The 44,843-nt window shown below is 68.3% G+C and carries 35 protein-coding genes (1 of these 35 cut by a window edge); 15 read left to right on the plus strand and 20 right to left on the minus strand.

Features of this window, described 5'->3' with window-relative positions:
- Positions 1-297 carry the end of an NADPH-dependent F420 reductase gene (locus DL990_RS39440; RefSeq protein ID WP_125801721.1) on the plus strand. Its footprint begins 327 nt before the window's first position, so 297 of the gene's 624 nt are visible here — the last part of the coding sequence; the start codon falls outside the window, past its left edge; the stop codon is at positions 295-297.
- Between the two features lie 38 nt (positions 298-335).
- Positions 336-1,199 (plus strand): NAD(P)-dependent oxidoreductase, encoded by an 864-nt coding sequence (locus tag DL990_RS39445; protein ID WP_125789283.1) that lies wholly within the window; start codon positions 336-338, stop codon positions 1,197-1,199.
- 219 nt (positions 1,200-1,418) lie between these two features.
- Here DL990_RS39445 and DL990_RS39450 read toward each other — a convergent pair whose 3' ends face one another.
- From DL990_RS39450 to DL990_RS39485, 8 genes are all read right to left on the minus strand, one after another.
- Positions 1,419-2,864 (minus strand): glycoside hydrolase family 3 protein, encoded by a 1,446-nt coding sequence (locus tag DL990_RS39450; RefSeq protein WP_125801722.1) that lies wholly within the window; start codon positions 2,862-2,864, stop codon positions 1,419-1,421.
- Positions 2,865-2,867: 3 nt separating this feature from the next.
- The gene (locus DL990_RS39455) at positions 2,868-3,698 is read right to left on the minus strand and encodes a carbohydrate ABC transporter permease (RefSeq protein WP_125789285.1); all 831 of its coding nucleotides are present in this window, start codon (positions 3,696-3,698) and stop codon (positions 2,868-2,870) included.
- A complete protein-coding gene (locus tag DL990_RS39460; RefSeq protein WP_125789286.1) occupies positions 3,695-4,681 on the minus strand; it encodes a carbohydrate ABC transporter permease in 987 nt (328 codons plus the stop codon). The genes DL990_RS39455 and DL990_RS39460 overlap by 4 nt, the downstream gene beginning before the upstream one ends.
- Positions 4,678-5,970 (minus strand): extracellular solute-binding protein, encoded by a 1,293-nt coding sequence (locus DL990_RS39465; protein WP_125789287.1) that lies wholly within the window; start codon positions 5,968-5,970, stop codon positions 4,678-4,680. The genes DL990_RS39460 and DL990_RS39465 overlap by 4 nt, the downstream gene beginning before the upstream one ends.
- Positions 5,971-6,441: 471 nt before the next feature.
- A complete protein-coding gene (locus DL990_RS39470) occupies positions 6,442-6,864 on the minus strand; it encodes a DoxX family protein (RefSeq protein WP_125788246.1) in 423 nt (140 codons plus the stop codon).
- A 174-nt stretch (positions 6,865-7,038) separates the two neighbouring features.
- Complete coding sequence (locus tag DL990_RS39475) at positions 7,039-8,235, minus strand: ricin-type beta-trefoil lectin domain protein (protein WP_125801723.1); 1,197 nt, start codon at positions 8,233-8,235, stop codon at positions 7,039-7,041.
- Positions 8,236-8,351: 116 nt separating this feature from the next.
- A complete protein-coding gene (locus tag DL990_RS39480) occupies positions 8,352-10,415 on the minus strand; it encodes a hypothetical protein (RefSeq protein ID WP_125801724.1) in 2,064 nt (687 codons plus the stop codon).
- A 78-nt stretch (positions 10,416-10,493) separates the two neighbouring features.
- Positions 10,494-11,291: a thioesterase family protein gene (locus DL990_RS39485; protein WP_125801725.1), complete on the minus strand. Its 798-nt coding sequence runs from the start codon at positions 11,289-11,291 to the stop codon at positions 10,494-10,496.
- Positions 11,292-11,349: 58 nt separating this feature from the next.
- Between DL990_RS39485 and DL990_RS39490 the strand changes: the two genes are divergently transcribed.
- Positions 11,350-12,045 (plus strand): TetR/AcrR family transcriptional regulator, encoded by a 696-nt coding sequence (locus tag DL990_RS39490; protein WP_125801726.1) that lies wholly within the window; start codon positions 11,350-11,352, stop codon positions 12,043-12,045.
- Between the two features lie 9 nt (positions 12,046-12,054).
- Positions 12,055-13,260: a PP2C family protein-serine/threonine phosphatase gene (locus tag DL990_RS39495; protein ID WP_125788241.1), complete on the plus strand. Its 1,206-nt coding sequence runs from the start codon at positions 12,055-12,057 to the stop codon at positions 13,258-13,260.
- Position 13,261: 1 nt separating this feature from the next.
- On the opposite strand, the gene DL990_RS39500 is transcribed toward DL990_RS39495, so the two are convergent.
- Positions 13,262-13,831 (minus strand): YdeI family protein, encoded by a 570-nt coding sequence (locus tag DL990_RS39500; protein ID WP_125788240.1) that lies wholly within the window; start codon positions 13,829-13,831, stop codon positions 13,262-13,264.
- Positions 13,832-13,921: 90 nt separating this feature from the next.
- Here DL990_RS39500 and DL990_RS39505 point away from each other — a divergent pair, with 90 nt between their 5' ends.
- Positions 13,922-14,281 carry an arsenate reductase family protein gene (locus DL990_RS39505; RefSeq protein WP_125788239.1) on the plus strand — a complete coding sequence of 120 codons (360 nt, stop codon included), beginning with the start codon at positions 13,922-13,924 and terminating at the stop codon, positions 14,279-14,281.
- A 284-nt stretch (positions 14,282-14,565) separates the two neighbouring features.
- Here DL990_RS39505 and DL990_RS39510 read toward each other — a convergent pair whose 3' ends face one another.
- A complete protein-coding gene (locus DL990_RS39510) occupies positions 14,566-15,723 on the minus strand; it encodes an epoxide hydrolase family protein (protein ID WP_125801727.1) in 1,158 nt (385 codons plus the stop codon).
- Between the two features lie 61 nt (positions 15,724-15,784).
- Here DL990_RS39510 and DL990_RS39515 point away from each other — a divergent pair, with 61 nt between their 5' ends.
- Entirely contained in the window at positions 15,785-16,747 is a 963-nt protein-coding gene (locus DL990_RS39515) for a YafY family protein (protein ID WP_125788237.1), read from the plus strand.
- A gap of 14 nt (positions 16,748-16,761) precedes the next feature.
- Here the strand turns inward: DL990_RS39515 and DL990_RS39520 are convergent, their stop codons facing one another.
- Both DL990_RS39520 and DL990_RS39525 read right to left on the minus strand, forming a co-directional pair.
- Positions 16,762-18,423: a sulfatase gene (locus tag DL990_RS39520; protein WP_125801728.1), complete on the minus strand. Its 1,662-nt coding sequence runs from the start codon at positions 18,421-18,423 to the stop codon at positions 16,762-16,764.
- Positions 18,424-18,485: 62 nt separating this feature from the next.
- On the minus strand, positions 18,486-19,625 hold the full coding sequence (locus tag DL990_RS39525; RefSeq protein ID WP_125801729.1) for a helix-turn-helix domain-containing protein: 1,140 nt from the start codon (positions 19,623-19,625) through the stop codon (positions 18,486-18,488).
- 145 nt (positions 19,626-19,770) lie between these two features.
- Here DL990_RS39525 and DL990_RS39530 point away from each other — a divergent pair, with 145 nt between their 5' ends.
- Genes DL990_RS39530 through htpG form a run of 3 tightly spaced genes read left to right on the plus strand, consistent with a single transcriptional unit; the run spans position 19,771 to position 24,542 of the window.
- Positions 19,771-21,009, plus strand: coding sequence for a YncE family protein (locus tag DL990_RS39530; protein ID WP_125788234.1), 1,239 nt, complete (start codon positions 19,771-19,773; stop codon positions 21,007-21,009).
- 51 nt (positions 21,010-21,060) lie between these two features.
- Positions 21,061-22,647, plus strand: a complete 1,587-nt coding sequence (locus tag DL990_RS39535; protein WP_125801730.1) for an alkaline phosphatase D family protein — start codon at positions 21,061-21,063, stop codon at positions 22,645-22,647.
- A 29-nt stretch (positions 22,648-22,676) separates the two neighbouring features.
- Positions 22,677-24,542 carry a molecular chaperone HtpG gene (gene htpG, locus DL990_RS39540; protein WP_125788232.1) on the plus strand — a complete coding sequence of 622 codons (1,866 nt, stop codon included), beginning with the start codon at positions 22,677-22,679 and terminating at the stop codon, positions 24,540-24,542.
- Between the two features lie 57 nt (positions 24,543-24,599).
- On the opposite strand, the gene DL990_RS39545 is transcribed toward htpG, so the two are convergent.
- The 3 genes from DL990_RS39545 to DL990_RS39555 are packed head-to-tail and all read right to left on the minus strand — an operon-like array spanning position 24,600 to position 28,426.
- A complete protein-coding gene (locus tag DL990_RS39545) occupies positions 24,600-26,615 on the minus strand; it encodes an iron ABC transporter permease (protein WP_125788231.1) in 2,016 nt (671 codons plus the stop codon).
- Positions 26,615-27,592, minus strand: a complete 978-nt coding sequence (locus DL990_RS39550) for an iron-siderophore ABC transporter substrate-binding protein (RefSeq protein ID WP_125801731.1) — start codon at positions 27,590-27,592, stop codon at positions 26,615-26,617. The genes DL990_RS39545 and DL990_RS39550 overlap by 1 nt, the downstream gene beginning before the upstream one ends.
- Before the next feature lie 18 nt (positions 27,593-27,610).
- Positions 27,611-28,426: an ABC transporter ATP-binding protein gene (locus DL990_RS39555; RefSeq protein WP_125801732.1), complete on the minus strand. Its 816-nt coding sequence runs from the start codon at positions 28,424-28,426 to the stop codon at positions 27,611-27,613.
- Between the two features lie 311 nt (positions 28,427-28,737).
- Here DL990_RS39555 and DL990_RS39560 point away from each other — a divergent pair, with 311 nt between their 5' ends.
- Genes DL990_RS39560 through DL990_RS39570 form a run of 3 tightly spaced genes read left to right on the plus strand, consistent with a single transcriptional unit; the run spans position 28,738 to position 31,420 of the window.
- Positions 28,738-29,055: a hypothetical protein gene (locus tag DL990_RS39560; protein ID WP_125801733.1), complete on the plus strand. Its 318-nt coding sequence runs from the start codon at positions 28,738-28,740 to the stop codon at positions 29,053-29,055.
- Entirely contained in the window at positions 29,055-30,791 is a 1,737-nt protein-coding gene (locus tag DL990_RS39565) for an alpha/beta hydrolase (RefSeq protein WP_125801734.1), read from the plus strand. The genes DL990_RS39560 and DL990_RS39565 overlap by 1 nt, the downstream gene beginning before the upstream one ends.
- 14 nt (positions 30,792-30,805) lie before the next feature.
- The gene (locus DL990_RS39570; RefSeq protein WP_125801735.1) at positions 30,806-31,420 is read left to right on the plus strand and encodes an LppA family lipoprotein; all 615 of its coding nucleotides are present in this window, start codon (positions 30,806-30,808) and stop codon (positions 31,418-31,420) included.
- A gap of 30 nt (positions 31,421-31,450) precedes the next feature.
- Here the strand turns inward: DL990_RS39570 and DL990_RS39575 are convergent, their stop codons facing one another.
- The 5 genes from DL990_RS39575 to DL990_RS39595 are packed head-to-tail and all read right to left on the minus strand — an operon-like array spanning position 31,451 to position 36,580.
- Positions 31,451-32,320: a metal ABC transporter permease gene (locus DL990_RS39575; RefSeq protein ID WP_199746788.1), complete on the minus strand. Its 870-nt coding sequence runs from the start codon at positions 32,318-32,320 to the stop codon at positions 31,451-31,453.
- The gene (locus DL990_RS39580) at positions 32,317-33,060 is read right to left on the minus strand and encodes a metal ABC transporter ATP-binding protein (RefSeq protein ID WP_125801736.1); all 744 of its coding nucleotides are present in this window, start codon (positions 33,058-33,060) and stop codon (positions 32,317-32,319) included. Before DL990_RS39580 ends, DL990_RS39575 begins: the two co-directional genes overlap by 4 nt.
- Entirely contained in the window at positions 33,057-33,971 is a 915-nt protein-coding gene (locus DL990_RS39585) for a metal ABC transporter substrate-binding protein (protein WP_125801737.1), read from the minus strand. The genes DL990_RS39580 and DL990_RS39585 overlap by 4 nt, the downstream gene beginning before the upstream one ends.
- Before the next feature lie 48 nt (positions 33,972-34,019).
- The gene (locus DL990_RS39590) at positions 34,020-36,119 is read right to left on the minus strand and encodes a heterodisulfide reductase-related iron-sulfur binding cluster (protein ID WP_125788226.1); all 2,100 of its coding nucleotides are present in this window, start codon (positions 36,117-36,119) and stop codon (positions 34,020-34,022) included.
- A gap of 23 nt (positions 36,120-36,142) precedes the next feature.
- Positions 36,143-36,580, minus strand: a complete 438-nt coding sequence (locus DL990_RS39595) for a hypothetical protein (RefSeq protein ID WP_125801738.1) — start codon at positions 36,578-36,580, stop codon at positions 36,143-36,145.
- A 276-nt stretch (positions 36,581-36,856) separates the two neighbouring features.
- Between DL990_RS39595 and DL990_RS39600 the strand changes: the two genes are divergently transcribed.
- The 3 genes from DL990_RS39600 to DL990_RS39610 are packed head-to-tail and all read left to right on the plus strand — an operon-like array spanning position 36,857 to position 44,348.
- Complete coding sequence (locus tag DL990_RS39600; RefSeq protein ID WP_125801739.1) at positions 36,857-37,441, plus strand: hypothetical protein; 585 nt, start codon at positions 36,857-36,859, stop codon at positions 37,439-37,441.
- A gap of 17 nt (positions 37,442-37,458) precedes the next feature.
- On the plus strand, positions 37,459-39,468 hold the full coding sequence (locus DL990_RS39605; protein WP_125788223.1) for a flotillin family protein: 2,010 nt from the start codon (positions 37,459-37,461) through the stop codon (positions 39,466-39,468).
- Entirely contained in the window at positions 39,465-44,348 is a 4,884-nt protein-coding gene (locus DL990_RS39610; protein ID WP_125801740.1) for a DNA repair ATPase, read from the plus strand. The genes DL990_RS39605 and DL990_RS39610 overlap by 4 nt, the downstream gene beginning before the upstream one ends.
- Positions 44,349-44,843: the final 495 nt, after the last annotated feature.

The raw sequence follows: 44,843 nt of genomic DNA on the forward strand, positions 1-44,843 counted from the left end.
GCGCAGGAAGCCGCCAAGGTGGCCCCGGCGGGCGCGAACGTGGTGAAGGCGTTCAACACCGTCTTCCGAAATGTCCTGGAGAAGGGCAGGCCCGACGTTTTCATCGCCGGCGACGACGCGCGGGCCAAGGCGGGCGTGGCGGCGTTCATCGAGAGCCTCGGGCTGCGGCCGCTGGACGTCGGCGGTTTGAAGATGGCGCACTGGCTGGAAGGAATGGGTGTGGTCACGATGGGCCTCGCCCGCAACGGGGTCGGCCACTGGGACTTCGCCCTCGGCGTCGACGAATTCACCGGCTGAGCCCCTGGCGCCGCCCGCCATCGGGCAAAGTAAGTCGCATGGGCATCTCCAGAGTCGGTTTCGCCGGGCTGGGCAGCATGGGCGGACCGATGGCAGTGAACCTGGCGCGGGCCGGAATCCCGTTGCTCGTGTGGAATCGCACGCCTGGCCGGACCGCGGTGCCGGGGGCCGAGGTCGCCGGGGACGCGGCGGAGCTCTTCGAGCGGTGCGAAGTCGTGATCCTGATGCTGAAGGACGCGGCCGCCGTCGACGCGGTGCTCGAGCGCGGGCGGTCGGCGCTGGCGGGCCGGACGATCGTCCACATGGGAACGACGGCGCCGGAGCATTCCCGTGTGCTCGAGTCCGAGCTCCTCGCGGCCGGGGCGAAGTACGTGGAGGCACCGGTTTCCGGCTCACGGGTTCCGGCGGAGGCGGGTGAACTGGTCGCCATGCTCGCGGGTGATCCTGCCGCGATCGAGGAGATCCGGGAGCTGTTCGGGCCGTTGTGCCGGGAAACCGTGGAGTGCGGGCCGGTCCCCAATGGGCTCCTGATGAAGCTGGCGGTCAACGTGCACCTGACCGCGGTCGTGACCAGTCTGGCCGAGACCGTTCACTTCGCGCGGACGCACGGGCTCGACCTCGGCCTGCTCGCCGGTGTCCTCGGCGCCGGGCAGCTGGCCAGCCCGATCCTGCGGGTCAAGGCGCCCAAACTGGTCGAGGAGGACTTCTCGCCGCAGGCCTCGATCACGAACGTCCTGGCCAATGTCGAGCTGATCGCGGCGGCGGCAGGGGAAGCGGGCCTCACGTTGCCGCTGATCGAGGCGTCCCGCGTCCTCTACGCCGAGGCCGCACGGCTCGGTTTCGGCGAAGAGGACATGGTGGCTGTCGTCAAGGCACTCGAAGCACCGCGTTCAGAGGACTAGTGATCCGTCAGGCAACCGTGGCGTGGTCGGTGCCGGGGGTCGTGAGTGTTTCGGGTCGTTAGAACGACACATAACACTCACGACTGGACACCCGATCTTCGGCGACTACGACACTCCGGTTCCGGCACCCGCAACCGAATAACGCAATTCGGCACCTGCTTGCGGTCCTTGCGCGTGCAAGTACCGCAACCAGGTGCCGAATTGCGTCAGGGGGCTGGGTCAGGCCAGGTACTCCGCGGCGGCGCGAAGGCTGACGTAGGACCCGCTGAACGTGTCGATCCGCGGCCCGTCGCCGGTGTCCGGTCCCGGCACGCCGGTCTCGACCCGGATGTAGTCCACGCCTGCCTCCCGGAGCCAGCCGAGGAACTCGCGGACCTCGGGGTGCCGGTGCGCCTCGCGCGTCACCACGACGAGGTCGCGGGCGCCGTGGACGGCGTCGATCGCGGTCGCGATCTCGTTCCCGGTGACCTTGAGCGCGCGCGTGCCTGGCACGAGCTCGGTCAGATGCGAGCCGAGCCCCCACGGCATCGGGCCCGCCGCGATGATCGGCTCGGTCTCGATGTCGATCACCAGCGGCGGCCCGGCGAGCTTCGGCGAACCCTGGATCCGCAGCGCCTTGCGCGCCGCCTCCAGGCCGAGCCGGTGGTCGACCGGCGAGATCGGCGTCGACACCGGGGGAGCGCCGAGTGCGGCGACGCGCTCCGAAGCCTCGGCCAGCCGCTCCAGCGGCAGCTCACCGGCCTCGACCGCGGCGGCGATGACCGCCGCGATCTGGTTCAGCTCGTCCTCTTCGAATGACACACCACCCAGGCAGAGCGCGTCGGCGCCGGCGATCAGCGCCCGCACCGCCGCCCGGCCGACGCCCTCGGTCTTGCCGAGTTCACCCGCGACGGCACCCATGTCGAGCGCGTCGGTGATCACCGCGCCGGTGAAGCCGAGTTCGCCGCGCAGGACGTCTGTGAGCGCCTTCGGGTTGAGCGTCGCGGGCAGTTCACCCCACGCGGGCACGACGAGGTGCCCGGTCATCACCGAGCGCACGCCGGCCGCGATCGCGGCCTTGAACGGGACGAGTTCGATCTCGTGCAGCTCCGCCTCGGTCCGGGGCAGCACCGGCAGCGCGTGATGGGAATCGTCGGTGGCCGCCCCGTGCCCGGGGAAATGTTTGGCCGACGCGGCGACGCCGTACTTCTGCAGGCCGGTGATGTACGCCGCGACGTGCGGCGACGTCTTCACCGGATCCGAACCGAACGCCCGGACTCCGATGGAAGGATCCTCCGCCGCCAGGGTCAGATCCGCGCACGGGGCGAAGTTGATCGTGACCCCGCAGGCGGCCAGCCGCTCGGCGAGCGCCGCGGCGACCGACGCCGTCAGCTCGACGTCGTCCGCGGCGCCGAGTGCGAGCGGTCCCGGGACGAACGAGCCGGTGGCGACGTCGAGCCGGGTGACGTCACCGCCTTCCTCGTCGATGCCGATGAGCACGTCGGGCCGTTCCGCCCGCAGCTGCGCGCTGAGCGCGGCCACCTGCTCGTCGTCGACCACGTTGCGGCCGAACAGGATCGCGCCGCCGAGGCCGTCGGCCACCTTGCGCCGCAGCCAATCCGGTGCGGTCGTGCCATCGAAGCCCGACACGAGAACGGATCCGGCCAACTTTTTCGGTGAAGACAACACTTATCCCTTCACTGCGCCTGCGGTCAGGTTGGACACGAGCTTGCGCTGGACGAGGATGAAGAACACCAGCGCGGGCACGGCGTAGATCACCGACGCCGCCATGATGCCGCCCCAGTCCACGGAAAACGCCGTCCGGAACGACGAAAGCCACACCGGTAGCGTCTGCTTGCTCTGGTCGCGCATGAACACGAACGCGAACAGGAACTCGTTCCACGCGGTGATAAAGCTGAACACCGACGTGGTCACCAGTCCCGGTGCGAGCAGCGGTAGCGTCACCCGGCGGAACGCGCCCGCCCGGCTGCAACCGTCGATCATCGCGGCCTCTTCCAGGTCGTACGGGATGCCGTTGACGAAGCCGTAGAGCATCCAGCACGTGAAGGGCAGCGTCGCCGCGAAGTACACCAGCAGCAGCGAAGGCAGCTGGTTGAGCAACCCGGCGTCCCGCATCAGCAGGTACATCGGGATCAGCAGCGCCTCGAACGGTGCGAGCTGGGCGACCAGCACCAGCATCAGGAAACCCTTACGCCCGCGGAAGCGCATCCGGGACAAGGTGACCGCGGCCAGTACGCCCGCGACGAGCGAGCACAGCACCGCGCCGATCGTGACGATCAGGCTGTTGGCGAGATAGGTGGTGAACCCGGGTTTCGTCAGCGCCGTGACGAAGTTTTCGAACGTCACCGAGGACGGGATCAGGTCGTAATCCGGTGACAGGACCTGGCCCGGCGTCTTCAGCGAGGACGTGACCATCCAGTAGGTCGGGAAGACGAACAGGAGGGCCACGATCACCCCGAACGTGCCGAGGCCGATCCGCTGGATCAGGGACTTCTTCATGACAGGTCGGCCTCCTTCGTGCGCACCAGCAGCTGGACGTACCGGGCGGTGAGCAGGATCAGCACGAGCATCATCAGCAGGGCCGCGGTCGCCGCCAGGCCGAAGTGGTTGCCCGCGAGGCCCTTGAGGTACATGTAGACCGGCAGTGTCGTGCTGGCACCGTCCGGCCCGCCCTGGCGGATCGCCCACACCTGGGCGAACAGCTTGAAGTCCCACAGGACCGACAGGAACGTGACCATGGTCAGGATCGGCCGGATCGCGGGCCAGCTGACCGCCCAGAACGCCTGCCAGGCGTTCGCGCCGTCGATGCCCGCGGCCTCGTACTGCTCCTTCGGGACGCCGAGAAGCCCGGCGTACAGGGTGAACGCCACGAACGGCACGGCCTGCCAGACGACCAGCAGACCGATGACGGTCAGCGTGCTCGGCCCGGTGGAGAACCAGGAATGCCCGATGAACCCGTCGAAGCCGAGTTTCGCGAGCGTCTTGTTCAGGATCCCGTACTGCTGATCGAAGATCCACTGGAAGACCGTGGTCGTCGCGAGTACCGGGGTCGCCCACGCGAGGATCAGCGCGACCTGCAGGACCACCCGGACGACCGGGTTGAGATGCCGCATCAGCAGCGCCATGAACAGCGCGAGCAGCAGGGTGGTGATCACGACCGCGGCGGTGAACACCAGCGTGCGGACGGTGATCTCCCAGAATTCGGGGTCGGAAAGGATCTCGGAGAAGTTCTCGAACCCGACCCAGACCATCTCTCCGGAGACCAGCTCACGGAGGTCGAGCTTGCGGAAACTGATCCCGATCAGCTGCAGTGTCGGCCAGCCCAGCAGGACCAGGATCGCGACCAGCGCGGGGAGGATCAGCAGATACGGCGCCGTCCGTTCGCCGAGACGGAGGCGCCGATTGGACTTCGGCGGCTTGATGCGCGGCGAAGCCGGCGGGGAGGACCCCGCCGGCGTCGTCACATCTTTGGTAGTGGTCATCCGCCGATGAGCTTGTCGAGCGCTGCGTTGGCGTCGGCGGTCGCCTGGTCGAGCGATTTCGTTCCGGTCAGGTATGCGGTCAGCATGTCCTTGATCGGGTTCTGGCCCGATTCGACGTCACCCCACTTGGGGCTGGTCGGCACGGCGCGGCCGTTCTTGGACGCCTCGGCCATGACCTTGGTGAGCGGGTTCGCGTCGAGCGCGGACACGTCGGTCGAGGTACCGGGGACGTAACCGGCCTTGGCCAGCTCGGTCTGGTACTTCGGGGTGGAGAACAGCTTGATGTAGTCCTTGGCCGCGGCCGCGTTCTTGCTGTTGGCCGGGATGACCAGGTTCGAACCGCCGAGGAAGACCGGGGCCGACTTGTCGGCGGCCTTGCCCGGGATCGGGAACGCGCCCGACTTCTCCTTGATCGACGGGTCGGTCTTGGCCGCGGTGTCGACCTCGCCCGGCACACCGATCATCATCGCGACCTTGCCCGCGCCGTAGATACCGGCCTGCTGCGGGGTGGCCTCGTCGGCGTCCTTCGGCGCCTTGGTACCCGAAGCGTCGGTGAGCTGCTTGTAGAACTCGAGCCCGGCCTTGGCCTGCGGGGTGTCCAGGGTGGACTTGAAGGACTTCCCGTTGGCCTGCGCGATGTCGCCGCCCTCGTCCCAGATGTAGGACAGCAGCTCGTACCAGTTCTGGCCGGGGTGGTAGACGGCCTGGAACTCGGGGTCGCTGCCGAACTTGGCCTTGAGCTTGGTGACCGCGTCGAGCCACTCCGCGCGCGTCTTCGGCGTCGCGGTGATACCGGCCTGCTCGAACATGTCCTTGCGGTAGATGACCTCACGGTTGGCCGCGTAGAACGGGACGCCGTAGGTCTTGCCGTCGTACTCGCCCGAAGCCTTGAGGCCCTGGAGCCACTGGCCGCCGTTGAAGTCGGCGACACTCGAGCTCAGGTCGGCGAGCACGTTCTGGTTGGCGAACGCGGGCGTCTGGGTGTTGCCCAGCTCGATCACGTCCGGCGGGTTGTCACTGGCCAGCGAGGTGGTCAGTTTCTGCTGGATGCCGTTCCACTGCTGGATCTCGTACTTGATCTTGACGCCGGGGTGCGCGTCTTCGAATTCCTTGTGGAGCGAGTTCGTCAGAGATTCGGGGGCGGTCCCGGTCATGAGCCAGACCGTGAGCGTGCCGTTCGAGGCCGGAGCGCTCGAATTCGTGCTGTCGCCACTGCCGGAACCGGCGCAGCCCGCCGTCGCGAGGGTGATGGCCGCGGCGCCCGCAGTCATCTTGAGCCAGCGCTTCACTCGTGCCGTCCTTTCGATGCCCGACCACGATGCCGGGCTCCCACAAAATGGTGTAGACCAATGCGGGCAGCGTGGTACGTACCACTCCGACTGTCAAGCAGGTGGCCGGTTCGTTGTAAACGAGCCGCAATCTTTCACCTTGAGTGAGCGCATGATCACGCTGATGGCCGGATTTCGGTGGCGTCGTCAAGTGCTCGCGAGGCGCGCTGACATGCGGTTTTTCGTTGACCGTCCCGGTGATCGGTGCATTCGGCGGGAGGTCATTGCGACGTTCGGAGGAAGACGGCCGTGCGTTCGCCGAGGAGGGCTAGGGCGTGTTTCATAAGTCGGTTCGATGGGCTTCGTGATCCAGGTGGTTCCTGGCGGTGCGGGCGGATCGGCCTCGTACCGGGTCGTACTCGGCCGCATCCGCCCGTGCCGTCAGGGGCCGCCTGGGCGCGAAGACCGCGAACTTGGCTTATGAAACACGCCCTAGCGGTCGTCCTCGTCCTCGGCGGGCGGCTCGATGCCGAGGAGCGCGCGGGTCTGATCTTGCAGGAACCACGCCAGCGTCGCGGAGACGATCAGCAGGATCAGCGGGAGGACCGGGCCGCCGTTGGCGAGGATGAACAGCTCCGTGACGCTCGCGCCCAGCATGACGCCCGCCAGCAGCAACGCCGCCGGCCCGCCGAAGCGGGGGATGAGCAGGCCGATCGCGCCGCCGACCTCGAGCACACCGGTGACGTACCGGAGCCACTGCCCGAGTCCGATCTCGGCGAAGGTCTGCTCGGTGTGGCCGCCCGCGAACAGCAGGTAGCCGCTGTAGAGGAACTCGGCCGCGAGCGCGACGCGCACGACCCACAGCACTATCGAGCCGAGGGGCAGGCCGCGGGTACCGCTGGTTCCTCCGGACATGCCGGGGATCTTTCTCCGGGGCACGGCGACCCGCAAGCCCCGCATTCAGATGACCAATTGCGATGGTCGAGTGTTCCGAGTCCGTGAAGGACTCCTTGAGGGACCCAGAGTCCCTCAAGGAGTCCTTCACGGACCAACCCGGCGCCGAACCGCATTCAGATGACTAATTGCGAATCAGGCGGGTACCTGCCAGGACTGGCCGGCCGCGCCGTCGCAGGTCCGGATCACCAGCCGCGTGCCCTCGCCGGTGCCACCGCCCTCGACGTCGAGGCATTTACCGGACTGCGGGTTGACCAGCGTCGAACCTTGTCGCTGCCAGGTCTGCGCCCCGGTCTTGTTGCAGTCCCACAGCTGCACCCTGGTCCCGTCCGCCGTCCCGCTGTTGGCGACGTCGAGGCATTTCCCGAGGGCGCGCAAAGTTCCGTTCTGCGCGGCCCACGTCTGCGCGGGGGTGCCGTTACAGGTCCACAGCCGCACCGCCGTGCCGTTCGCGATCTGCGAATGGTCGACGTCGACGCATTTGCCGGTCACGCCGGTGATCCGCCCGGCCGGATACGGCGAGCCGCCGCGGATCAGGTATTCGCTGTTGGCCACGTTCCAGTGTGTGGCGAGATAGCTGCCGGGCGCGGGGTTGGTGTGGAAGTAGTCGTCGCCGAGGCAGTCGATCTGGTTCTCCGGCGCGCCGGGGCAGACCTTCACCAGGCCGCCCGGCGGGAGGCCGCCGTCGTCGTAACACATGATGTCTTCGTCGTCCCAGCAATGGCCGTACGGGGTGCCGTGCGGAGCGCTTCCTTGGACGGCGCCGAGGTTGTGCAGGAGTTCGTGCCCGGTGGCCTGCCAGCTCCAGCATCCCGTGCCGACGGTGGCGTAATGCGGGCCGCCGTTGTACGGGTTGCTCGCGCCGGGACTGTCGTTGCCGCCGTTGCCGAACGCGAGCCCGCAGCCGCCCGCGTCGTACCAGACGATGTACTTGCGGTCGGCGCGGTTGTAACCCTGTGCCTTGATGGCGTTGGTGATCGTGTCCACGCCTCCCATCGAGGACTGCGCGATGACGACGTTCGCGACGGTCGCCCGGCAGCTCGCGTCGTGCACGTACCGGACGTGCCGGACGCCACCGCCGAGCCGGGCCGCGGCTTCGACGAAGATGTCGTCGATCTGGCTCGTGAAGGTCTGGAATTGGCCGACGAACTGCCCGTATCGATCCGTTTGCGTGTTTCCGCGGACATAAAGCGCCTGAACGCGTTTTCCGCTGACGCCATCGCCGTCACAGACCGCCGAGGCTTCTGCCGCCGCGGCCATGGGAGCGGGTAAGGAGACGACGCCGAGCGCCAACGCGGCGACGGCCACGAGTCTGGAGAATCTTCTGGTCATGCCGAACCGCCTTTACCTCGCAGGGGTGAGGCATCCGGATGCAGCAAAGAGGTCTGGACCAGCAGGAATCATAAGCGCCGAACGGTGAGCGTGTCACTGACAGAACAGGACACGAGTCATTTTTGGTCACCGAGGAGTATCTGTTCGAGCAACAGGTCGACGTCGCGGGCGGACTCCGCTTCGCCTATCCGGTGGAACGTTTCGGCGGCGCGCAGCGCGCGGCGGGCGGCTTCCCGGATCCGGCCCGCGGCGCTGAGCACGTGGGCGGCGACGTGGTCGAGCTGCGCGATGAGATGGTCCCTGGCGGGCGCGGTCTCGGTTTTCACGGCATGGACGGCGTTTTCCGCGACGTCGAGCGCGGTCAGCGCCGCGTCGAGGTCGCCGGACCGCAGCCGGGAAAGCGTCGCCGCGTTACGGCAGGTGGCTGCCACGTAGCCGCCGCCGATCGCCACCGCCGCGTCGGCCGCCCGTGCGTAGAAGTCGGCGGCGTTCGCGCCGTAGCCGAGCAGGTCCAGTTGTTCGGCGGCGGCCATGCTCACCGAGATGTAGGAGTGTCCGGTGTCGCCCGAGGCCTCGAGGATTTCGGCGAGGACGGCGTATTCGTTGAAGGCACGGGAAGATTCGCCGAGCGCGCGGTAGGTGTCGGCGTACATCCACCGGCAGCGGTGGTCCCAGTCCGGTGACCCGGCGAGCAGCGAAATGGCGCGGGGCGCGACGTCGAGGACCTCGTCGAAGCGCCCGGCGCCGTGCAGTGCGGAGACGAGGACGTACCAGTGTTCGGCGGTGTCCTTGCCTTTCGACGCGGCGGCACCGAGGGCCGCGTACGCGTCGTCGACGGCTTCGGTGAATCGGCCGGTGCCGATCAGGGACAGCGCACGGAGGTGGCGGAGATGTCCGCGCAACCGTTCCGGGCCGCCGACGGGCAGTGTCGCGAGCAGGTGCTCCACGAAGACGTCAAGCTCGTCGAGCGATCCCGTTCGCTCATAAGCGATCCGGGCCTGCTCGACGGCTTCGACGGCTTTTTCTCCGACGTTCCCGACGATGAAGGCGTCCGTCGCCGCCCGCGCGAGTTCCAGTGTGCTCACCGGATCCTCGCCGTCACCGTTCCGCAACGACGCTTCAAGGCACAGAAGGGTGCCGTGGAGCAAGGGATCGCCCGTTTCACGAGCCCGCTCGGCTCCCCGTCGCAAGGCCTCGTACGCCTCGGCGGTGCGGCCCTGTCCGGAAAGGACGTGCGCCAGCCAGTATTCGCCCCAGCAGGCGGCGTGATCGTCCCGCCCCGCGCGCAACCGCGCCGCGGCCACCGTCGTCAGCGCGACCCCGGTCTCGGCCTGATCGTCGAAGACGAGCCACAGGCCGAGCCAGCATTGGTTGAGCAGAAACCGGTTCTCGTCGCCCTGTCGCCGGAATCCGGCGGCTGCCTCGCGCAGTCTTTCCTCGGTGTCGTCGCCCTGGAAGAAGATGGCGCGCAGTTCGGTCAGCCGCGGGACGAGCTCGTCCAGGACGTCCTCGATCGCGGCGAGACAGGCTCGCGCCTCTTCCGGTTCGCACCGATGGTTGTGGATCTCCGCCCGGACGACGAGTTCCTCCGCGGACAGGTCCGGCGGGGGCACGATCGGGACCCGGGGGAGCGCGGAAGGCAGGAGCGGGACGAATTCCGCGACCGGTTTCGCGGCCATCTTCGCTTCGGCGTGCGCGGTGAAGTACCCGGTGTGCTCGCGTCCGTCGAGTTCCTCCGCTTCGACGAACGCCGCCGCCCGCATCCGCACGTTCAGCCTGCTCAGGGAAAGGCCGTCGTACGGGCCGTTGAGAACGAACCGGATCTCGCCGTATCCGGTTTCCGTCAACCGGCGGGTGAGCAAGGCCGCCGATGCGAAGAATTCGAGCCTGCCGACGGCGTCCGAATGATCGCCGACACCGTCCAAAAGCGACAGAAGATCGAGACCGAGGTGCTCGTTGCCGGTGAGGGCGCAGAACTCCAGCCGCAGGGCGTGGTCGCCGTAGCGGAGCGGCGCCCCGGACGAGGCCCTGGTCACCCACCGATAGGTCGACGCGGCTTCGGCGTATTTGCCTGCTGCCGCCAGCGGCACCAGGGTCCGGCAGAGCCGGGTGACCTCGGCTCCGTCGGGGTTGGAGCCGTCGGAGTCATTCTCGCCCGCGCGGCGTGGTTCCACTTCCATGGTTCTGCCCCCAGAACAATGACGTCGACGCCGGATCTTAACTCCCGGCGTCGCGTCATGGTCCTGCTTTCGGGTGGTTCAGGGGACGCGAACGGCGGCGATTTGGGTCGCCTGCCCGATCAACCTGTTCTTTTCGTCCCAAAGCTCCGCGACTTCGTCCATCCGGTCGCCGCCGATCTCACCCGCGCGCATCCGCACCCGCACCGGGCCGGGTGCCGGGAGCCCGCGCAGGTACGCGGTGAACTGGACGGTCGGCGCCCAGCCCGCGATGCCGAGGTCGTAGGAGATCGGCGGCACCGGGTCGAGCGCCACGAGCAGGCTCACCGGATCCCAGTCGGTGCCGTCGGCGAGCCGCAGCCAGGACGAGATGACGCCTTTCCGGGACGGCTGTCCCACCGCGAAGCCCGCCGAGGCCGGGTCGATCCGCTGCTCGACGACGTCCATCAGGCCGATGCGGAACCCGCCACCGCCGTCGGCGGGCACGGGCAGGCAATCCTGCTCCGGCGGGATCTCGACCGGGTCCACGCCGGACCACCACGCGTCGCCGTCGGTCAGGACGCCCTGGGTGATCAGGGCCTCGGTGCAGGGCGCGCCGTGCTGGCTCAGCCGCGCGCGCAGTTGGGTGAGGCCGCGGCCTTCGCGCAGCACCTCGACTTCGACGACCGCCGGACCGGGCTCGGGTGCCACCGAGAACGAGCCGCTGATCGCGGTCAGATGCGGATGCGAGGAGACCTCGGCGGCGGCCTTGGCGAGTACGGCGAGCAGGTAGCCGCCGTGCAGCTTCGCCCCGATCGTCCACCGTGGATCGAGTTCGGTGTCGAACACCGGGTCTTCGCCCCGGCGGAGCAGGGCGGTCGCGGTCTGGAAGTGCGCCATACCCAAAGGTGACACCGTCAAGTTGACGGTGTCAAGTCAAAGCTGGCAGCATCACGGCATGGGCGCGAAGCGGACGAAGGCGCGGCCGGGCGAAGGGGAGAAGCTGCGGGGCGAGATCCTGTCCGCCGCCGTCGGCCGGCTCGGCGAGGCGGGGACCGACGAGGCGCTCACACTGCGCGCCGTCGCACGCCGGACCGGCGTTTCCACGCCGTCGGTCTACGCGCACTTCCCGAGCCGCGACGCCTTGCTCGAAGCGGTCTGCCTCCGGGTGTGGGACGAACTCGGGCACCGGATGCGCGATCACGCCGCCGAGGTGGCCGATCCCATGCGCGCGCTCAGCCGGTGCGCACGGGTGTACGCCCGGTTCGCCCTCGACCATCCGGTGCAGTACCGGGTGCTCCTGATGCGCCCCTCCGGCGGCTCGTCCCCCGGCGCGGTCGCGTGTTTCCGGTATCTCGCCGACGCGACCGCCGCCTGCGTGCGGGCCGGGATCCTCCGCGGCGAACCGGAAGTCCTCGCGATGGGTCTCTGGTCGGCGATGCACGGCTGCGTGAGCCTGCTGATCGCGCAGCCGGGATTCGACTGGCCGGAAGAGCCGGAAGCGCTGATCGACACCGTCATCCGGATGGCCGGACTCGGCACGGCGCTCGCCTGCCGCGTCCCGCGCGACGCCATTCCGCCGAGTGCCGTAATGGCGGATGACCTGGACGAACTGGCGGCGGGCTGGGCGACATCGCGGCATCGGACTGGATAGGCTCCTCGCATGTCCGGGACCCCGACGACCGACGATCGACTCCAGGTGCTCGAAGCCATCACCGATACGACCTTGGGTCACCTCGACCAGGAAAAGGTGATGGCCACCCTCCTCGCGCGGGTTCGCGAGGTCCTCGGCGTCGACACGGCCACGGTGCTCCGGCACGACCCGGACGCGCAGTTGCTGCACGCCGTCGCCGCTTCGGGCATCGAGGAGGAGGTCTATCAGGACGTCCGGGTCGCCGTCGGGGCGGGCTTCGCCGGCCGGGTGGCCGCGGAACGGCGTCCGGTGATCCTCGACCACGTCGACGAGACCACCGTGGTCAACGCGCTCCTGTGGGAACGCGGGCTGCGCGCCCTGCTCGGGGTGCCGATGCTGGCCGAGGACGAGCTGATCGGCGTGCTGCACGTCGGTTCCGTGACGCCGCGCGAATTCGACGAGACCGATATCGAACTACTGCGGCTGGTGGCCGGGCGGCTCGCGCTCGCGTTGCGGATCGAGAACTCCACCGCCGACCGGGCGGCCGCGGCGGCGCTCCAGCGGAGCCTGCTGCCGGCGCGGCTGCCCGCCGTCTCCGGGATGAAGTTCGCCGCGCGGTACGTGCCGGGTACCGAGCCCGGGGTCGGCGGCGACTGGTACGACCTGTTCGCGTTGCCGGGCGACCGCCTCGGCATCGTGATGGGCGACGTCGCCGGGCACGGTCTCAATGCCGCCGTGATCATGGGACGGCTGCGCAGCGCGCTTCGCGCCTACGCGCTCGAATCGGACGATCCGGCCGAGGTTCTGTCCAAATTGGACCGCAAGGTCCAGCATTTCGAGCCGGGCGCGCTGGCCACCGTCGTGTACGGGCTGGTGTCGGCTTCGCGGGACAAGTTCGCGGTCTCGCTGGCCGGGCACCTGCCGCCGGTACTCGCGACCCCCGGCGGGCCCTCGGCGTTCGTCGATGTCCCGGTCGATCCGCCGATCGGCGTCACCGGGCCGCCGCGACGCACCGCGGAGCTCGAGCTGCCGCCCGGCGGTGTGATCGCCTTCTACACCGACGGTCTCGTGGAGCGCAGGGATCACCTGATCGACGTCGGCCTGCGGCGGCTCGCCGACGTGGTCACCGCCGAACAGCCCGGCGTGGTGTGTGCGCGGGTGATGGCCGCGCTCGTCGGCACGACGCCCGCGCAGGACGACATCGCCCTCCTCGTCGCCCGGCGCGAACCGAACTGAGTCACCGGACCGGGTGATTGGCGCGGACGTTCACGGCCGCGAGCTCGACGGTCCTGGCGATCCGCCGTTCCCGCGTTTCCGGCTTCTTCGCGGTCAGGATCCACTCCAGGATCAGCCTTTTCGACGACGGCGGGAACTTCTCGAAATGGGCGCGGGCCGCCTCGTCGGCTTCGAGCCGGGCACTCAGGTCTTCGGGGACGCCGTCGCCGTCCGGCACGACCTGCCAGCGGCCCTTCTCCTTGGCCAGGTCGATCATCGCCTGTCCGCGTTCGGTCATCAGGCCCTCGGCGATCAGGCGGGCGGCCCGTTCACGGTTGACCCGGCTCCACGAACTCCGGGGATTGCGCGGGGTGAACCGCAGCCGCGAACTCGTGGCGTCGTGCTTACGGTGCAGCCCGTCGATCCAGCCGAAGCACAAGGCCTGCTCCATCGCCTCTTCGATCCGGACGCTGGGGACGCCGCTGCCCTTGTGCCGGATGACCAGCCAGACCTCCTTCTCGGTCCCTGCGTTCTCGGCCAGCCACGCGCGCCACTCGGCGGGGTCGGCGGCACTGAAGGTGGTCTCGTCCATGACCGGGTTCCTTTCGCCGTAACGTCTGTGACCATCATCGGAAGCAAAGTGCTCACCGACTGAGCACTTTTCGAAGGGAGGCGGTCTCGGATGGAGATCTGGGTGAACCCGGCGTGCTCCAAATGCCGTTCGGCGGTGTCGATGCTCGACGACGCGGGGGCCGAATACACGGTGCGGAAGTACCTCGAGGAGCCGCCGACGGCGAAGGAACTGAAGGCCGTCCTCAAGCGGCTCGGGCTCGAACCGTGGGACATCACCCGCACCGCCGAGCCGATCGCGAAGGAACTCGAACTGAAGACCTGGGGACGCACCCCCGCCGACCGCGACCGGTGGATCGACGCACTGGTCACCCATCCGAAGCTGATTCAGCGGCCGATCATCACCGCCGACGACGGCACGACCGTGGTGGGGCGGACCCCGGAAGCCGTTCGGGCGGTGCTGCCCGGCTGACCGCCTCGTGAGTGGCGATTCGGGTTAGGGCGGACCGGTATTTGCCTACCTACGCTGGACCAGGCCGAGAGGCTTGACGATGTAGGAATTGGGACGTTGAGTGTCCCGATTCCTACATCGTCACGACGTCATGCCGGCCCCGGATCTTGATCAACGGAGGATGGGGACACTCAACGTCCCCAATCCTCCACGCCCGGCCCCTGCCGTAACACCGGCACCAGTGGGTAGGCAAATACCGGTCCGCCAGACCCGAATCGCCACTCACGACCCACCTGACCCGCCACTCACGCCAGCTTGCGGAAGAAGTCCCGGATGTCGCCGAGCAGGAGGTCCGGCGCGTCCTGGGTCGCCCAGTGGCTGCCGCGGTCGAATTCCTGCCACGAAACGATGTTCGCGTGGTCCCGCTCGGCGAAGCGCCGCAGCGGCCGGAAGTCGTAGGCGAAACTCGCGAGGCCGGTCGGCGCGGTCGTCGGCTCGCTGGGGTGCTCGGCGTGCTTGTCCTCGTAGTAGAACCGCGCCGCCGAGGCCGCGGTGTTGGTGAGCCAGTACAGGGTGGCGTTGGTGAGCACGTGGTCGTCGCTCGTGCCCGCCAGCAGTTGCGCGCTCCAGGCCAGCTGCCCGGTCGGCGAGTCGGCCAGCGCGTGCGCGAGGTTCTGCGGGGCGCTTTCCTGAAGTTTCGCGTAGCCGGACATGTTGTCGTTGAAGTGCTGCAGGAACTGCAGGTACTCCAGTTCCTGTTCGGTCATGCCCTCGAACTCCGCCGGATCGCCGCTGGGGAACGAGAACAGCTGCGTGACGTGCACGCCGATCACGTGCTCGGTGGCGGCGCGGCCGACCTCGGGGGCGACGAACGAACCGGCGTCGTTGCCGTGCGTGCCGTAGCGCTCGTAGCCGAGACGGCGCATCAGCTCGGCCCAAGCCTGAGCCGTGCGGTACCGGTTCCAGCCCTTCTCCCGCGTCGGGCCGGAGAAGCCGAACCCGGGCAGCGACGGGATCACGACGTGGAACGCGTCGGCCGGATCGCCACCGTTCGAGCGCGGGTCGGTCAGCCGGTCGATCAGGTCGAGGTATTCGAAGACCGAGTTCGGCCAGCCGTGCGTGAGGATCAGCGGCGTCGCGTCCGGCTCCGGCGAGCGGACGTGCAAGAAGTGGATGTTCTGCCCGTCGATCTCGGTGGTGAACTGCGGGTACTCGTTGAGCTTCGCCTCCCACTTACGCCAGTCGTAGCCCTCGCGCCAGTACGCGACCAGACGCCGCACGTACTCCAGCGGCACGCCGTACTCCCAGCCCGGCGTGACCGGTCCGCGCTGAACCCCGTCGGTCACCTGGTCGGCGGGCAGTTCGTTCGCCCAGCGGACGCGGGCAAGGCGGTCGGCCAGGTCGTCCAGCTCGGCCTGCGGGACGTCGATGCGGAAGGGCTTGATCTCCGTGTTCTCGTTCATAAGACCAAGGTAGAGTGCCATTAGGAACATCCCGTTCCTAATGGAGGAGCAGCCTGAAGAAATGTTGGAAACCTCGGCAAGACTGCTGCGTCTGCTCTCCCTCCTGCAGACCCCCCGCGACTGGACCGGCACCGAACTGGCGGAACGCCTGGAGGTCAGCGCCAGGACGATCCGCAACGACGTCGAGCGACTGCGCGCGCTCGGCTATCCGGTGAACGCGACCCGTGGTTCGGTCGGCGGCTACCGGCTCGGCGCGGGTGCCGAGCTGCCGCCGTTGCTGCTGGACGACGAGGAGGCGGTCGCGGTCGCGATCGGCCTGCGCACCGCGGCGGGCGGCACCATCGCGGGCGTGGAGGAGACGTCGTTGCGCGCGCTCGCGAAACTCGAGCAGGTGCTGCCGTCGCGGTTGCGGCGCCGCGTGAACGCCTTGCAGGCGTACACGATCCCGGTGCCGAGGGACGAGCCCGGCCCGCGCGTCGCCGCCGAGACCCTCACCGTGCTGACGGCCTGCTGCCGGGATCGCGAGGTCCTGCGGTTCGGCTACCGCGCCCACGACGGTTCGGAAAGCGTCCGGAAGGTCGAGCCCTATCGTCTCGTGAACTGGGGCCGTCGCTGGTACCTGGTGGCGTGGGACCTCGACCGCGGCGACTGGCGCACTTTCCGCGTCGACAGGCTGACGCCGCGCGTCCCGACGGGTCCGCGGTTCACCGCGCGTGAGCTGCCCGAGGATGTCACGGACCGGGTGCGGCGCGGTGTCTCGTCCGCCGCGTGGCGATACCGGGCGGACGTCACCGTGCACGCGTCCGCCGAAGAGGTGACCGCGCGGATCAACCCGGCCGTCGGCACGGTCGAGGCCGTCGACGCGAACACGTGCGTGCTGCACACCGGCGCGGACAGCATCGAGACGATGGCCGTCCACTTAGGACTGCTCAATCTCCCGTTCCGGGTCACCGACCCCCCGCAATTGGTCACCTACTTGCGGGAATTGGCCGACCGGTACCGCGACGCGACCGCAAGTAGGTGACGAATTGCGGGGCTTCAGTGGGCGAAAGTGGTCAGGAAGCGGTCTCGGAACGCGTCCATTCGCCAGACCGGCGCGTTCCGGTCCGGGTTCAGGCCCGCTTGCCAGTTCCATCCGGTGATCTTGTCGAGCACGGCCTTGTCCCGCGTGACCACGGTGACGGGCACGTCGCGATCCGCGCCCGCGCCGGCGACGATCGGATTCGGCTGGTGGTCGCCGAGGAAGACGAGCACGAGGTCGTCGTCGCCGTACGTCTCCACATACGAGATGAGCGAGTTCAGCGAATAAACGATCGAGTCGCCGTACGCGTCGCGCACCTTGGCCGGGTCGGTGAACACCTCTTCGGGCGTTTTCCCTTGGGAGGGCATGGGATTGTAGATCGACCCGTCGCCGACGGCGGTCCAGTCGACCATCCGGGGGAGCGGCGTCCATGGCCAGTGACTGGTGACCAGATCGATCTCCGCCATCAGCGGCGGCCGGTCCGGCCTCGCGCGTTCGGCGCGCTGGAAAGCCGAAAGCGTGAACTGGTCCGGCATCGTGGCGTAGGAGAACGGCGGGCCGCGATAGCCGATTCCGCGGGAGTCGTAGTAGCGGTCGTAGCCGTAGACCTTGCCGTCCGGCCAGTCCTCGGTATGCGCCGGGACGACGCCGACGGTCTCCCAGCCCGCGCGTTTGAACGCGCCGCCGAGGGTGAACCGGTCGGTCTTCACGAAGTCGTCGTAGCGATGCTGACTGTCGACCCAGACGCCGGATTGGAACGTCGAGTGCGCCAGCCAGCTTCCCGCGCTCGTCGTCGGCGACGTCAGGAACGCGCTGCGCGAGCCGTATCCGGCGTTCTTCAGCCGCGCGGTCCCCGCGTCGAGAGCCGCGTCGACCTTGGGTGCGATATCGGAGTCCTGGACGGCCACCCGCCCGTAGCTCTCGACGAAGGTGAACAGGACGTCCTTACCGCGCAACGCGTTCAGCAGCCCGGAAGGCGGCGTGTCCCGGAAGGCGTCGACGGCGACTTCCTCGGCGAAGGCATCCCGGTCGCGGATACCGGCCCGCACCTGGCGGAGGTCTTCGTAGGCGAAGGCGACCGCGCTGCGCGACGCGAGCGGCTGCCCCGGAGCGAGTTGCGCGCCCGAGACCGCGCACACCATCCAAATCACGCTGAGCACGGCCGTCACCCTGGTCGACGTGGTGCGCCGCCCGGCCACCACCCGGCTCAGCCGCAGGACGGCGAGCGCCATCAGCACGATCACGACCACGGCCAGCAGCGTCAGCCCGGCGAACGACGCGATCGCGCCCGCCTGGCCGATCGACGTGCCGAGCAGATCGACGCCGTTGCCGAGCACACCCCAGTCGAACACCGGGTCGAACCGCCGGTTCAGCGCGAGCCCGAAGCCGATGTCGATGGCCTTGACCACCGTCAACACCCCGAGGACCGCGCCGGCGGACACCGCGACGATCCGCCTCGCGCCGTCGCGCAGCATGAGCACGACCGCCACCCCGAGCAGCGCCTCCACCGGCAGCCGCACGAACGCCGCCGGCGCCAGCCCATCGAGGTCCTTCGGCGCGAGCAGGGCCAACAGCACGAGCACCGTCGACGCGGTCGTCGCCGCGCTGGACGCGATTTCGCGGGCTGTCGTCCGGTCGCCGGGCAGGCCGACCAGGGCGGGACGCGGGAAAACCGACAAGGCGGGTTCCTTCCGGGGTGGACTGCCTTCATCGGGTTACACGGATGGCGGACCCCGGCGGTTCAGCCCGAGCGCCAGGTGCGCAGCGCCCACCACCAGCCGACGGTGTGCCGCACATGCGTGCCGCCGTCGTCTTCCGGCGGGTCGAGCGACGTTCCGGTGATCTCGCCGAGCCGGGAAAGCCGGTACCTGACGGTGTTCGCGTGGACGTGCAGCGCGGCGGCCGTCTGGTCGAGCCTTCGCCCGTGGTCGAGGTAGGCCAGCGCCGTGGAGACGAGTTGCTCGTGGAAGGGATCGCCTGGCGTCAGGGCGTTCAACAGGGTGCCTTCGAGCAGCGCGGCGAACGCGGGCTGGGCGGCGAGCGCGGTCTCCACGGCCAGGTCGGCCACCGCGTGCAGACCGCGGGAGCGCGCGGCCGTCGGCAGCGCCATCACGCACAGCGCGTGCATCGCGCGGACCTCGGCGAGCGGGACGGCGGGGGAGACCACCATGAGGACGTCGTCCCCGAGCGCCGACGCGGTGGGCAGCCGCGGCGCCAGCCCGGTCAGCCGTCCCTCGACCAGGCCGAAGACGCCACCCGTCGCGCCGAGCCGTCGCTCGACGACCATGGCCTGGTACGGATCTCCGACGTCGGAGAGCAGGCAGTGGAAGCGGCCGCCCGGGTTCAGCCCGGTGTTCGCGACCTCTTCGGCCGAAGGCGGCGTCGTGTCCCCGCTCAGCAGCCGCCGCAGCAGCCGGGCCCGGTTGTCGTGGACCGTCCGGGAGAGTTCGAGTTCGGCTTCGTGGTAACCGGCGATCACCTGGCGTTCGAGCGCGCGGGTGTTCCGGTCGAAGTCCACCAGCGCCGCCAGCATGACGTCGTCCGGAACGCCTGCCGCCTTGCCGCGTTCGACGGCGATCTCGACCGCGCGGCTGCGGCCCGCCTGCACCCCGCGAAGCAGTGCGGCGAGCGGCACACCCTGCGCGGCCCGGTCCGCACCGAGGACGGCGGCCGCGGCGTAGTCCTGCTCCCCGGCCCCACCCGGCCGGTCGAAGGAGGCGAGACCGGCGGCGAGCACGATCGCGACGTGCCGCCGGTTCTCGTCCACCGGCAACCGCGCCACTTCCGGCGATTCCGTGCGGGCGGCGCGGACCACTTCGTCGACGACGTCGGCGTCGGCCGCCATCGCGGTCAGCACGCCGTGGAGCGACCGGTGCGCCATCGCCACCGCCTTCCCGCGCGGGATTGTGCCCGGTGCACAACGAAGCCGGCGGTCCTTGGCGACCGGCCCCTACCGAGGGTGTCCGGCCGGTTGGTTTCCTGTGAGCTACCGAAAGGTAACAGGCCCTCGCCGAAAGGTGCGCCCGATGCGGAAACGCCGGTTGCTGAACACCGTCCTCGTGACCTGCCTCGCCGTCGCGGCGCTGGGCTCGGTGCCCGTCGCCGGCGCGAGCGCGGCCCTGCGGCAGGTCCTGTTCGTGGGCAACAACTGGGAGGGGACCGCGGACGTCATCCGGCCTTCCGGTGACTACGCCAAGATCGCGCGCGTCAACATGGTGCCGGACAAGGAGGAGCGGCTCACCGAGATCTACCTGAACCCGATCAAGCTCGCGTTCTTCCTCGGTATCCGCAACGGCGTCGGCGAGGGGCACGACCAGCTCGTCGACGACCTCTACACGACCCCGGACGGCCGCTCGGTCGTCGCTTCCCGCCCGAGCTTCGCCGACGTCGTGTCGATCGACCTCGCCACCGGCCGCGTCAACTGGCGGTTCCCGGTGTCCGGGTTCCGGTCCGACCACATGGCGGTGTCGCCGGACGGCCGCAGCATCGCGGTGTCGGCCTCGACGTCGAACACCGTCCACGTGCTGGACATCGAGACCGGCAAGCAGCTCGGCTCGTTCAAGACCGGCGACAAACCGCACGAGAACACCTACACCGACGGCGGGCGGTACCTCTGGAACAGCTCGATCGGCGAGGTGAACACCGCGCTCGACGCGCCGTGGCAGGACTTCACCAAGGGTGACCGGAAGCTCACCGTGGTCGACGCGAAGACCTTCCAGCAGGTCAAGGTGATCGACATGCGCCAGCGTCTGGACGCCTTCGGGCGCAGTGATCTGTCCGACGCCGTCCGGCCGGTGGCGTTCACCCCCGACGAGTCGAAGCTGTACTTCCAGGTCTCCTTCTTCAACGGCCTGCTCGAATACGACGTCGCCACCGACCGGATCACGCGGTCCAAGACGCTGCCGAAGAACCCGAACACCAGCGAGGACCGCACGACCTGGGTCAACGACTCGCGTCACCACGGGCTGTCGATGAGCCCGGCGGGAGACAAGCTGTGCGTCGCCGGGACGATGGACGACTACGCGACCATTGTGGACCGTGCGAGCCTGCGGGAGGCACAGCTCGTGACGGCCGCGAAGCCGTACTGGGCGACGGTGAGCGGTGACGGAAAGCATTGCGTCATCTCGGAAAGCGGATCGGACCAGGTGACCGCGATCGACTTCGCCACCGGCGCGAAGGTCAAGTCCGTCCCGGTCGGCGACCACCCGCAGCGCATCCGGATCGGGCACGTTCCGGAGGGCTGGACGGGGCCCGCGGGCCGGTAGTCTTCGCCGCTCAGCGCACGATCTTGGCTCCACTGTGGCACCGTTTCAGGAATGAGCCTGCGCCTGGGTCCGCTGCTGCGCCACGTCGACGAGACGTCGGCGACGGTGTGGGTCGAGACCGGCACCGCGAGTGAGGTCGAAGTCCTCGGCACGACCGCGAGGACGTTCGAGATCCGGGGTCACCACTACGCCCTGCTCGTGCTGACCGGGCTCGAACCGGGCACCAGCACCGAGTACGAGGTGCGTGTGGACGGCGAAAAGGCCTGGCCTCTGCCGGATTCCGGGTTCCCGCCCAGCCGCATCCGGACCCTGCCCGAGAACGAGTCCCGGGTCCGGCTCGTGTTCGGCTCCTGCCGCAAACCGCACGACGGTGACACCTTCGGCCCGGACGCACTGGTCGCGTACGCCCGCCGGATGGCCGACGGCGAGGAAACCGAGTGGCCGCAGGCGTTGCTGATGCTGGGCGATCAGGTCTACGCCGACGAAACCACCGACGAGACGCAGGAATGGCTCTCCCGGCGTCGTGACATCTCGAAGCCGCCCGGGACCGAGGTGACGGACTTCGAGGAGTACACGCACCTCTACCTCGAAGCCTGGGGCGAGCCGGCGATCCGCTGGCTGCTCTCCACCGTGCCCACGTCGATGATCTTCGACGACCACGACGTCCGCGACGACTGGAACACCTCGCATACATGGCGGCAGCAGATGCGCGCGCGGCCGTGGTGGCGGGAGCGCCTGCGCGGGGCGATCATGTCGTACTGGGTCTACCAGCATCTCGGGAACCTCGGCCCGGCCGAACTCGCCGAGGACCCGACGTTCCGGAAGGCCGTCACCTCCGGCGGTGACAATGCCGGCCTGCTCGTCGCGTTCGCCGACGAGGCCGACGACGACCGCGACGGCACCAAGGGCGCGCGATGGAGTTACCGCCGCGACTTCGGCAAGGTGCGGCTGCTGGTCATCGACAGCCGGGCGGGCCGGATCCTGGCGGGCGGCGCCCGGTGCATGGTGGACGACGACGAGTTCGACTGGATCGAAAACAACGCCGCCGACGCCTGCGACCACCTGCTCATCGGGTCGTCGCTGCCGTGGCTGTTGCCGCCGGTCGTGTCCCATCTCCAGTCGCTCAACGAACGGGCCTGCGCGCGAGGCGGCCTCCGGGGCAGGTTCGCGGAGAAGATCCGCCAGGCCGCGGACCTCGAACACTGGGCGTCGTTCCGCGCGTCGTTCGACAGACTCGCCGCCATGATCGCGCGTGAGGGGCGCCGGGAGGATCCGCCCGCCACCATCGCGGTGCTCTCCGGCGACGTCCATCACGCCTACATCGCCGAGGCGTGCTACCCCGAGCCGGTGACGTCGGCGGTGTACCAGCTGACCTGCTCGCCGGTGCACAACGCGATGCCGAGGCCGCTCCGGCTCGCGTTCGGGGCCACTTGGTCGGCCTCGCTGGCCACGCTCGCGCGCCGGTGGGCGGCGCGGGGCGGTGTCGGCCCCCTGCCGCTCGACTGGAGGAAGACGTCGGGACCGCATTTCGGCAACGTGGTCGCCACGGTCGAGACCGCCGGCCGGTCCGCCGTCACGACGATCGAACAGGCCACCGGTGACGGGCTGATCGAGGTGGCCAGGCAGAGGCTGGCTTGACCCGCCCACGCGCTCGGTAATATTGCCGCGTGACAACCTCTGCCGAAACACTCGAGTTCCAGTCGGAGGCACGTCAGCTGCTTCAGCTGATGATCCACTCGATCTACTCGAACAAGGACACGTTCCTGCGGGAACTGGTGTCCAACGCCTCCGACGCACTGGACAAACTCCGCCTCGAAGCGTTCCGCGACAAGGACCTCCAGGCGGAAACCGACGATCTCCACATCGAGATCGCGACCGACCTCGAAAACCGCACGCTGACCGTGCGGGACAACGGAATCGGGATGAGCCGGGACGACGTCGTGGCGCTGATCGGCACGATCGCGAAATCCGGCACCGCCGAATTCCTGAAGAAACTGAAGGAGACCAAGGATTCCGCGGCCTCGCAGGACCTGATCGGCCAATTCGGCATCGGGTTCTACGCCAGCTTCATGGTGGCCGACAAGGTCACGCTGCTGACGCGCCGCGCGGGATCGGACGAAGGCGTCCGATGGGAGTCCGAGGGCGAAGGCACGTACACCATCGAGACGGTCCCGGACCTGCCGCAGGGCACGTCGGTCGTCCTGCACCTCAAGCCCGAGGACGCCGAAGACCAGCTCTTCGACTACACCTCGGCCACGAAGATCAAGCAGATCGTCAAGAAGTACTCGGACTTCATCACCTGGCCGATCCGGATGACCGAGGGCGAAGAGGTCGTCACGGTCAACTCGATGAAGGCGCTGTGGGCCCGCTCGTCCAGCGACGTCACCGAAGACGAATACAACGAGTTCTACAAGCACGTCGCGCACGACTGGAACGACCCGCTGGAGACGATCCGGCTCCAGGCCGAGGGCACCTTCGAGTACCAGGCGCTGCTGTTCCTGCCGGGGCACGCGCCGCTCGACCTGTTCATGCGGGAACGCAAACGCGGCGTCCAGCTGTACGTGAAGCGCGTCTTCATCATGGACGACTGCGAAGCGCTGATGCCGGAGTACCTGCGCTTCGTGAAGGGCGTCGTCGACGCGCAGGACCTCTCGCTCAACGTCTCGCGCGAGATCCTGCAGCAGGACCGGCAGATCCAGCTGATCCGCCGTCGCCTGGTCAAGAAGGTGCTCTCGACGGTCAAGACCCTGATGGCCGACGAGAACCCCTACAAGTACGAGACGTTCTGGAAGGAGTTCGGCCGCGCCGTCAAGGAAGGCCTGCTGGACGACCACGAGAACCGCACCGCGATCCTCGACATCTGCTCCTTCGCGTCGACGAACGATCCGGAGAAGCCGACGTCGCTGCGTGACTACGTCGAGCGGATGAAGGACGGCCAGGAGCACATCTACTACCTGACCGGCGAGTCGCGGCAGAGCATCGAGAACTCCCCGCACCTGGAAGCCTTCCAGGCCAAGGGATACGAGGTGCTCGTGCTCACCGACCCGATCGACGAGATGTGGGTCGACGCGGTCCCGGGCTTCGAGGAGAAGCAGTTCCAGTCGGTCGCGAAGGGCGAGGTCGAACTCGACTCCGACACCACCGACGAGCAGAAGGAGGAGTTCTCCGGACTCCTGACCTGGCTCACGAAGACCCTCTCCGAGCAGGTCAAGGAGGTCCGGCTCTCGTCGCGGCTGACGACGTCGCCCGCCTGCATCGTCGGCGACACGAACGACGTCACCCCGACGCTGGAGAAGATGTACCGCGCGATGGGCCAGGAAATGCCGCAGATCAAGCGGATCCTGGAACTCAACCCGGGCCACCCGCTGGTCACCGGGCTGCGGTCCTCGTTCGCCGAGAAGGGCGAATCCGAAGGCCTCGCGGAGACCGCGGAGCTGCTGTACGGCATGGCTCTGCTGGCCGAAGGCGGCGAACTGGGCGACCCCGCCCGCTTCACGAAGCTGCTGGCCACCCACCTCCAGAAGACCCTGTAGTTCCGTGAAGGACTCCTTGAGGGACCCAGAGTCCCTCAAGGAGTCCTTCACGGACTTCTACGGCCGGGTCCGCCAGAGCACCAGCACGAAGTACGGCGTCCCGACCATCGCGATGACCAGGCCCGCCGGGATCTGGGCGGGTGCGATGACCGTCCGTCCGACGGTGTCCGCGACGCTCACCAGCAGCGCGCCGAGCGCCGCGGCCACCGGGAGCACCCGGCCGTGCCGTCCGCCGACGAGCGAACGCGCCAGATGCGGCGCGACCAGCCCGACGAACGCGACCACACCGATCGCGGACACGGCGGTGGCCGCCAGGATCCCGGAGGCGGCCAGCACGATCAGCCGCGATCGTTCGATGCGCATCCCGAGCACGCGCGGGGTGTCCTCGTCGAGGGCGTGCAGGTCCAGCTCGCGGTGCTTGATCCACAACAACGGCGTCAGCGCGAGGAGCGCCAGCGCCACGGGCGCGACCTGTTCCAGCGTGCGGCCGTAGGTCGACCCCGAAAGCCAGGTCAGCGCCTTGGCCGAGTTCCACGGGTCGGAGACCACGATCAGCAGCGTGATCAGCGCCATCCCGGCCGACCAGACCGCGATGCCGATGATCACCAGCCGGTCCGAATCGAGCCCCGACCGCCAAGCCAGCCCGTAGACCAGCACGAACACGACGGCCGCGCCGACACCGGCGGCTCCGGCGATCGACCAGGCGCCGACCGTGGGGACGATGGTGATCAGCGTGATCGCGCCGAGTCCGGCGCCCGCGGTGATGCCGAGCAGACCGGGTTCGGCGAGCGGGTTGCGACTGACCGACTGGATCCCGCAGCCCGAAACCGCCAGCGCGGCACCGGCGAGCAGCGCGGCCAGCACCCGCGGAAGTCGTTGGTCCAGCACGAAGGTCAGCGCGGTGCCGGTGTTGCCGGTGACCCAGTTCGCGAGGTCGCCGAGCAGCACCATGCGGTCGCCCAGCATCAGGCCCACCAGCGGGATGACGGCGAGCAGCACCACCAGGACGACGGAAATGGCCACGAGGCGCCGGGTCGATCCGGCGACCCCGACGCGTCCTGCCGGAGCCGGACGACGTGAGCCGCTGCCCCGCCCGCGCCGCGCCAGCCACACCATCACGACGGCGCCGACGATCGTGGTCACCACACCGGTCGGCACCCGCACGGCGGCGGCCGAACCCATGATCGCCCGCAGGACGACGTCGGCGCCGAGCACCGTCACCACGCCGACCAGCCCGGACACCGGCAGCAGCGCGCGGTGCTTGGCGATCGGCAACAGCAGCCGCGTGATCACCGGCGCGCTCAGCCCGACGAACCCGACCGGTCCGGCGACGGTCACCGCCGCCGCGGTCAGCGCGACGGTCAGCACGACCGCGCCCACCCTGGTCCGGCGGACCCGCAGGCCGAGCACGGTCGCGTTGTCGTCGCCGAGGGCGAGGACGTCGAGTTTGCGGCCCATCGCGATGAGCGCCACCACGGCGATCACCACGATCGGCGTCATCTGGGCGGTCGCCCGCAGATCGGAAACGGTGAGCGAACCGCTGCCCCAGGCGAACAGCCCGGACGTCTCCTGCTCGAACATGAGCAGCATCAGGATGGTCACCGACTGGAGCGCCAGCAGCACCGCCGAGCCGACGAGCACCAGCCGCGGACTCGCCGAACCGCCGCCCGCCAGGCCCAGCACGATGACGGCCGCGGCGAGCCCGCCCGCGAACGCCGCCCCGCCGACCGGGATGAGTGGCAGCGAAAGCCCGAACGCGGAAATGGCCACCACGGCGAAATGCGCTCCCGCGTTGACCGCGAGCGTGTCGGGCGAGGCGAGCGGATTCCGTGCCACGGACTGCATTCCCGCGCCCGCGACACCGAGCGCGACCCCGAGCAGCAACGCGGCGAGCAGCCGGGGGACGCGCGAACCCTCCAGTACCGCGAGGGTCTGCGCGTCGCCATGGCCGAAGATCGCCTTCACCACGTCCAGCGGCCCGGACGCCGAGGTGCCCTGGGTCAGGTGGATGCCGGCGAGGACGACGATGAGCGCCACCAGTCCCGCCGACACCGCGATGGTGCGGGCACGCATCAGGCCGTGACTGCCTTCACGATCTGGTCGGCGGTCATGATGATCGACTTCGGCCCGCCGAAGGTCCAAGTCCCGGCCTCCAGCTTGTGGATCTTCTTCGACACCACGAACGGCAGTCGCTGGTAGACGGCGTTCTGCGCGAGCCCGGTGGTGAAGACGTCCTCTTCGGCCGCGCTGTAGAACAGCACGGTCTTCGGGTCGGTGAGCGCGGTCAGCCCTTCGACGTCGGTCTGGCCGAGACCCCACTGCGGGTCGACCTTGCCGGTCCAGGCGTTCTTCAGGCCGACGGCCTCGGCGGTGTCGGAGACCAGCGAGCCCTTGCCGAACGGGCGGATGCTGACGGTGCTGCCTTCGAGGTAGCCGTCGGCCATGAGGAACGGGGTGCCCGCGGAGCCCTTGGCCTCGACGGCCTTCTTGCCCTCGGCGAGCTTGGCGTCCATTTCGGACAGTTGCTTGTCCGCTTCGGACTCCTTGCCGACCGTCTTCGCGATCAGCTTGAAGTCCTCGCGCAGGCGGTCGAAGTTGCGGCTCGCGTCGCTGGCCTTGGTGACCACGACCGGCACGTACTTCTCGATCTGCGGCACCAGCGTCGAGTCGCGCTCCTCGGCCATGATGACGACGTCGGGGTTCAGCCCGACGATCGCGTCGACGCTGGGCTCGTTGCGCTTGCCGACGTCCTTGACCTCGGCGGTCAGCGGGGCGGCCTTGTCCCACACGTTGTAGCCCGCGACGTCCGCGGCGCCGACCGGCATGACCCCGAGCGACGCGACCATCTCGGCCTCGCCCCACTCGAGCGCGACGACCCGCTTGGCCGGGGCCTTGAGGTTGACGGCCTTTCCGCGCGCGTCGGTCACCGTGACCGGTCCGCTCGCGGCGGCGGTGTCGCTCGGCGCGGCCGCGGTGTTCTCGGTGGTGCCGCAGGCGGACAGCAGCAGGGCCGTCGCCGTGACGAGGACGGCAGGGGTTCGCAAACGCATGGTTCTTCCTGGATTTTCTCAGGCGGGCCTGGGCGAATGCCGCCCGAGTGGCCTGCAGTGGATCGCGCCCGTCACCGGGTCGTTCGCGACGTGGACGGTGACGCCGTAGGCCCGGGAAAGGTGCTCGGAGGTGAGCACCTGCCCGATGTCACCCGTGGCCACGATGGTTCCCTCGCTCAGCAGCACGACCTCGTCGGCGATGACCGCCGCGTGGTCGAGATCGTGCAGCACCACGCCGACCGCGACGCCTTCGTTGGCGAGATCGCGGACGACGTCGAGGATCTCGACCTGATAGCGCAGGTCGAGATGGTTGGTGGGCTCGTCGAGCAGCAGCACGGAGGTCTGCTGGGCGAGACAGGACGCGAGCCAGACCCGCTGCAGTTCGCCGCCGGACAGTTCGTCGACGCCGCGTTCGGCCATCGGCGTCACACCGGTCAGCTCCATCGCGCGGCGGATCGCGGCGGCGCCGTCGACGTCGACCCCGCGCCAGCCCGACCGGTACGGATACCGGCCGTAGGAGACGACGTCGCGCACCGAGACCCCGCTCGGCGTGGGCCGGTGCTGGGTCAGCAACGTGACCTTGCGGGCGAACTCCTTGCCGGACAACGCGTGCCCGCCCCAGACGGTGCGTTCCCCGAGCCGGACGCTGCCCTCGCGCGGCTTGTGCAACCGCGCCAGCGAACGCAGGAGCGTCGACTTGCCGGACCCGTTCGGCCCGACCAGCGCGGTCACGGTGCCGGCCCGCAGCGACAGCGACACGCCGTCCACCACGGCCCGCTCTTGGTGCGCGAGCACCAGGTCATGGCCGGTGAGCAGCGCGTCTTCCGTAGACATGAAGGGCAGCCTAACCTAAGGCGAGGTCGGTACCCATGTCACGAGCGACACAGAGCGCGGGGTGATTGTCCGGTTACCGGAGCTGAAGGACGCTTTCGTCGCATGGCATGAGGCGAAAGGCCTCTTCAGCTCTTCGCGCAGGAATTCGCATCTGTGGCTGGCGGGTCGCAGGGATCTTCACGGCACTGCGTAGATCTACGCGGCGGATCTTGAGTAGCCCTCCTTGACCTGGGCAGATGTGGTTCACAGTGACCGACTGTTGCCGTATGGTCACCATGACAGCACAAGTCGCCTTGGGGAGGGTGTGACAGATGGCTGGATATGAGGCCGTACTCGAGGAGATCGATCAGGCGAGCAAGGCCGCCGGACGGTTGGTCGACGATGCCCGCGGGCTTGACACCGCCGGTGTCATTCCGGCGGGTGATGCCGGGCTTCCCGGTACGCGATCGGTGGGCAAGTTAGCCGCCTTGAAGTCGGCGTGGGCGGGGAAAGGCCAGCGTTGGGCCGGGGCATGGGAGGCGTATTCCCGCGACCTGTGTGCGGCCGCGGCGAACTACCGCCGCAACGAGGCAGCCGCCCAGCATGACCTGCGAGTGACGGTATCCCACGGCGGGCCGAAGGCCGGCTGATGGTGTCCTGGGGAGATCTTCGACGCTGGAATCCGGCCGTGCTGTCGGATATGTCGGCGGCGCTCAACGGCAAGTATCTGCACTTGCTCGCCTGTTCCGAGGATTTCGCGGGTGCCGCGATGCCGAGCGGCTGGTCAGGTGACGCGGCCACCGCGGCGGCTGACGCTTCGCGGCGCCTCATCGAAGAAGGTAAAGAGTGGGCGGCCGAGATTGCCGCGATTCGTCGAGCCAGTGGCGATGTGTCGGATGCCGCGACCGGCGTGCTGGCCGGTTTCGAGGAAGCCGAGGAGCTGGCACGAGCGCACAATTTCTCGATCGGAGCCGATGGCGCGATCGCCGACCACGGCCTGCCGCCTGATACCCCGAAAGACCAGCGCGAAGACGTCGAGCGGGAGCGCAAGATCGTTGCCTCGGAGCTCGGTGAACGCGTGAAGCAGACGTTGCTTTCCGCCGAGGACGTCGACAACGACTTCTGCGCGGTGCTCGACCCGGCGATCAACGGGCACACGATCGATGCCAGTGGCGAGGGAACCAGCCTGGCCGCAGCCGGGAATGCCGGCGAAGCCCTTGGTTCCCTTTCCATCCCCGCCCCGCCACCGGTCGATGCCGGCCCTGCGGCCAACGCCGCCTGGTGGGACTCACTGTCGAAACAGCAGCAGGAACGCCTCGTCAAGGACCTTCCGGGGTTGGTCGGCAACCGGGACGGCGTGGCGGCATGGGCCAGAAGCAAGGCGAACATCGAGCTTCTGGCGGACGAGAAGCAGCACCTGGTCGACGAGCGCACCGAGCTCATGCGCCACGCGCCCGCGGATCTGAGCCGGGATGTCCCGAGCGTGCACAAATACCAAGAACAGCTCGGCAAACTCGATGAGCGGCTGGCCGCCCTCGACAAGATCGACGGCCTCGTTATCGGCCCCGATGGCAAGCCGCTGCCGAACCGTCAGCTGATGTCGCTCGACATGACCGGCGACAAGGTGAAGGCCGCGGTGGCCAACGGCGATGTCGACAACGCCAAGCATGTCGCCGTGTTCACTCCAGGGATGAACTCCGCAGTGGAGAAGAACCTCGACGGCTATGTCAACGACATGCAGACCGTCAGGGAGAGCGCCAGCCGGATGGTCGGTGACCTCTCTGGTAAGTCGGTGGCGACGGTGACCTGGCTCGGCTACGAGCCGCCCAGGACTGACAAGCTCGGCGACTACGTCGACGTCATCGGCGGTGGGTCGGCACAGGACGGTGCCGAGAAGCTCGCCCGTTTCGACCAAGGGATCAACATGTCCCGGCCGGATGACCCGCACCTCACGGCTCTCGGCCACTCGTATGGATCGCTGACCACCGGCATCGCGTTGCATCAGGACACGGGCGTCGACGACGCGGTTTTCTTCGGCTCACCTGGTGTCTCCGACCAGCCGTATGGCGACGGCATCGCCGGCCGCTCGATCGAGCAACTGCACATTCCGGAAGGCCACGCCTACACGCTCGAGGCCGATGGCGACCCGGTGGCGGACGTCGGCACCATCACTCACGGACGGTTCGGAGAAGATCCGGGCAGCATGGAGGGGATGAAGCAGCTCGCGACCCACGATGCGACATCACTGCTGGACGGTCGGCCGCTTGTCGCATCTTCAGGCCACAGCGAATACACGCTGACCACTCCGGATGGCACCGACAGCACCAGCAAGTACAACATGGCGGCCGTCGTCGCCGGCCGCCCTGACCTGACCATCTCCAAGTAAGCCCAGGTGAATGCATGAAGCGCGCTGTTCGAACCTCCAGCTGGATCGCGGGGATGGCGTTGGTCGTCCTGCTTGCCGGCACGGCGTGTGACAGCAGCCCCGACTATCTCGACAACGACCACGGCAAGGACGGCATGTCGACCCAGCAGCAGTTCGCCGAACTCCGCAAGCGACCGGAGGCCGAACAGATTCAGGCCACGTACGACCAGACTCTCTCCGAGTTGCGCACCAAGCTCACGGAAGCCACGGGATTTTCGGCGTGGCAGCAAGGCACCGTGGCCGAGATATCCCCCGGGTGCAACGCCTTCCGGGCGGTCGACGTCCACGACGTGTACACGGCGTACACGACGTGGGGGCTGCCGGAGGTGATCCCTGAGTCGTCATGGGCGAAAGCCACGCAGGCGCTGACCGAGGCCGCGGCCAAGCACGGCTTCACCAAAAAGGGTTTCGAGGTCAGCAAACCGGAATTCCGGGAGTTTCACTTGCTCGATGAGTTCGGCGCTGATTTGACACTGTCCACCTCGACCGGCACGACGACCGGCACCAGCACCATGCTGACGCTGAAGACGGGGTGTCATCTGACGACTGAGGCCCACAAGCGGGGTTCGCCGCAGTCCGGTGGAGCCTGATGTCGTGGCATGGGGCTATGCCGCCGCCGGTTACACCGTTCGCGCCAGTTCGCGCCTGCGCTTGGCCAGCCGCTTCCCGACGATCCCGTGCCGCGGCCCGAACAGGTACACCAGGGTGAACCCGGCGCCCTGCACCAGCACGATCATCCCGCCGGACGCGGTGTCGAGGTGGTAGCTCAGGTACAGCCCGGTCACCGCGGCGAGCACCGAGAACGACGGCGCGATCACGAGCATCCGGCCGAACCGGTCGGTCAGCAGGTACGCCGTCGCGCCGGGGATGATCAGCATCGCCACCACGAGGATCACGCCGACCACCTGCAGCGCCACGACCGCGGTCAGCGCGAGCAGCCCGAGCAGCGCGGCGCCGAGCACCCGCGGGTTGAGCCCGATGGCGTGCGCGTGCGTGGGATCGAAGGCGTACAAGGTGAAATCGCGGCGTTTGAGCACCAGCAGGGTGAGCGTGATGGCGCCGAGGACGCCGATCTGGATGAGGTCCGAGGTGTCGACGCCGAGCAGGTTGCCGAAGATGATGTGGTTCAGGTCGGTCTGGCTCGGCGTCACCGAGATCAGCACGAGCCCGAGCGCGAACAACGTGGTGAACACGATGCCGATCGCGGCGTCCTCCTTGACCCGGCTGGTGTCCCGGACGACGCCGATCAGTGCCACGGCGAGGAAACCGAAGACGACGGCGCCCAGCGCGAAGGGCGCGCCGAGGACGTACGCGAGGACGACGCCGGGCAGCACGGCGTGCGAGACCGCGTCGCCCATCAGCGACCAGCCGATCAGCACCAGCCAGCAGGACAGCACCGCGCAGACGGCGGACGCGATGACCGTGGACGCCAGCGCCCGCATCATGAAGTCGTAGCTCAGCGGTTCGAGGAACAGGTCGTAGAGGCTCACGCGAGCTCCTCTTCCCGTTGCAGGACATCGAGTCCGAAGGCCAGCGCGAGGTTTTCGGGCCGGAGTACTTCGCCGGGGGAGCCGTGCGCGAGCACCTTGCGCATCAGCAGGATCGCCTCGTCGGCGAGGCCGGGCAGCGCGTGCAGGTCGTGCGTGGAGATCAGGACGGCGGCGCCGTCGGCCGCGAGTTCCTTGAGCAGCCGCGTGATCGTGGCTTCGGACCGCTTGTCCACGCCGGCGAACGGCTCGTCCAGCAGCAGGACGCGGGCGCCTTGGGCGATGCCGCGCGCGACGAACGCGCGTTTGCGCTGCCCGCCGGACAACTGGCCGATCTGCCGTCCGGCGAGTTCGGTCAGTTCGACCCGCTCCAGCGCGTGGTCGACGGCTTCGTGGTCCGCGCGGCGCGGACGCCGGGTGAAGCCGAGCCGCCCGTAGCGGCCGGTCATCACGACATCCCGTACGGACAGCGGGAACGACCAGTCGACGTCCTCGCTCTGCGGCACGTACCCGATCACGCCGGTCTTGCGCGCGCGGGCGGGGGTGCCGCCGTCGATCGAGACCGCGCCGGTGTCCGGCCGGACCATGCCCATGACGGTCTTGAACAGCGTCGACTTGCCGGAGCCGTTCATCCCGACCAGCCCGCAGACGTGACCGTGTTCGAGCGTGACGTCCACGCCGTCGAGCGCGAGGACGTCGCCGTAGTGGACCGTGACGCCTTCGACGCGGATCGCGGCCGTCACGGCTTCGCCCCGGTGAGCGCGGCGACGATCGTCTTCGAGTCGTGACGGATGAGGTCGAGGTAGGTCGGCACCGGGCCTTCGGGGCCGGACAGGGAATCGACGTACAGGACGCCGCCGAACGCGGCACCGGTCGCGGAGACGACCTGCTGCATCGGGGCGTCGGAGACGGTCGACTCGCAGAACACCGCGGGGACCTTGTTCTGCTTGACGAATTCGATGGCGCGGGTGATCTGCTGCGGCGTCGCCTGCTGTTCGGCGTTGACCGCCCAGATGTACCGCTCGGTGAGGCCGGTGTCGCGCGCGAGGTAGGAGAAGGCGCCTTCGCAGGTGACCAGCGCTCGCTCGTTCTGCGGCAGGCCGCTCAGCGCAGTCGTCATCTCGTCCCGCACCCCCTTCAGTTTCGCCTTGAAGGCGTCGCCGTTGGCCTTGAACACGGCGGCGTCGCCGGCGGAGAGCTCGCTGAACGCCTTCACCATGTTGTCCACGTAGATACCCACATTCGTCGGAGACATCCACGCGTGCGGGTTCGGCTTTCCCTGATAGGCGTCCTCACCGATGGCGATGGGCTGGACACCCTCGCTGACCACCTTGTGCGGCGCGTCGCTCTCCTTGACGAACCGGGCGAACCATGCCTCCAGGTTCAGCCCGTTGTCGAGGATCAGGTCGGCCTTCGCGGCCTTCTTGATGTCGTCCGGGGTGGGCTCGTAGCCGTGGATCTCGGCGCCGGGTTTGGTGATCGACTCGACCCTGAGCTTGTCGCCCGCGACGTTCGAGGCGATGTCCGCCAGGACCGTGAACGTGGTCAGCACGACGGGCCGCTTGTCGTCCGTGCCGCCGGCGGGACCGCCGCACGCGGACAGGACGAGCGCCGACGCCGCCAGCGCGCACACGGTCTTGCGCAGATTCGCCATCCCGTGAGTTTAGAGTTCGGTACGCCGAACTTCCAACTCTCGTGTGCCTTAAATCTCCGTCACCGTCCGGTCCCGCTCCCGCACGGTCTCCAGCAGGAGCTGCGAGACGTCGCGCACGGTGACGTTCTGGCCACGCTGTTCGCTCTGCCGCTGCACGAGACCGTCGTTCAGCATCACGCGACAGAACGGACAGCCGGTGACGATGGTTTCGGCGTCCGTGCCGAGTGCCTCGTCGACGCGTTCGAGGTTGATGCGTTTGCCGATCTGCTCCTCCATCCACATCCGCGCGCCGCCGGCACCGCAGCAGAGCGAGCGGTCGGCGTGCCGGGGCATCTCGCTGAGCGTGGCGCCGGTCGCGCCGACGAGTTCGCGCGGTGGCTCGTAGACCTTGTTGTGGCGGCCGAGGTAACACGGGTCGTGGTAGGTCACCGGCCCGGCGTCGACCGGTTTGACCGGGGTGAGCTTGCCCGCGCGGACGAGCCGGTTCAGCAGTTGCGTGTGGTGCAGGACCTCGTAGTGCCCGTCCAGTTGCGGGTACTCGCGGCCGAGCGTGTTGAGGCAGTGCGGGCAGGTGGTGACGATCTTGCGCGTACCCGGTTCGCGTCCCTCGAACACCGCGTTCAGCGTCTCGACCGTCTGCTGCGCGAGCATCTGGAAGAGGAACTCGTTGCCGGAGCGGCGCGCCGGGTCGCCGGTGCAGGACTCGTCGGTGCCGAGGATCGTGTACTTCACCCCGGCGAGATGCAGGAGCTCCGCGGTGGCGCGGACGGTCTTGCGGGCGTTGTCGTCGAAGGCGCCCGCGCAACCGACCCAGTAGACGTACTCGACGTCTTCGGCGAGTTCGCCGTCGAAGATCGGCACGTCGAAGCCGAGGTCCTTCGTCCACGCGAGGCGGTCGGAGTTGTTCTGGCCCCAAGGGTTTCCCTTGGTTTCGAGGTTCTTGAACAGCACGCCGAGTTCGCTCGGGAAGGCCGACTCGATCATCACCTGATAGCGGCGCATGTCCACGACGTGGTCCACGTGCTCGATGTCGACCGGGCACTGTTCGACGCAGGCGCCGCACGTGGTGCAGGACCAGAGGACGTCCGGATCGATGACGCCGAAGTCCTCCTTGGTGCCGACCAGCGGTCGTTCTTCAGGCGCTTCCTTGCCGTCAAGTATGTACGGCGCCTTCTCGAAGAGGTGGTCGCGCAGATCCATGATCATCAGCTTGGGGGACAAGGGTTTCCCGGTGTTCCACGCCGGGCACTGCGACTGGCAGCGGCCGCATTCGGTGCAGGTGGCGAAGTCGAGCATGCCCTTCCAGGTGAAGTCCTCGATCTTGCCGCGGCCGAACGTGTCGTCCTCGCCCGGATCCTCGAAGTCGATCGGCTTGCCGGCGGACTCCATCGGCAGCAGCGGGCCGAGCGCGTCCGGGAGGCGTTTGGCGGTCACGTTGACCGGCGCGAGGAAGATGTGCAGGTGCTTGGAGTAGAGCACGATCGACAGGAACGCGAGCATCACGCCGATGTGCAGCAGCAGCCCGACGGTCTCCAGCGGTTCGGTTACCGCGGGGCCGAGCGGCTCCAGGAGTTCGCCGACGCCGAGGGAAACCCACGCGCCCGACTCGTACGGGAAGACGCCGACCGCCGCCGACGCGCCCCGGAAGAGGAACATCGTCCAGATCACGTTGAAGATCATGAACAGGATCAGCCAGGCGCCGCCGGTGTGCGAGCCGAAGAAGCGCGACGCGCGATCTTTCCGTTCGGGTGCCTGGCGGATCCGGATGACCGCGAACACCGCGAGCGAGACGAGCACCGCGACCGCGATGAAATCCTGGAGGAACCCCAGCGCCGCCCAGTGCCCGATGAGCGGGATGTGGAAGTCGTGGTCGAACAGGGCGCCGTACGCCTCGACATAGACCGAGCCGAGGATCACGAAGCCCCAGAACGTGAACAGATGCGCGACCCCGGGGACGGACCACTTCAGCAGTTTGCGCTGCCCGAAGACCTCGGCCAGATGGGTTTTCGCGCGGACGGACATGACGTCCGAGCGTTTTTCGTCCGGCTGGCCGGACCGGATCAATTTGGCGAGCCAGAGCGCGCGGCGGGCGGCGAAGGCGAGACCGGCGATCGTGATGAGCAGACCGAGGATGAGACGAACGAGCACGAGTCCTCCGGGGGAGAATCGGCTCAGTGAGAGCCGGTGTAGTACCGGCACGCCTTGCAGGCGTACCGCATTTTGGCCACTCGCCACCGTTTTCGGTAGGCCTCGAGATGGCCCGGTCGTGGCGGATGCACGCCGAGCCGGTGGTGACGGCGGATCCGCCGCCCCGTTTCGAAGAGTTCGGTCGCCAGGCCGAGATAGGCGCGCCTGAGCGCGATACCCGGCTCCGCAGCGAGATTGTCCCGGCAGAACCGGTGCAGCAGAGCCAGATCCGGGAGACCGGGGGTGGTCGCGCCGGGAAGGTGTTCGACCACGCCGAGGCCGGGATGCCCGGCGGGAACGGAGAATCTCGCGGGAAGTCCACAATGGACGCAGGTGAGCGTGCAACTCAGACATCGGGTGACGTGGCGGATTCGCCGTTCGCGCCGATCCTCGCCGATCGTTTCGCGAACGTGCCACCCCATGGAGCCTCCCAAGACCGTGGTGTGTCCTGTGTCACTCTCAATACTGGAGAGTAGGGCGCGCTCCGGCGGTGCGACAGGTCCAACCGGATGGCTTTGGGGCGGCCGGTCGGCGTAACCCCACCTCGCAATCAGTCACCTACTTGCGGGAGGGGGCGGGCGCAAGTAGGTGACTGATTGCGGGGAGCACTGTGACCCACTCGTAGCCGAAAACGGCCCGCCCGGCGTCACGCGCTGGTTATAGTCCTGACCCGGGGTAATGGGGAGGGAACGACGGCGATGGGCGGGTTCGTCACCGCGGCTCTGGGGTTTCCGGCCGTGCTCTTCAGTTTCTTGCTGATCGTGGTGATCGGCTATTGGCTGCTGGCCCTGCTCGGTGCCTTCGATCTCGATGAGTTCGACGGCGGCGACGGGCTCTTGGCGGGCTTCGGCGGGGTCCCACTGTCCATTTCGCTCTCTCTACTGATCGCATTCACCTGGTTCGCCAGCCTGGCAGGGACGGTTCTACTCGATGACCTTGAGCTTTCGACACCATCGAGGATCGGGTTCGGGGCCGGCGTGGTCGCCGTCGTGCTGGTGCTCGGCACACTCGGGACGAGGGTGATCGTGGTGCCACTGCGCCGGGTGTTCGGTCCCGCGAAGGAACCGAGCAGGAGAGACTTCGTCGGCCGGGCGGCGGTCATCCGCACCTCGTCGGTCACTCATGACTTCGGCCAGGCCGAAGTCGCCGCCGCCGACGGGTCCACGGCCATTGTGGACGTTCGGCAGGCGGGCCAAGGCAACCTCACGGCGGGCAGCCGCGTAGTTCTCTATGACTACGACTCCGAAGGCGAGTTCTTCTGGGTCGAGTCCTTGGACATCTGAAGCAGAAAAGGAACAATATGGGTGCCATCAGCGTGGGGGCCGGCGTTCTGATCGCCGTGATAGTTGTCATCCTCCTGGTCTTGCTCTTCACCATCACCAGGTTGTTCAAGAAGGTGCCGCAGGGTAAGGCGCTGATCATCTCGAAGGTCCGCCGCGTCGACGTGACGTTCACCGGCGCGATCGTCCTGCCGGTGCTGCACAAGGCCGAGATCATGGACACCTCGGTCAAGGCGATGGAGATCACCCGCACCGGCCGCGAGGGCCTGATCTGCCGGGACAACATCCGCGCCGACATCCGGATCTCGTTCTTCGTGCGGGTCAACAAGACCACCGAGGACGTGATCAAGGTCGCGCAGGCCATCGGCACCGAACGCGCGAGCGACGAGGCGACCCTGCAGGAGCTGTTCAACGCCAAGTTCTCCGAGGCGTTGAAAACCGTCGGCAAGCAGCTCGACTTCGTGGATCTCTACACCAAACGCCACGAGTTCCGCGACCAGATCATCCGCGTCATCGGCACCGACCTCAACGGGTACAGCCTCGAGGACGCGGCCATCGACTACCTCGAGCAGACGCCGATGGCGCAGCTCGATTCGGCGAACATCCTCGACGCGCAGGGTATCCGCAAGATCACCGAGCTGACCGCGATCGAGCACGTGCGCACGAACGAGTTCCGCCGCAGCGAGGAAAAAGAGATCACCCGCCAGAACGTGGACGCCCGCGAGGCGATCCTCGAACTGGAGCGGCGCCAGGCCGACGCGGAGATCAAGCAGAACCGCGAGGTCGAGACCATGCGGGCGCGTGAAGAGGCCGAGATCGCGAAGGTGCAGGCGGAGGAACGGCTCAAGTCGCAGGCCGCGGGGCTGCGCACCGACGAGCAGCTCGGCATCCAGCACCAGAACCAGCAGCGTGAGATCGAGGTCGCGGGCAAGAACCGCGAGCGCGTCATCGCCATCGAGAGCGAGCGTATCGAGAAGGACCGCTTGCTCGAGGTCATCGGCCGCGAACGCGAGACCGAACTCTCCCGCATCGCCAAGGACAAGGAAGTCGAGACCGAGAAGCGGTCCATCGCCGAGGTGATCCGCGAGCGGATCGCGGTCGAGAAGACCGTGGCGGAGCAGGAAGAGAACATCAAGAAGCTCCGCGTCGTCGAAGAGGCGGAGCGTCAGCGCTCGGCCATCATCATCCGGGCCGAGGCGGAGGCGCAGGAAAGCCTCGTCAAGGACATCAAGGCCGCGGAGGCCGCCGAGGTGGCCTCGAAGCACAAGGCCCGCGAGGAACTGACGCTGGCCGAAGCGCGCCAGCAGGCCGCCGAACTGGACACCCGCGCGAGGATCCGCCTGGCCGAAGGCATCCAGGCCGAGGAGGCCGCCATCGGGCTGGCCGCGGCGCAGGTCAAGGAACGCGACGCCGACGCGCTGGAGAAGGTCGGCCGCGCGGAGGCGATCGTCGAACGCGAGAAGGCGATCGTGCTCGCCGACGGGATGCGCGACAAGCTCAAGGGCGAGGCCGAAGGCCTCACCGAGAAGGCCGCCGCGATGGCCGCGCTCGACACCGCCAGCCGCCAGCACGAGGAGTACCGCCTTCGTCTGGAGGCCGAGAAGGAGATCCGGCTCGCCGCGCTCAACGTGCAGCGTGAGGTCGCCGAGGCGCAGGCCACGGTCCTCGGCATCGGGCTGGAGAAGGCCGACATCGACATCGTCGGCGGCGAGACGATGTTCTTCGAGAAGGTGATCGGCTCGATCGGCATGGGTAAGAGCGTGGACGGCTTCGTCGAGCACTCGGACGTCGTCCAGACCCTCGGCAAGTCGTGGCTCGACGGTTCGGGCAGCTTCACCGACGACCTGACGAAACTGGTCGGCTCCGTGAGCACGGAGGACGTGAAGAACCTGACGCTGTCGGCCTTCCTTGCCAAGCAGTTGCAGGCGGGCGGCCCGGACAGCGACAAGCTGCGTGAGCTGCTGTCGATGGCACAGCGGCTCGGCCTCGCCGACAGCTCTGTCGCCACCCTCGCCCCCGCGAAGCAGTGACGACGACCGAATCGGCGGCAGGAACGGAGCAGCTGGACGCGGGCACCTATGAGGTGCTCCGCGCCCGGCTCGCCGCACAGGCCGCCGAACTGGCGAAACGCGCGGACGAGCTCAACAAGGCGCGGCTCGGGGTCTTCGGCAGCGCGCAGCTCGCGCTGATCGGCACGGAGCGGATCCGCACGGCGAACAACTGCGTGCCGCGGGACGTCGTGTCGGTCGGCGGGCGGATGTTGTTCGGCTACAACGTGTTCATCGGGCTCAAGCCCGAGACGACGGTCGACGACGTCTTCTCGCTGCACGGCTTCAGTCATGACGAAGAAGCGTTCCGCTTCGACGACGTGCCCGCCGAAGAGCTGCCGGAGCTGCTGCGCGACGAGCGGTTCGTCCGCGACTTCGCCGAGCTGTACCGCTACTACCGGCAGGCGAAACTGCTGCAGCTGCGGCGGGTCGAGGGCAAACTGCTCGCGGTGTTCCAGATCGGTCCGCGGACCGAGGACATCCGGGTGCTGCGCTGGGGGATCGCCGCGGACGGCACCTTGTCCTATGTGGACAGCCGGGGCGAACGCGACCACGTCTTCCCGCCGTCGCACGATTTCGAATGGATCGAGACCAGCCGTGAACAGCACGTTCTCGGTCGGCATCCGCATATCTCGATCGAGGACGAGGTGTTCGTCGAGACCGTCGGCGGCAACCTGACGGTCAAGGTCGAGAACAACACCGAAACCGGTGAGGGTGTCTACGCCGAGGCGGTCGACGAGCCGCTGCAGAGCCTCGCCGACGCCGAGGTGTCCTACGCCAGGATCGGCCCGCTGATCCTGCTGCGGGTGCTGCCGTACAAGGAGACCGTCCACCGGTACCTGGTGTTCAACACCCGCACGCGCGACGTCGTGCGCCTCGACGGGATCGGGCAGGCGTGCCAGCGGCTGCCCGAGGACCACGGGATCATCTTCCCCGGCGGCTACTACCTCGACACGGGTGTCAGCAAGACGTTCGACACCACCGTGGACGGTCTCGAATTCGAGCGCGTGATCCGCTCGCCCAACGGTGAGGACGTGCTCTACGTCTTCCACGCGCGGACCGACGGACGCTCGCTTCTCCTGCCGTACAACGTGATCCGCAAAGAGGTCTCGAACCCGATCCCGTGCCACGGGTACTCGCTGTTCGACGACGGCACGATGGTGTTGTTCCGCGCGCTGTCCGACGAGCCGAGCCGCGTGCACCCGATGCAGGTGTGGCGGACGCCGTTCCAGTCCGACACTTACGCGGCGTCGCAGCCGACCGGGACCGGGCCGTTGGAGCGGGTCGGCAACGCCGATCTGGTCCGCGGGATCTCCGACTGTCTTTCGATCGGCCGGATGGTCGGCGAGATGGCGCCGTCCGCGGCGGTGTTCGAGGCACTGATCGCCGCGTGCGCGCGGGTCTTCGACCATTACCACTGGCTCGGGGAGGCCGAACTCGGCGATCTGCGGTCGCCGTTGTCGGACGTCCGCGTCACCGCGGAACAGGTGCTCGACGAGTTCGAGACGGTCACCGCGCTCACTTCGCAGGCGGCCGACGCCGTCGAGGAAGCCGCCGCGGAAACCGCGTCGCTCGTGCGGAAGGTGCGGGGCGAGGCGCTGAACGCGGCCGACGCGTGGGTGCGCAGGCTCGCCGAAATGCACCGCGCGCGAGGCCATCTCGTCACCGTGCGGGAACTGCGCTATGTCGACACCGGCCGCGTCGACAAGCTGATCGCCGACCTCGACACGGAATTCGGCGAGGCCGCGCAGCGCGCCGTCCGGTTCCTGCAGGGCGAGGACGCGTTCACGAGCTACCACGCCGAGGTCGACGGGCTGATCGAGGCCGCGGGCGCGATCTCCACCGTCGCCGAGGCCGTCCCGGTCGCCGAGCAGCTGGACGAGCAGTCCGGCGGACTCGAGGTCCTCACCGACGTCGTCGGCGGGCTGGAGATCGCGGACGCCGTGGTGCGGACGAAGATCCTCGAACGCGTCGGCGAGGTCATCGGCGCGGTCAACCGGGCACGGGCCACCCTCGAAGCGCGGCGCAAGGAGCTACTGGAGACCGAGGGCCGGGCGGAGTTCGCCGCCGAGTTCGCGCTGCTCGCGCAGGCGATCACCGGCGGGCTCGCGGTCGCGGACACGCCTGACCGCTGCGACGAGCAGCTCGGCAGATTGCTGCTGCAGCTGGAAAACCTCGAATCGCGGTTCGGCGAGTTCGACGATTTCCTCGCGTCGCTCGGCGAGAAGCGCACCGACGTCTACGAGGCGTTCTCCTCGCGTAAGCAGGCGCTGCTCGACGAACGGGCGCGTCGCGCGGACAGGCTGGTCGACTCGGCCGAGCGGATCCTCACGAGCGTGACCCGGCGGGTCGGCACACTCGGTTCGGTCGACGAGATCAACACCTACTTCGCCTCCGACCCGATGGTCGCGAAGCTGCGCAGCGTGGTCGCCGAACTGCGCGACCTCGGCGACCAGGTGCGTGCCGAAGAACTCGAAGGCCGGGTCAAGGCCGCCCGTCAGGAGGCGGGTCGCGCGCTGCGCGACAGGCTCGACCTCTACGGCGAGGGCGGGGAGACGATCCGCCTCGGCCGCAACACCTTCGCGGTCAACACGCAGGACATCGACCTCACCCTGGTGCCGCACGACGGCGGGATGAAGTTCGCGATCACCGGGACCGACTACCGCTCGCCCGTGCGCGACGAGTCGTTCGAAGCGACGCGGCCGTACTGGGACCAGCTGCTGGTCTCGGAGTCGCCCGAGGTCTATCGCGCCGAGTACCTGGCGACCTCGATCCTGGCCGACCAGCCGGATTTGGCCGAGGCCGATCTGCTGGAGGTCGTCCGGCGCGTCGCCGGAGACCGCTACGACGAGGGTTACGCGCGTGGCGTGCACGACCACGACGCCGCCGCGATCCTGGCCGTGCTGGTGCGCCTGCGGTCCGCCGCGGGGCTGCTGCGGTATCCGCCCGCCGCTCGTGCCGCCGCCCAGGTGTTCTGGGCGTTCGGTGCGGACGAAGCGGCGAAGTCCGCCTGGACGACGCGCGCCGCGTCACTCGCGCGGGTGCGGGAGGCTTTCGGGCACACCACGGCGATCGACGCGCTGGCGCGGGAGCTCACCGAGGCGATGACGGCGTTCGCCACGTCGTCCGGGCTGACGCTGGACCTCGAACTCGCCGGCGAGTACCTGTTCGAGGAACTGGCCGACGGGTCCCCGGGGTTCGTCACCAGTGGTGGGGCGCGGACGCTGCTCGACAAGTTCCGGCTCGACCGCCGTAGCTTCGCCGAAGACCTGCGTGCCCTCGAAGACCTCGCCGACCGCTACCAGCTCGCCGAAGCCTGGCTGAGGTCCTTTGTGGATTCTTCCGGTCTGCCCGGCGACGAACTGACGGAGGCCGTCGCGATCGAACTGGCGGATTTGCCCCGCTACGATTCCTCGGCGGAGCTTTCGGCCACTGTGGACGGTCTGCTCGGCTCGCATCCCCGGATCGTCAACCGATCCCTGACCCTGCGGCTCGACGAGACGCTGGCCAGGACACTGCGGTTCCGGCGCGACCGGGTGCCGGGTTTCCGCGCGTATCAGCGGCTGCGCAACGATCTGGTGGCGGCCGAACGCGACAGGCTGCGGCTGACGGAGTACAAACCGAAGGTGATGAGTGCCTTCGTGCGCAACAGGTTGCTCGACGAGGTCTACTTGCCGTTGATCGGCGACAACCTCGCCAAGCAACTCGGCGCAACCGGCGACGCGCGGCGTACCGACCAGTCCGGTCTGCTGCTGCTCATCTCGCCGCCCGGTTACGGCAAGACGACCCTCATGGAGTACGTCGCGAGCCGTCTCGGGCTGGTGTTCGTCAAGGTGAACGGGCCGGCGCTCGGGCACGACGTCACGTCGGTGGATCCGGCGGACGCGCCCAACGCGACCGCGCGGCAAGAGGTCGAGAAGATCTCGTTCGCGCTGGAGCAGGGCAACAACGTGCTGTTGTATCTGGACGACATCCAGCACACCTCGCCGGAACTGCTGCAGAAGTTCATCTCGCTGTGCGATGCGCAACGGCGGATGGAAGGCGTGTGGGAGGGCCGGACGCGGACCTATGACCTACGGGGCAAGCGGTTCGCGGTCTGCATGGCCGGTAACCCGTACACCGAGCAGGGCAAACGGTTCCGGATCCCGGACATGCTCGCCAACCGTGCGGATGTGTGGAACCTCGGCGATGTACTTTCGGGCAAGGAAGAACTGTTCGCGCTGAGCTACATCGAAAACTCGCTCACCGCGAACACCGTCCTCGCCCCGCTGGTCTCCCGCGAACGGTCCGATGTGGACGTTCTGGTTCGGTTGGCGCGCGGCGACGGCTCGGTGCGGGCGGATCAGCTGAAGCACGCGTACTCGGCGACCGAACTGGAGCAGATCCTCGCCGTACTGCGGAAACTGACCAAGGTGCAGCGGATCATCCTGAAGAACAACCAGGCCTACATCGCTTCGGCGGCGCAAGCGGACGCGTCCCGGGTCGAACCGCCCTTCCAGCTACAGGGCTCGTACCGGAACATGAACAAACTCGCCGGCCGGATCGTGCCCGCGATGAACGACGCCGAACTCGAAGCGCTGATCGACGACCACTACGCAGGCGAAGCCCAAACGCTGACCTCTGGCGCCGAAGCCAACCTGCTCAAACTGGCCGAACTCCGCGGCCGCCTGACCGACTCGGAGGCCCAGCGGTGGGCGGCCGTGAAGGCGGCGTACCTGAGGGCACAGGCCCTCGGTGGCGACGACGAAGACCCGATGAGCCGCGCGGTCGGCGCGATGGGCCTCCTGGCGGACCGGGTCGGCGCGGTGGAGGCGGCGATCGAGCGCGCTTCGGAACGGATGGTCGTCCGGGACGTGATGTGAGGGCGTTCTTGGTTTTGCTTCGGGTCGGGTGGCCGCTGTTGCCGGGGTTCGGTGACGGCGGCCGCCTGGTTTGGCGGTAGCTCGCTTAAGGATTGATTGCCGGAAATCGGCGACGCCCTTGCAGTGGGCGAGAATTCGGGGCTGTGCCTCAGGGTGGATGTTCATCGGCGATGTAGAGCCTCGGTGCCGTGTCGCCTGGCCTTCGAACGGCCGGTGCTCATTGAGGCGTCATTGCCGAAAATCGGCAATGCCCCAGAGTGGCTTCGTGATCCGGAGTTGTCGGTGGTCGGTCGTAGGGTCGTGGGGTGGACATGCGCAGATCCGGGCCGGTGGCGCTACTCGGGAAACTCGCCGATCGGAGCGCTTTAGAGTCGGTGAATGCTTCGATAGGTTTGTTGGACGACAATGATTCCGTCGCTGTCGCGTAAGCGGCGTCGGTGGGGATCGCCCGGCTTGAGGCGGTCCGGTTCCGGGCGCTGGCCCGGCTGAACCGGC

The sequence above is a fragment of the Amycolatopsis sp. WAC 01416 genome (assembly GCF_003947485.1).
Classification (GTDB): Bacteria; Actinomycetota; Actinomycetes; order Mycobacteriales; family Pseudonocardiaceae; genus Amycolatopsis.

What these genes read in the sequence shown, in the direction of transcription:
- DL990_RS39445 (WP_125789283.1), top strand. Translation starts at nt 336, where the DNA reads ATGGGCATCTCCAGAGTCGGTTTCGCCGGGCTGGGCAGCATGGGCGGA.
- DL990_RS39455 (WP_125789285.1), bottom strand. Translation starts at nt 3,698, where the DNA reads ATGAAGAAGTCCCTGATCCAGCGGATCGGCCTCGGCACGTTCGGGGTG.
- DL990_RS39460 (WP_125789286.1), bottom strand. Translation starts at nt 4,681, where the DNA reads ATGACCACTACCAAAGATGTGACGACGCCGGCGGGGTCCTCCCCGCCG.
- DL990_RS39470 (WP_125788246.1), bottom strand. Translation starts at nt 6,864, where the DNA reads ATGTCCGGAGGAACCAGCGGTACCCGCGGCCTGCCCCTCGGCTCGATA.
- DL990_RS39475 (WP_125801723.1), bottom strand. Translation starts at nt 8,235, where the DNA reads ATGACCAGAAGATTCTCCAGACTCGTGGCCGTCGCCGCGTTGGCGCTC.
- DL990_RS39480 (WP_125801724.1), bottom strand. Translation starts at nt 10,415, where the DNA reads ATGGAAGTGGAACCACGCCGCGCGGGCGAGAATGACTCCGACGGCTCC.
- DL990_RS39485 (WP_125801725.1), bottom strand. Translation starts at nt 11,291, where the DNA reads ATGGCGCACTTCCAGACCGCGACCGCCCTGCTCCGCCGGGGCGAAGAC.
- DL990_RS39490 (WP_125801726.1), top strand. Translation starts at nt 11,350, where the DNA reads ATGGGCGCGAAGCGGACGAAGGCGCGGCCGGGCGAAGGGGAGAAGCTG.
- DL990_RS39495 (WP_125788241.1), top strand. Translation starts at nt 12,055, where the DNA reads ATGTCCGGGACCCCGACGACCGACGATCGACTCCAGGTGCTCGAAGCC.
- DL990_RS39500 (WP_125788240.1), bottom strand. Translation starts at nt 13,831, where the DNA reads ATGGACGAGACCACCTTCAGTGCCGCCGACCCCGCCGAGTGGCGCGCG.
- DL990_RS39505 (WP_125788239.1), top strand. Translation starts at nt 13,922, where the DNA reads ATGGAGATCTGGGTGAACCCGGCGTGCTCCAAATGCCGTTCGGCGGTG.
- DL990_RS39510 (WP_125801727.1), bottom strand. Translation starts at nt 15,723, where the DNA reads ATGAACGAGAACACGGAGATCAAGCCCTTCCGCATCGACGTCCCGCAG.
- DL990_RS39515 (WP_125788237.1), top strand. Translation starts at nt 15,785, where the DNA reads ATGTTGGAAACCTCGGCAAGACTGCTGCGTCTGCTCTCCCTCCTGCAG.
- DL990_RS39525 (WP_125801729.1), bottom strand. Translation starts at nt 19,625, where the DNA reads ATGGCGCACCGGTCGCTCCACGGCGTGCTGACCGCGATGGCGGCCGAC.
- DL990_RS39530 (WP_125788234.1), top strand. Translation starts at nt 19,771, where the DNA reads ATGCGGAAACGCCGGTTGCTGAACACCGTCCTCGTGACCTGCCTCGCC.
- DL990_RS39535 (WP_125801730.1), top strand. Translation starts at nt 21,061, where the DNA reads ATGAGCCTGCGCCTGGGTCCGCTGCTGCGCCACGTCGACGAGACGTCG.
- DL990_RS39545 (WP_125788231.1), bottom strand. Translation starts at nt 26,615, where the DNA reads ATGCGTGCCCGCACCATCGCGGTGTCGGCGGGACTGGTGGCGCTCATC.
- DL990_RS39550 (WP_125801731.1), bottom strand. Translation starts at nt 27,592, where the DNA reads ATGCGTTTGCGAACCCCTGCCGTCCTCGTCACGGCGACGGCCCTGCTG.
- DL990_RS39555 (WP_125801732.1), bottom strand. Translation starts at nt 28,426, where the DNA reads ATGTCTACGGAAGACGCGCTGCTCACCGGCCATGACCTGGTGCTCGCG.
- DL990_RS39560 (WP_125801733.1), top strand. Translation starts at nt 28,738, where the DNA reads ATGGCTGGATATGAGGCCGTACTCGAGGAGATCGATCAGGCGAGCAAG.
- DL990_RS39565 (WP_125801734.1), top strand. Translation starts at nt 29,055, where the DNA reads ATGGTGTCCTGGGGAGATCTTCGACGCTGGAATCCGGCCGTGCTGTCG.
- DL990_RS39570 (WP_125801735.1), top strand. Translation starts at nt 30,806, where the DNA reads ATGAAGCGCGCTGTTCGAACCTCCAGCTGGATCGCGGGGATGGCGTTG.
- DL990_RS39585 (WP_125801737.1), bottom strand. Translation starts at nt 33,971, where the DNA reads ATGGCGAATCTGCGCAAGACCGTGTGCGCGCTGGCGGCGTCGGCGCTC.
- DL990_RS39595 (WP_125801738.1), bottom strand. Translation starts at nt 36,580, where the DNA reads ATGGGGTGGCACGTTCGCGAAACGATCGGCGAGGATCGGCGCGAACGG.
- DL990_RS39600 (WP_125801739.1), top strand. Translation starts at nt 36,857, where the DNA reads ATGGGCGGGTTCGTCACCGCGGCTCTGGGGTTTCCGGCCGTGCTCTTC.
- DL990_RS39605 (WP_125788223.1), top strand. Translation starts at nt 37,459, where the DNA reads ATGGGTGCCATCAGCGTGGGGGCCGGCGTTCTGATCGCCGTGATAGTT.